The sequence below is a fragment of the Pseudoalteromonas sp. SWN29 genome (assembly GCF_015864465.1).
In the GTDB taxonomy this organism is placed as follows: domain Bacteria; phylum Pseudomonadota; class Gammaproteobacteria; order Enterobacterales; family Alteromonadaceae; genus Pseudoalteromonas.
This window is the reverse complement of sequence record NZ_JADYXE010000033.1, coordinates 1-55,143: the sequence shown is the minus strand read 5'-3', so window position 1 is coordinate 55,143 and position 55,143 is coordinate 1. Positions and strand designations below refer to the sequence as shown.

Genomic DNA, 55,143 nt, shown 5'->3' with positions numbered 1-55,143 from the left:
TTGGCTGTTAGAACTCAATCTGTACGAGTGCCCACACAGATGATTGCTTTATATTGTTAAAGAACGTTTTGAGTCGCTTTAGCGTCTCAAGGGATGCGAATAATACACCCTTTATTTTTCGAGTCAATACTTTGTTTTAAACTTTCTTTCGACAATTTAAAACCGAAGTTTTATTTAACTCTCTGAGGTAGTTCGTGCCTCGCTATGCGTTGGCGTTTCCCGTCTCAGTGGGGTCGCATTATAGGGAGATCCGAAAACAGATCAACCCTTTTTTAAAGAAAACTTGAAATAATATGCTGTTCGCACATATTTACATCGAAATGGTTACTTTAAACACTAAAAAGGCCCTGATGGGCCTTTTTAATTAGTTTACTATGAGCTTCCACCCAAGTTTACCTTGTTGTTTAGACTCTTGTTGTAGCTCGCTGGCCATTAACGGATGATCTTTTAACCAGTTACTTTCAAACTTAAGGTCTAACACTTCATTTTTAGCAGTTAACTCAAACTTAGGCAGTACATCGTCTTGTCTGCGCATTGATAAGATGACTGCTATTCGTAGTAATCTCACTATATATTGCGCTAATAGACTATTTACGCCGAGTGAATTAAAACAGCCTTTTGGAAAATCTGAACGATGCGCATCTGCTACCGCTACTATTAATTTATGCTCTGACTGTGAAAAACCAGGCATATCGGTATTTTCCAAAATATAAGCGGTGTGTTTATGGTACTGCTTATACTCTATTAGTAATCCAATCTCATGAAGCTGCGCTACCGCTTTTAAAAGTGGTAACCCATTTAAGCTTTCAATTGGCCAATCTTTATCAATACTTACCGCTAACTGCATAGCCAAGCTTGAAACTCGACACGCTTGTTTTTGATCAACGTGATAACGACTCATAAACCCATCAACTGTGCGTTTACGAATGTCGTTATTATGAAACTCCGGAACCATACTATACAAAACACCTTCACGTAGTGCTCCACCCGCCAATCCCATTTTTTCTATTTCAAGAGATTCAAATAGTGCGATTAAGATAGCGAGTCCTGATACAAATACCAATCGACGGTCTTCACTTAATCCAGGAAGGTCTAGCGCTGCAATAGTGCTAAATGCAATTGCTTGCTCTTTTATGGTGTTTAGCTTTTCAAGTGTGAGTAAGTCGTCAAGATTTTGAGCGACCATAATTTCTTGAATTGCTTGTACTGTACCAGAAGCGCCTGATGCAATTTGCCATCCAGCTGCTTTATATTCTGGAGAAATTTCATCAATGACTGTACGAGCCGCTTTTATTGCTGCGTTAAAGTTACTCTTACTTAGTTGGCAATCTTTAAAGTAGCGTTCAAGATAGGTAACACATCCCATATTGAGGCTTTTGTAATGTAAGGCATCAAATGCTTTACCAATTACAACTTCGGTACTTGCACCACCAATGTCAATAACAAGCTGTTTACCAGTACAAGATGAAGTATGAGCAACACCTTTATAAATTGTGCGCGCTTCTAATTCTCCGCTAATAACATTAATGTTATGGCCAAGAATCTTTTCTGCATGATTTTTGAATACTTCGGCGTTAGTTGCCAATCGTAAGGTAGCGGTTGCTACTATGGTGATGTTTTTATCTGGGATATCTTGTAGACGCTCAGCAAAAAGGGCAAGGCATTCCCAGCCTCGCTGCATTGCTTCAGTGCTTAATACATTATCTTTATCGAGCCCTGCGGCTAATCGGACTTTGCGTTTAACACGTCCAATTGTTTGTAGACCGCCAGCAATTGATTTGGCTATAAGCATATGAAAGCTATTTGAGCCTAAATCAATAACTGCGTATACATTTTTTTGCGGTTTAAGTTGCCCCACCGTTCAAAAACCTCTAGTTACTACTACTTATACAAACGGTCGCTTACGACCGTCCTTTTTGGTAACTATTATTTGGGCGACGTCCGCTGTTATTACTGCGATTACGTGGACCATTTGAATAGTTGCGCTTTCTTTGAATAATAGGCTGAGTTAAATCATCTAGCAATGCTGTTTTATCATAATGCGATAAAGGAATGCTGTGCTCTATATATTCTTCAATTTCATGCAGGTTATATGCATATTGCTCACATGCAAAACTAATTGCGTGGCCTGATGCACCTGCACGGCCAGTACGACCAATACGGTGAACATAATCTTCGCAATCGTCAGGTAGGTCAAAGTTAAATACATGACTTACTTCAGGGATGTGAAGACCACGTGCTGCAACATCGGTTGCCACCAAAAAGTCTAAGTCGCCTTTACTGAACTGCGCTAATATAGTTTGGCGTTTTTTCTGGTTAACATCACCAGTAAGCATACCAACACGATGACCATCAGATTTAAGCCAAGCATAAACTGTTTCACAACTGTGCTTGGTATTTGCAAACACGATTGCTTTCTCTGGCCATTCTTCTTCAATTAAGGTTAACAACAGCTTAATTTTATCTTCTTGCGAAGGATGAAATAGCTCTTCTTGAATACGTTTACCCGTTTTAACGTCAGGTTCAATTTGAACATGCTCTGGGTTTGTCATGTGTTCAAACGCTAACTCTTGTACGCGATACGATAATGTGGCAGAAAATAATAAGTTTAAACGCTTTGATGTATCTGGCATACGATCGAACATATAGCGAATATCTTTGATGAAACCTAAATCGAACATACGATCAGCTTCGTCAAGCACGACTACCTCAATTTCATTAAGGGTGTAACAGCCTTGCTTATACAGATCTATTAGGCGACCTGTAGTACCAATTAAAATATCAACGCCTTTTTCTAGTTGTGCACGTTGTTTTTCGTAATCTTCGCCACCATATACTAAACCTAAGTTAAGATTACAGTGCGGCGCTAAAATTTTAGCATCTTTGTGTATCTGAATCGCAAGCTCCCGAGTAGGGGCCATGATCAGGGCTCTTGGATGTTTACTAGGTGCTTTGCTAGATTGTAATAACCGATGGCACGTGGCAGTTAAAAACGCCAACGTTTTGCCTGTACCAGTTTGAGCTTGGCCCGCGATATCGCGTCCATCACAAATAAAAGGTAGGCATTTTGCTTGAATAGGTGTGCAATATTCAAACCCATTCTCGGTTAAACCGGCAACCACTTCCGGTGCGATAGCAAAGTCTGAAAACTTTTTATCGGTTAAATGTGTCTTAGTCATAGCGTTTAAGCATAACGTTTAAACTTGCAATAAGAAACAAGAGTGTTTAAATACGCACTAAATATTTCGCCTAACTAAATCGGAGAGCGCAATGAGCGAGAAAATAATCCAAATTACTGACGATAGCTTTGAAGCTGACGTATTACAATCAGACAAACCAGTACTAGTAGATTTCTGGGCTGAATGGTGTGGACCTTGTAAAATGATCGCCCCTATTCTTCACGAAGTTGCTGATGAATACGACAGCCGTGTGACTGTTGCTAAATTAAACATTGACCAAAATGCTGGCACACCGCCAAAATTTGGTATTCGTGGTATCCCTACTTTACTTCTTTTCAAAGATGGCCAAGTAGCTGCAACGAAAGTAGGTGCTCTTTCAAAAACTCAACTTATCGAGTTTTTAGAAAACAACATCTAACTGTAAGCTAGAACAATAAAAAAGGGCTTTTTGCCCTTTTTTTAAATTTATTTTGTATAAAGACTGGACGCTTTGCCAGTGAACTGCTAGTTTATAAAGCCAACTAATCCTTAGTTATATTCAACAAACCTCACTCAACGATCAAAGCGATTTTGAGTATGACAACTGTAATAAAGAACCCACCAATATGCATTTACGCGAATTAAAAGACAAGTCCATTAAAGAACTTGTAGACTTAGCTGAGTCCATGGGGCTCGAAAACGTAGCCCGCTTAAGAAAGCAAGATATCATTTTTGCCATTCTTAAATCCCATGCCAAAGGCGGAGAAAATATCTTCGGCGGCGGTGTATTAGAGATTTTACAAGATGGTTTCGGCTTTTTAAGATCATCGGAAGCCTCTTACTTAGCTGGCCCAGATGACATTTATGTTTCACCTAGCCAAATTCGCCGTTTCAGCATGCGTACTGGCGATTCAATTTCAGGACTTATTCGTCCACCGAAAGATGGCGAACGTTACTTTGCTTTACTTAAAGTAAATGAAGTTAACTTTGATAAACCTGAAAACTCTCGTACTAAAATTCTTTTTGAAAACTTGACGCCGTTACACGCTAACGAACGTTTTCGCATGGAACGTGGTAACGGCAGTAAAGAAGATATTACAGCCCGTGTACTTGATTTAGCATCTCCTATTGGCCGCGGCCAACGTGGTTTGTTAGTAGCGCCGCCAAAAGCGGGTAAAACAATGCTACTTCAAAATATTGCGCAATCAATTACGCATAACCATCCAGATGCAACATTAATGGTATTACTGATTGATGAGCGTCCGGAAGAAGTAACAGAGATGCAGCGCCTAGTTAAAGGTGAGGTTATTGCATCAACGTTCGATGAACCAGCTTCTCGCCACGTACAAGTTGCCGAAATGGTTATTGAAAAAGCAAAACGCTTAGTTGAACACAAAAAAGATGTTGTTATCTTATTGGATTCAATCACTCGTTTAGCACGTGCTTATAACACCGTTATTCCTTCATCAGGTAAAGTACTTACTGGTGGTGTAGACGCTAATGCATTACACAAACCTAAGCGCTTCTTTGGTGCTGCACGTAACGTTGAGGAAGGTGGTAGCTTAACAATCATAGCTACAGCGCTTATCGATACTGGCTCTAAAATGGATGAAGTTATCTACGAAGAGTTTAAAGGTACTGGTAATATGGAATTACACCTTAACCGTAAAATTGCGGAAAGACGTGTATTCCCAGCTATCGACTTTAACCGCTCAGGTACTCGTCGTGAAGAATTACTAACAAAACCAGATGAGCTTCAAAAGCTTTGGATTTTACGTAAAATTGTTCATGACATGTCAGAAATTGATGCTATGGAATTCTTAATCGATAAACTATCGATGAGCAAAACCAATAACGAATTTTTTGATTCGATGAGACGCCAATAAACGCGTTTTAATTGAATAAAAAAAGCGCCTTAGGCGCTTTTTTTGTGTCTGGATTAAATACAGTTTAGCTTTCATACCAATTCCATTAAGTATGTGATCTAAATTTTACGCCGAAAAAATAATTCAGTTCTAGGCGTAAATTGATGTAAATGGTTGTTCCCTTTGCGAAATTCACAACAAAGAAATGGGTTGTTTTAGCAAGTAAAATAGATCAGCTATTTATTGGAATTGGTATCATTATACTTTTTTAGTACGCTCTGCAGCGAAGTAACTAACGTTTTAAAGTCATCCCCACTACTCTTTTGGGTTCTACGTATAAGTGCTCTATCTAAACTTTTTGCTGATTGCGCAATTTCATCTAAGCCAAACATTTGCGCTGCTCCTAATATGCGATGACTATCTTTTTGTAGCGCATCTAAATCCTCGCTTATAAAATGCTGAGTAATTGTTTCACTCTCTAAAGCAAAGCTTTGCTTAAAGCTAATCACCAAATCGCTTATATCAATTTCAGTATGCTTTGTAATTGGCTGATTCTCTGCGCTATTGAGGTGATTAGAAAGTGCTTTATAAAATGACTCTTTGTCGATCGGTTTACCTAAGTAACCAGTAAATCCAAGCTCTAAATAACTATCTACTTCATGGCTCATAGCATTTGCGGTTAAAGCAAAAATAGGCCGTTCAAAACCACATTTCTTTAATAGTGTAAAAGCAGAACGCCCATCCATCACGGGCATTTGAATATCGAGTAAAACTAAATCCGGATACTCTTGTAAGCACTTCTCTACCGCTTGCTCACCATTCTCTACAGCAATAACCTCCAGCCCCATTGAGCGTAAGTAGCGGCTTATTAACCTACGATTGTCAGGATGATCTTCTGCAAGTACAACCCGACCAGCCAATTGCTTATTTGCCTTAGGAGCACTTTGATTTTCAATCATGCTTTGCGATTTATTTACTTCTGCACAGGGTAAGAAAAACGAGAATTGACTGCCTTTTTTATATTCGCTTTGTACGCTTATATAACCGCCCATCATAGAGGCCAATTGTTGCGATAAGCTAAGGCCTAAGCCCGTACCACCAAAACGGCGGCTAATACTGTTATCTGCTTGGCTAAAGCATTCAAAAATAAGCTTTAACTGTTTAGAGCTCATACCTATACCGGTATCTTTTACAATAATAACTAGCCCCTGCTCACTCTTATTTAAAGCAATGATAACCTGCCCAGAATGAGTGAACTTAATAGCATTTGCACATAAATTTATCAGAATCTGCTTTACGCGAATCAAGTCGAGCTTAGTGTAAAATTCATTACCCACTTGATTGTCTAAAATAAGGTGTAGATTTTTTGCTTTTGCTTCGGTGATAAACATTGCGTGCACATCATTTACAAGCTCTACAATATCAAAGCATGAAATATTTAACTCTAATCTATTGGCTTCAATTTTACTTAAATCGAGTACGTCGTTTATTAAGCTTTTTAAATGATCGCTATGGCGCTGAATTACTCTTAACTCATCTTTAAGTGATTCTGGCTCATATAACCCATTAATTAAAGCATCTGTTTGCCCTAATATAGCTGTGAGAGGGGTGCGAATTTCGTGGCTAATATTAGCTAAAAACTGACTTTTAACATCGTTGGCTTCTCTGAGCTCTTGTGCAATCGCCTGTAACTCGGCTGTGCGCTGCGTAACTTGTTCTGTTAACAGCTGCTTTGCACGTTTTTCTGCACCACGACGATAAAGCGCAATACCTGTTACAACAACTAAAAGTAACAGTAAAAAAGAGAATAGAGTAAGCTGGGAACGCTGCGACATTTTTAGCTTTTGCACACGGCGATCTTGTTTAAGTTTTTCTATTTCTTGGTTTAATTGCGTTGCTTTAAATTGGTTTTGAAGAACTGCTAATGCATTGATAATTGCCGTACTTCTAAGTTTTCGTTGCTCACTAATATACTTTTGCTGCAGAGCCATAGCGCTTGAATAATCACCTTTACTAGCCTCAAGAAGTGCTTTAGCGCCTAAGCTCTCCCTAATTATTCGCTCACTGCCATATTCATGAGCAAGTAAAATAGCTCTATCTAAATTTATTTGAGCCTCTTCTAAATCTCCCTTAACAAACTGAATTTTAGCTAGCGCGTGTAGCGCATTGAGCTCTAAATTATGGTTATCTATTTTAAGCGCATAGTGCTCACCTAATTTAGCTTGCTCGTATGCCTCATCAACTTTTTTCAATACTAAATTAGTATTTGCCAAATTAGTATATTGTGTAGATAACTTATTATAATCATTGGCTGAAATATAATAACGCAGCGCTAACTGATAATAATGTAGTGCTAAATCAAATTGGTTACTCTCCATATGAGCAACACCCATATTATTATATACCTGCGCAATACCGCTTTTATCATCTAATCGCTCATAAACCTTAAGCACATCTTGATAAAGGCTAAACGCACTATCGTAGCGTGATAAACGTATATAAACACCTGCTATATTAAGCAATATATCGGTTTGATCTTGCTCACTACCGTGCGCTTCGTAAATAGCTTTTGCTTTTAAATAAAACTCTAGGGTATCGCCTAGCTTATTCATATTAAAATAAGCCAAGCCAATATTATTTAGTAAATTTGCTTGTTCAAGTAATTGTTCATTTTTTTCAGCTAATACTAGGGTGCGGGTATATTCAGTAATAGCCTTTTGAAATAAGCCTTGATAAAAAAGTGCCACACCTTGCATTTTTATTGCACGGAAGTGCTCATCAGGAAAGAAAGTATCTGAGGTATGTTGTTCTAGTAATTTAAAATAGTGTAAAGATTCTTTAAAATTATCAGCCGATAACGCACTATTACCCAATGCTGAATAAACAGCGACACGCTCTTTTTTAGAGATGTTTTTATTAGTGAGTAGCGTGTTTGCTAATTGTAATTTAGGCTCCCACTGCACTTCGTTTTTGAATTGCTCAAATAGCGAATCAGTATCTTGGGCATAGCTAGGAGCTATTAATACACAGCATATAGTAAATAAGAGGCATTTAAACTTGCCCAGCATAATTTTAATCCTTCAAACCGTTACTTATATCAGTGTAATCTTTATTGAAGATACACCAACTACTAGGGCCTAAACAATGCTTAACCCACTGATTGATGAGATTTTTGAGCTAATATTAACAAAGCAGGTTTGGCAAGTTCATACTTTAGCAGCAGAACTGACAAACCGCAGCGCAATTACAACTCTCGATAAAAGCCCTGAACGTGATTTATTTAAACGTAACTTTTTAATTATGAATGCATTGTACCAACTTCAGGCACAATTGCGTCCTCAGAGTTTACTCATTTCAACTCTGCATATCGAGCTTTTAGAAAAAGGAGCTAATAGTTTAGTAACAACAAGTGAAAATTTGCGAGATTATTATTTAGATTGGCATAATTACGATACCAGTGAAGAGCAGATTGATACGCTTTTAAATAGCTTTTGGCGTCAATTTAAAACGACGTCACCACAACAGACTTTAAACGAAAGTGAATTTAAAGCGTTGGCTTTAGAATGGAAGTTACCTGAAAATTTTACGCTTAAAAACCTTCAAAAACGCTGGCGACAGTTAGCATTAAAAATGCACCCAGATAAACCAAATGGATGTGAAGTGAAGTTTAATAAAATAAAATTACAATACGAGCAGCTAAAGGTAGCTGCTCGCTAATTTGTTAATTTAGCCTTTTAAATTAACGAGTAAGACGACGTGCGCGTATCTTACGCCCTTTAATATTACCTTCGGTTAATTTACGGAGCGCAGGTTTTAATGAGTTACGCTCAACAGCAACAAACGCTACGTTATCAAGTACATTAATTTTACCTACCTGACGACCTGCAACCCCATCTTTACCCGTTAAAGCACCTAAAATATCACCAGCGCGCACTTTTTGTTTTTTACCTGAATCAATCATCAAAGTAACCATTTCAGGGCGGTACGGCGGTTTATCTAATAAATTAAACGACGGCATTTGCTCTGGCGTAATATCGCGCTCGTAATGCTCCCCTATTTGAGCAATTTTAAATGCTTCTGCTTCACCGTAAATAGAACATGCAATGCCCTTTTTACCAGCACGTCCAGTTCGGCCAACACGATGCACATGTGTTTGCGTGTCATGCGCTAAATGGTAGTTAATAACCATATCCATGTCATCAATATCTAAACCACGTGCTGCAACATCGGTTGCAACAAGTATTGAAGCACTTTTATTTGAAAAATGGATTAGCGTACGCTCACGATCACGTTGTTCTAAATCTCCATGTAGTGAAACAGCACTAAAGCCTTCATCAGCTAAATCATCACACACTTGTTGTGTTTCTACCTTGGTATTACAAAATACAACACAGCTTTGTGGCGTAAACTTAAGTAGCAATAATTTAAGTGTTGGGTAGCGCTGCTTATTGTTATCCATTTTGTAGAAGTACTGCTTAATTGTACTTTTGGCTTGCTCTTCTTCTACTTTAACCATTTCTGGATTTTTAAGTACACGTTTAGCAATTGCTTCAATCGCTCTTGGGAATGTTGCACTAAATAACAATGTTTGACGATTCTGTGGAATACGCTCAATAATTGCATCAAGTGTGTCTTGAAAACCCATATCAAGCATTTGATCGGCTTCATCAAGCACCAGTGTTTCAACATCGTCTAAACGTAAAGTACCTTTACGAATATGGTCATCAACACGCCCGGGCGTGCCAACAATAATATGTGCGCCATGTTCAAGTGAGCCAATTTGAGGACCAATTGATACACCGCCACATAACGTTAATATTTTAATATTGTGGATACCGCGCGCTAATTTGCGCATTTCAACCGCAACCTGCTCAGCAAGCTCTCGGGTTGGGCATAAAACTAACGACTGAATACGAAAGCGTTTTACGTTTAATTTAGCGAGTACGCCCAAACTAAACGCAGCAGTTTTACCTGAACCGGTTTTTGCCTGAGCAATGATGTCTTTACCAGCAAGTACAGGCGGTAAACTTTGCGCTTGTACAGGTGTCATGTGGGCATAGCCAAGTGTTGATAAATTATCAACGAGTCCAGCTGGTAAAGCCAAAGATGAAAAAGCAGTTGAAGTCACAGTAAGTTCCATAGCAATAAAAATAACATGGGAGAAAGCCCCACTAAATATGCTGCTAATAATAGCAGAATTCGCAATTGGCAACCATTAACAAACACATTATAAAGCATGTTAATGAAAGGTGTTGAAAATGATAGTGATTTGCATTAGGATCTCGATTGTTTTTTACATAACTGCGCTGGAAGCAATCAATGAAACTGAATTCTCTTTACATAGCACTATTGGCAAGCATTACAACAAACGCATATGCAAACTCTACCGACCTTGAACGTATAGAAGTAAAAGGTAGCTACTTTAACGATTACAAAGTAGATAACGCCAATGGCGCAATGAGAACGTCAGCTTCATTACTTGAAACAGCACAATCTGTAACCGTAATTACAGACACTATTGTTAATGAACAACTTGCCACTACCCTTGGCGAAGTACTAACAAATGATGCCAGCTTAACGGCAGGCTCACAGCAACGAAACCGTGAAGTATTTAACTTACGTGGGTTTGAGCTAAGCTCATCGACAGGTTATTTACGCGACGGGCATCAGCATTGGTCGCACTACCAGCAACCAATCGAAATTTTGCAACAAGTTGAAGTAATTAAAGGCCCATCAAGTATTTTATATGGTCAGTCAGGCCCTGGTGGATTGGTTAACATGGTAACCAAAAAACCAACTGCAACGACATTATTTAATGCCAGTGCCGATGTAGACCAACATGGTTCAACGCGCTTTATGGTTGATGCTGCAGGCGCATTAACAGAATCGGAAGATTTACGTGCTCGCGGTATTTTAGTTAAACAAGATGTTGATTACTGGCGTGAATACCAAAACGGTGAAAACCGCGAGCGTGACCGCTTTTTAGGTGCTTTAGTTGTAGATTACGATATTAGCGACAACGCATTAGTACGTGTGCATTACGACCGCACAGACGATAAAGCCGGTTTAGATACTGGCGCATGGATAGATGATAATGCCAATGTAATTGGCGATGATAAAACTATTCGTGATATGTCTTGGGCATTTACCGATATCACTGTAGAAAACGTAGGTGTAGACCTAGAAGTATTTTTAACCGATAACTGGCAAGTAAAACTTGGTTATAATGAGCAAGACTTTAAGCGCCAACGTTTTGAATCGGCACCGCGTATGCCGGGTGGCTTTACTGAAGGCGACAGCTATGAATCTCGCCCTTACGATCGTTTTGATGATTGGCAGTTTAAAACCGCATTTATTGATTTTATTGGTGAGTTTGAAACAGCTGGCTTACAGCATCAGTTTTTAATTGGCGCAAACTCGCTTGATTACTACTACGGGCAATTACGCACAGCACTGCCTAAAGAAGAATACCTTTACTATTCAGCAGGTCAAGACGAACCATCTCGTCCATCAGTAAGCTATAAAACAGATGATACAATAAGCGAAACTGAATATGACTACTACGGTATTTACGTTCAAGACTTAATTTCGTTCTCACCAGAGTGGCAATTATCGCTAGGTGGCCGTTACGATAAACAAACACGAGAAGATGCAGATAACGAATCATTTGTACCAAAAGTAGGCGTGCTTTATCACCCAAATGCTTCTGCAACTATATACGCTAGTTACTCAGAAGGTTTCGAGCCTCAAGGTAGCGAAACATTAATTGATGAAACAGATGTAAATAACGGTATGAAATTAGATGCTATTACATCTGAGCAAAGAGAAATTGGTATTAAATGGCAGTTATTTGATGACCGCTTAATGCTTACCAGTGCTATTTTTGATATTAGCAAAGAAGGTACTCTTGTTAGCGAACAGCTTGAGACGCCTATTGGCTCATTCACAAGTGAAACAAACCAAGTAGGTGAACAACGCCACAAAGGCTTTGAAATTGCAGCTCAAGGCGCTGCAACAGATCGTTTATTTGTAATGGCATCAACTATGTACCTAGATGCTAATTTTGAACGCGATGAAAAACTTGAAGGCAAACGCCCTACCGATGCACCAAAATGGTCGGCATCACTTTGGACTCGTTATGAATTAAACGATGCAATTGCACTTAATGCAGGTGCTTTTTATGAAGGCGAGCGCTTTGCCGACAGCGACAATACAGTTACTAAAGATGCGTACACTCGCGTTGATGTAGGTGCTACTTATAAGTTTAACTTAAGTAATACCGATATTAATTTACGCCTTAACATTGAAAACTTATTTGATAAAAACTATCTAGGCGGTGGTGGCACTAATAACGTAACTGTTGGCGAAGGTACAAATCTTCGTTTGGCTGCGCAATTTAGCTTTTGATTAAACGCTTACAATAATAGTTTTAAAATATAGCCCGCGTACATTTACGCGGGCTTTTTTATATCTAAACGTTTATACCTAGCAGCATAAAACTATTACAAAGGCTATTCATCTCATCTATTTTTTATCGTGTTTATTACATGCTCTAATAGTGTTAATTATTAAAAAGGCTCACCAAAATGAAAAAATTGATTACTGCACTACTGTTTACCAGCAGTATGGCTGCAAACGCTAACAGCGCCGAATTCACCCAAAAACAATTACAACAAGTAGACGAAGTACGCACTTCTGCTCTAAATAGTGATTTAAGCTATAAATTACTAGAGTCATTAACAACTGAAGTTGGCCCACGACTTCCTGGAACCGAAAACGACAAAAAAGCGGTTGCATGGGCTAAAGCTAAATTTAATGAGCTTGGTTTTGATAAAGTATGGCTAGAAAAAGCAACGTTTCCTGAATGGCGCCGTTATAGCGAAAGCGGAAAAATACTGACTCCAAGCGAGCAACCACTGCACTTAACGGCGCTGGGTAACAGTATAAGCACGCCAAAAGATGGGATCACAGCACCAGTAGTCTTGTTCGAAACACTTGATGAGTTAATTGCAGCACCAGCAAACAGCTTAAAAGGTAAAATTGCATATATTAATTACCGTATGAACCGCGATATAGACGGCAATGGTTACGGACCTGCTGTAAAAGCACGCGGAACTGGCGCTATAGAAGCGTCTAAAAAAGGCGCTGTTGCCTACATGATGCGTTCGGTTAGCACCGGTCATCATCGTTTTGCGCACACTGGTGGTAGTTACTATAAAGAAGGTGTTAAAAAAATACCTAATGTAACCATTGCTAACCCAGATGCCGATCAAATCGCACGCTTAGTCGCTTTAAATAAAGACGTATCGGTAAATATTAATGTGCAAACCGAAAGCCTTGGCGAAGGTACTGGCTATAACGTGATTGGTCAATTTAACGGTACTGAAAGCCCTGAGCAATACGTATTAATTGGCGGACATTTAGATTCTTGGGATTTAGGAACTGGCGCATTAGATGACGGCGCAGGCGTTGCACTAACAATGGCAGCCGCTAAGCATATTAGCGATGTAAAACGTCCTCAGCGCAGTATTCGTGTGGTACTTTTTGCAGCCGAAGAGCTAGGACTTTGGGGAGCAAAAGCGTACTTTGCACAGCATAAAAACGAGCTAAACAATATTGTTGCAGCCGCTGAGTCTGATTTTGGTGCCGATGTTGTATATGCTTTTGAATCGAACGTAAGCGCAGAGTCACTTCCTGTAGTACGCGCTATAGCAAAAGAGCTTGCACCATTAAATGTTGAATACATTGGTAAAAACCAAGCGAATGGTGGCCCGGATCTAATTCCACTTAAAAATGTAACGTCAGCACCTATTTTTGAACTTGCTCAAGATGGAACTGATTATTTTGATTACCACCATACAGCCGACGATACCCTTGATAAAGTAACACCCGCTAAGCTTCGTCAAAATACTGCAGCATACGCCGTATTTGCTTTAATGGCTGCCGATGCTAAAACAACAATCAAGCCTAAGGCGCAAACTAAATAACCTGACATACTTACTTACAGTTTGCAGCTTTGATTAATGCGCTCCTTGTTTTACCTTTAAGTAATTAAACAAGGAGCGTGCTTTATGTTACTTTTCAACACGAGTGAATCATTTCCACATTTTGCACAAACAATACGCTGTCCTCACTGCCAAAGCGACGCCTATCATTTAGTAAATAAAAGCCGCTATTTACGATTTAGTATTTTGCCTATACTCGCCTTAAAATTAAATTACAAACGCGAGTGCTATCAATGCGGAAAAAGCGAACCTGTAAAAATTAAGCAGCTGCCATTAGCCGAAAAACTTAGCTTCCCAAAGTACTTTATTGGTACCTTTTTATTGCTATGGTTAGTCACCTTCTTTTATCAACAGCATCTTGATACCGAAGCTCAAAAACGACATTACTTAAACGCACCAAAACTATACGATACCTACTTAGTGCAGGCTGATAAATTTACCCATGAACCTTGGACTCTTACAAACCTAAAAATTGCTCAAGTAATAAGTTTTGACGCACAATTTACTACCTTTCAAGTAAGTAACTACAGCTATAAACGAAATAACAGTATTACGCTGGCAATGCGTACTAGCCAATTAGTACAAAATGACTATTTTTCAACTAAAACAATTACTCTCCCCCGCAATGAAATAAAACGCTTATATAAAGACGACGTTATTTACGACGTACTGCGCCCTTATGCCAACAGCCTTTATGGCGGATTTGTGATGTTTCCCCCTAAACCTAAGCCACTATATAAAGGCTTAAAGCTCGATAAAAACAATCAACAGGGCATTATTTATTTTAAAGATGGATTATTTGTTGAAGCATTTGATAGCTTTAAATTAGCTGCCGAAGCGGGTTCTCAGTGGGGGCAATTAAATTTAGCGCAGATGTATCGTGATGGTGAAGGCGCTGAGCAAAATCATCAACAAGCAATTTATTGGTATAAAAAGGCTATTGAGCAAAAAAATACTAAAGCACAATTTGAACTGGAGTCTCTTTGTGAAATAGCTGAATGCGGGTAAGTCGATTAGGTAAGTTATCAATTGACTAAAAGTCGGTTTTTATAAAGCTGGCGTAATAAATACGCCAGCTATTAATTATTTTTTAAATAACTTTGTATAACCTACATGTATAAGCACAACAACTAAGCCGGCAATAACGCCTAGCAAACCATCAAATACAAGGGGTGCTAATACTTCACCAGTGCCGCCAGCAACAGACTGAGCATAGCTTGTTACATCCAACTGTATATGATGCAGCAACGCAACACCATGGACCAAAATACCGCCACCCACTAAAAACATCGCGATTGTGCCAGCAAACGCTAAAAACTGCATTAGCCTAGGTGCGGCGGCAAGCAAACCTTTACCTAGTAATTCTTTAAATTTATTAGCAGATATTTTTGATTGGTTAAGTAAATAAAGCCCTGCATCATCCAATTTTACAATACCGGCAACCAAGCCATAAACGCCAATCGTCATTATTATTGCAATAACGCAGAGCACTAAAGCCTGGTTAAGCAATGTAGCGCCTGCCACTGTGCCTAAAGTAATAACTATAATTTCGGCAGAAAGAATAAAGTCGGTTCTTATTGCGCCTTTTATTTTTTGTTTTTCGTACTCAACTAAATCTAATTTTTCATCCTCATCTACCGCTTCATTGTGGTGAGGTAAAAACTTAGCAAATACTTTTTCAGCTCCCTCAAAACATAAAAACAAGCCACCCATCATTAACAAAGGTGTTATTAGCCAAGGCAGCCATACACTTATTAATAAAGCGGCGGGTACCAATATCGCTTTATTTAAAAATGAGCCTTTTGCAACAGCCCAAACAACAGGTAATTCACGCTCAGCGGCAACACCTGTAACTTGCTGTGCGTTAAGTGCTAAATCGTCACCTAGTACACCCGCCGTTTTTTTTGTTGCTACCTTACTCATAGTCGCAATGTCGTCAAGTAAAGTAGTTATATCGTCTAATAAGGTTAAAAGGTTAGTGCCAGCCATAAAGCTTCCCAGCTCAAAAAATATTGCTATAAACATAACGTAAAGCGTAATTTTCACCAACGGTTAATTTTGCTTTGTTATTCTCATATAAACAAAATAGATAAGTCATCTAAAAGCAGTGGCTTAAAAGTAAATGGAGGAATGATGAAAGTATATTTGTCTATAGTGGCCGGTTTACTTAGCTTAACGGCATGTAACGACCCGCAAATAAGTACCACCTACTTATGTGACAAAAGCACTGTAAATCTCAATGTTATTAATCAGAGCAATGCTGAGCTTACTTTCAATAATCATACTTATTTACTTAATAGCGAAAGAAGTGCATCCGGTAATAAATATATAAATGAAGATGTTTTATTTTGGGGGAAGGGTAACAACGCAATGCTAATAATTGCAGGAAAAAAACACCAATGCGTTACAGAGTAAAAAATAATATATTCAATTCAATGCTGAACTAAATAAAGTAATAAAGCGTATTAAGCCAAGTTAAAAACTAATTAACTCATATATATTGTAACTGTATTAAGGGTACTCTAAGTTTTGAGTGCAAATAATGACTTGCCTTGCATGAACTGGGTATAATACTTCAACTCTTTAGCTTAATAGCGGCCTCCAATGAAATACAAAGATTTACGTGATTTTATCGATTTGCTTGAAAAAAAAGGCGAACTTAAACGTATTACCCAAGAAATCGACCCGCATCTTGAAATGACCGAAATATCTGATCGCACATTGCGTGCTAAAGGTCCCGCGTTATTATTCGAAAATCCAAAAGGCTACGATATGCCGGTGCTTACCAATTTATTTGGTACACCAAAACGCGTAGCTATGGGCATGGGCCAAACCGATGTTAGTGAACTACGTGAAGTAGGTAAGCTACTCGCTTTTTTAAAAGAGCCAGATCCACCAAAGGGCATTAAAGAAGCCCTAGGCGCTATACCTATTTTTAAGCAAGTGCTTAATATGCCAGCAAAAGAAGTTAAAAAAGCGCCTTGCCAACAAGTAGTTTTAGAAGGTGATGATGTAGACTTAACTAAATTACCTATTCAGCATTGCTGGCCGGGTGACGCTGCACCATTAATTACTTGGGGCCTTACCGTAACTAAAGGACCTTATAAAAAGCGCCAAAATTTAGGTATTTATCGCCAACAGCTATTAGGCAAAAATAAAATAATTATGCGCTGGTTATCACACCGTGGTGGCGCGCTTGATTTTCAAGAATGGTGTAAAGAAAACCCAGGGCAACCTTATCCGGTTTCTGTTGCATTAGGTGCTGACCCTGCAACAATACTAGGCGCTGTAACACCAGTACCCGACACATTAAGCGAATATGCATTTGCTGGTTTATTACGTGGTAGCAGAACCGAAGTTGTTAAATCTATTTCCAATGACCTACAAGTCCCTGCCAGTGCAGAAATAGTACTTGAAGGTTACATTATGCCGGGTGAAATGGCGCCAGAAGGCCCTTATGGCGATCATACTGGTTACTATAATGAAGTCGACGACTTTCCAGTTATGACCGTGACTCACTTAACGCATCGTAAAGACCCTATTTATCACAGCACATTTACTGGTCGTCCGCCTGATGAGCCTGCTATTTTAGGTGTAGCACTTAATGAAGTGTTTGTGCCGATATTACAAAAGCAGTTTCCTGAAATTGTCGATTTTTACCTTCCGCCTGAAGGGTGCTCGTACCGTATGGCGATTGTAACAATGAAAAAACAATATCCTGGTCATGCTAAGCGCGTGATGATGGGCGTTTGGTCGTTCTTACGTCAGTTTATGTATACTAAGTTTGTAATTGTGTGCGATGACGATATTAATGCCCGTGATTGGGAAGATGTTATTTGGGCTATAACAACCCGAATGGACCCCGCCCGCGATACAACATTAATAGAGAACACACCTATTGATTATCTCGATTTTGCATCGCCAGTTTCTGGCCTTGGTTCAAAAATGGGAATGGATGCTACCAATAAATGGCCTGGCGAAACCACCCGTGAATGGGGCGAGCCTATTGTTATGGATAAAGACACCAAAGACCGCGTAGATGATATTTGGGAAAGCCTTAATATTCTTTAAGTACTTATATGTAAGTACATAACAGGCTATAAAATAACCCTGCGGATATGCTAGAATCGACTCATTCGATTGCGTATCTGCTGTTAAAAGCGCTGCTAAAAGGTAAAAAATGCAAACATTAAAAGCTGAAGTTGTAGCTATCAGCCCACTTACAGAATTTGTTCATAAAGTAATTTTAAAGCCACAACAACCTGTGACCTTTGAAGCTGGCCAATACATGCAACTGGTGTTAGGCGAAAAAGACAAACGTGCTTTTTCTATAGCTAGCCGCCCTTCACAGTGCGATGCAATAGAACTGCATATTGGCGCGTCAGGTGCCGATTCGTATGCAATGCAATCGCTGGAACATTTACGAAGTGCACATAATGATGGGCAGTTAGTAGACATTGAAGCCGGACTGGGTATTTCACAGTTGCGCCTACAATGTGAGCGACCAATTATTTTACTTGCCGGCGGTACTGGTTTTTCATACGCAAAATCAATGGCTGATCACTTAGCTGAGATTAAATGCGACCGCCCTGTATTGTTTTACTGGGGCGTAAAAGAAGAGTCTGCTTTATACGCACACACCGAAATGCAAACATGGGCCGATAGCCACAAAAACTTTGAGTTTATTCCTGTGGTAGAAAACCCTTCTGCTAATTGGCAAGGTCATACTGGTTATGTACACAAAGCAGTAATGCAAGATATTGTATCGCTTGAACCGTACGATATTTACATGGCGGGTCGTTTTGACATGATAGGTATCGTCCGTGATGACTTTATTACTCATGGTGCAATACGTGAAAACATGTACGCAGATGCATTCGCATTTATCAAATAATTGAAATTTACTTTCAGTTATAAATAAAGGCACCTAATCGGTGCTTTTATTTTATATAACAATAAATACTTAATAGTTAAAACCTATCAATCTCATCAATATAAACAATTTCCTAAATTCCTATCTATAAACCATACTTTGTATAGAACATCAGCGGGAGAGACCCAAATGCTAAATACAAAAGTAAAAGATTTTATGCAACGCAAGTTGCCAAATATAACACCCGATACAGAAATGACGACAGCCATAGCAGAACTACAAAAATTTAAACTACTTGGCGCACCTGTATTTGATAAAGATAAATGTCTAGTCGGATTTATATCAGAGCAAGAACTATTAAAACCACTTACGCAAAGCAGTTATTTTTGTGATGGGATGGTTAAAGTTTCGCAGCTTATGCAAACAGAGGTAGTGACCGTCAGCGGCGATACCAACATTATTGAACTAGCAGAGCAAATGCAGCCTGGAAAACCAAAAAACTACCCTGTTGTAGAGGGCGTTAAAGTAATCGGCATGATCAGCCGAACAGATGTACTTAAAGCACTTTACGATAATTACATAAGTTGCCAAAAACGCTAATACCAATCTGTAGATACAAAAATGCCGCTTATATAAAGCGGCATTTTTAATGTTCTTAAATTAACGTGCGCTAACGAGTGCTGAAAGTTCTTTTTTATCACCATCGCTTAAAAATGCTATTTCTAATGCATTTGTTTGGGCTTTTTCCATATCGGCTTGTGTTAAACCTGCTTTAGGTGCTGCAACAGTATATTCGTACTCAATTTCAATGCCTTCAACCGCAGGGTCATCAGTATTAATACACGCTAAAATACCGTGATCTAAAAACTGTTTAAGTGGGTGTTTAGCTAAGTCGTTCACTGTGCTAGTTTGAATATTACTTGTTAAGCACGACTCAATACCAATACGGTTATCGCGTAAGTAATCCATTAGTTTTGGATCTTCAATTGCTTTAACGCCATGCCCTATTCTACTCGCACCTAACTCATTAATTGCTTGCCAAATACTTGGGGCACCAAGTGCCTCACCAGCGTGAATAGTCGATGCTAAATAGGCATTTCGGACTTGCTTAAAGTGCTCTACAAATAACTCCCCCGGAAAACCAATTTCGTCACCGGCTAAATCAACAGCGACTAAATCATTTTTAAATGCAAGTAATGCATCAAGCTCTTTTTGGCACGTTTTTACGCCATAAGTACGCGATAAAATACCAATCAAGTTGGCTTTTATGTTGGCGCCCTGTGTTGCTGATTTAATACCATCAACAACCGCTTCTACAACCCCTTGCGGGTGCAAGCCTTGGCTTTGCGCCATGTAATAAGGGCTAAAGCGAAGCTCTACGTAATCAAGACCTTGCGCTTGTGCATCTTCAATGTTTTCAATCGCGATACGTCTACACGCATCGTAGTCGCCAAGTACAGTGACACCCCAATCTAACTTTTGTAAAAAAGCCATAAGGTTTGGCTCAGGATCAATAACTTGAACATGAGGAATGAGTGCCTCAACGTTATCTGCAGGTAACTCTATATTAAACTGACGACCAAGTTCTAATATGGTTTGCGCACGTACATTACCATCTAAATGACGGTGAATATCTAGCAAAGGTAATTTTCTATTGATCATAATAGCAACCCAGTTTAGTTAAATTTGCGCGCATGATACGCAGATATAGTTATTTTTCAAGTCTATATGGTTTGCGTTAAGTTTAAGCGGTCATATGTCTGCTTTTTGTGCAAAAAATAACGTTACTTATTTATTTGATAAATAATGCCAAAGCGTTTTAAAAAGCGTATTTGCATCAATAGGTTTAGTGATATAACTATTCATTCCAGAGGCTAATGCCTTTTTAACGTCATCGTCATGGGCATTCGCCGACAAGCCAATTATTGGTAAATCAATTAACCCTAAGTCATTTCTAATTACTTTTGTTGCTTGGAGTCCATCCATTTTTGGCATCTGAATATCCATAAGAACAATGTCGTAGCTATTTTCGGTTAGCTTTTCTATGGCTTCAAAACCATCATTAGCAATGTCGGCAATACACCCTTTTGTTTTTAAAATGGCACTGGCAACATGCTGGTTAAGCGGATTGTCTTCTACTAAAAGTAACTTATAGTTTGCGAATGATAAGGTACTTACATCTATTTCGTCGTATTGCTGTTGAATTTGCTCCGCCTTTGGTAAAGGCGATATAAGCGGCAAACTAAATGTAAATGTAGAACCTTTACTTTCATAACTGACTAAATCAATTGCACCACCCATTAACTCAACCAGCTTTCTGCAAATACTTAACCCTAAGCCCGTGCCACCATATTGACGTGAGGTTGAGCTATCGGCTTGCGCAAACGGTTTAAACAATTGTTTTTGTGCTTCGCTACTAATACCAATACCCGTATCGTTAATACTAAAGTAAGTCATTTTTTTCGACTGCCAAATTTTCAGAGTGATCTCACCTTCCCCTGTAAATTTAACCGCATTATTGAGCAGATTCAGCAGCACTTGTTTTAAGCGGATTGGATCGGTATCAATGACCAAATTTGATGTTTTATCAAAATCGAGACTTAACTTTATTGATTTAATGTCAGCTTCAAACTGAAGTAAATTAAGCATTTCATCCGCTAAACTCGCTACATTAATAGGCTCTTGCATTAAGTCTAGCTTGCCTGCTTCCATTTTTGAAAAGTCGAGTACATCGTTTAATACCCGCAGTAAAACACCTAATGCACCATCTGCTTGCTCTATGTAGCTCCTAGCTTGTTGCCAATCGTTTTGCTGTAGCGCTAAATAATGCAGCCCCTTTATGCCGTTAATAGGGGTACGCACTTCGTGGCTCATATTCGCTAAAAACTGTCCCTTAATATGACTCGCTTCATCTGCTTTTTGTTTTTCTTTACGTAAAGTACGTGTTTGCTTAGCCACTTGTTCGCGAATTTGTATATTTTTACCAGTAACCGAAATCAAAAATGTAATCAGTAACCACACAAATAACATACCCACTATTTGTGCAAGCCAATAAACTAGCCAAGACGTTCTAACTATTGGTTCGTATAACTCGACCTGCCACATGCGCTTGCCAATTAATAATTGATACTCTTTAAAAAGCGTTTGCGAATTATTTATGTCAGCCATATAAATTGGCTGCTTTTTCCCTGGTATCGTTGTATCAAAAAAACTGGCTGAAATTGAGTTGTTGTGATCAAATAATAGTGTTTGCGATAAGCGTTTAGGGCTGACAATCGCTGCTACAAAACCTTGAAAATCATCTTCAGTAGACAACTCGCCAAAAACTGGATATAAAAAGAGTACACCCTGTTCGGCTGTATTTTGGACTAAATTAATTGGCTCACTTAGCGCAAGTTCATTAAGCTCTTTCGCTTTGCTAAGCGCTGCACCTCTTACTTTACTAGAAGCTAAATCAAACCCTAAAACACCTTCATTATCTTTTAAGGGATATACATATTTTACAGGAAAGTAATTACTACGAGTACCTGCAGGTTGCCAACCTCCATCAAGTGATTTTTCTTTTATGTATAAAGGTTTTCCTGTGGCTGTATTTTCATGTGTTTCAAAATCTGCGAGCTTATTTGCTGGTACATAAGGTATCCATTCAAATGCTAAAATTTCTTGGCTATAGTCCAACTGCTTTGAAGTAAATTGTTTAAACTCTTTAAAATTAACGTCATCACTACTAGCAAAATATGCCGCTAGTAATCCTAAGTGAGCAGTAATACCGTCGAGCTTTTGGCTTATAGCATTTTGCACAGTAAGTATTTTGGCTTCTTGCTTTTGAATGTCTTTTTCTTTTTTAACACTGGCAGCGCCATAAAAACTAACGCTGATCAGTATATAAATTAATAGTGAAGGTAAAATTACCAACATACGGTGGCGTACTTGCGTGTAATTAAAGGCTGCGAGCATGAGTGGAGTAAATATAAGTACACCGATACTGTCACCAATCCACCATGCTATAAAGCTATCAAAAATAGCATGCATAGGGATCACATTATTCAATGCTAATAAGCTAGTTCCTACACCTGCTGCAATAACGCAGCATATTGGTCCTGCAACTATTAAGCTCTGTATACTGTGTTTTAAAGAAGATAGGTCCAGTGGCGCTTTTATAACATTTACTATAATTTGACGGCCAACCCAAGCCTGTAAAACCGAGGCTAAAGTAACGCAAATGGCCTGTAAAAAAACATTAAAGTGAAGAATATCGACTGCGTTATCAAGGTGAATTAAGTTAGTACAAAAAGCACCAATAATAAGGCCAATAAATGACTTACGTCCCCAAATTAAAAAGCTCGCTAAAGCAATTCCTGAGGGCGGCCAAGAGGCGACCGCATAGCCATCAACAGCAAGAAGTGAGTTACTAAAATACCCAGTAAAAAAATAAGCACAAGCCAAACTAAGGGTTAATATTAAAAACTTTCTCAAAGCTTGTGCTCCTGAACTACAAAAATGCTAAGTAGCTATAGTGTAGTCATTTATTGATATAAAACGAGTGCCTTTTCTGCCTGTGCACTATTTTTATAACTCAAAACAGCTTGTTCAGAAAACTGTTTTTTATTTTCCATATTCAGTGCTTTATCAAAAATTCTAGCTGCTAAGTCATAATCACCTTGCGCGTTAGCCAGGCAAGCCAATGCAAGTAATAATGAGTTATTTGAATCATCTTTTTTAAGACGATCTTGAATGCTTACTTGCAGTTTAGCTGCATCAGCAGACGTCGCTTTACTTAATATATTAGCCAGTTGCGCATGCTGTTCGTTGTGTTTAACCATTTTAATTAGGTCACCCTCAATAACAGCCAGTTGACCTGCTTGCGCCATTTGCATTAAATAGGCAGTGTGTGCATGAGCTTGCAGCTTTTTAGGAAGCTGTTTATATTTTTCACTCAGATTGTCTGCATCTAACGCATTAAAGTAGGCACTAAATAACTGCGTCCACTGTGCATCAGTAAGTGCTTTTTTACGAAGCAATCGCGGTAAAAACTCTTCTAGCGCACTAAAGTGTTGTTGCTGCACTAAAACTTCTGCGTAAAGCTTCAACTCAAGATTGGTGGCTTTTTTAGCTTCTGCGCTAATACGCATTTGTGACTCAATCGCACTACTGTCGCCACTTGCCAACCATAGCTTTGCTACTTTTAATTGATGCTCTGGGCTTATTTCAAATAAACGCTCAAGTGCTTTATCTGCTTGATTATTAGCAAGCGCTGCTTTTGCAAGTAATGCTAAGCGTATATCTTCAAACTTACTTGGCACACTATTACCCGATAGAGCCTGCTCTACATGCTCATAGTCATCGTTAATAGCACTCCACAACGCCTGTTCAATCGCTGCTTGTTTACGCTCTTGGCTACGTGCAAAAAAGCCATGTTTAGTATTATGATAAATCGATAATAAGTAGCGAATTAATTTATATGTTAAATATAAAACAATAGCGGTAATGGCCGCCATTATACAAAACGAGACTATCGTGCCTTCTATCGTTGTATTGTTAAATGAAATAAGCACGTAGCCTTTTTCATCTAGTACAAATGGAGTAACCGCCAGTACAACAACAATAGCTACAATTAAAATAATTAGCCCTATCATTGCGCCCACTCCTTAACCTTTTGTGTGCTATTTAAGGTTACTTTTGGATTAAAGTTAAGCTGCTCTTTTTCAAGTTTTACTAACGCGTTAACTACTGACTTAGTTGCATCATCATCTTGTTTAAAATATTCAGTAACTAAACGTTTAGCTTCACCTAAGGCATTAAAATAAATACTGGCTTGCTTACTTATTAACGCGTCTTGCGCTTGAGTTAAGTTAAGTTTAATGCGCTGGTTAATTAAGTGGCGCTCTTGATCGGTTAACAGCGGCTCAATAGCAACACCTTCATGCTGGCGAATGGTAATAAAGCTATCGACTATCTGATTCCAACTATTACTTAAATTTTGCTGCCAATCACTTACATCTTCACTCAACGCATTTTCGTCAACCTGTGACGCTTCTTCAGGAATATTTACTGCGTTAAAAACTAAGTCATCAACACTAGTTAACACACTGTTTAGCTGTAAATAAATAGCCTCTGTTGCAACAGGTTTAAGGCTATCAAGTGTTTGTATGTCTTGCATAATAGCTTGGCGAACTTCAACTGTTCCAGGGTGTTCGCTAAGTAATGCATCTAAGCGCTTTAAAACAGCACTAGTGCCTTGGTAATCTTTTTCAGCCCATAGTTTAAATTCAGCCATACGCTGTAAGCTGGTTACTTCTTGTGGGTTTAAAGACGAGCCTTGTTGCTGCGCTTTTTGCAAAGCTGCTTTTAGTTCTTGCTGATTTTGAGCTGCACTTTCACTTAGGGTTGCGGCCACTTTTTTCTCACTATTAAATAGCGCTTGCTGCAAATTAGATTGTGCTGACTTAAGTGCTTGCAGCTCTTGAGCGAGTAACTTATTTTGCTCGCTTAACTCATTAACGGCTAGGTTTTGCGCCTTACCAGCATTTAATTTTTGATAAAACTCGTATCCAACACCTGAGGCCACAATTAGCGAAATAAGAAGTGCAAGCACTGCGACTTTGCTAACCTTTTGTTTATTTTTATTTGCGGTGTTTTTAGCAGCTACAGGCTCTTGTTTAGCTGATTTAACCGAGGCCGTGTTAGCTGTTGTTGGAGTGGCTTTTTCTGCCGTAACTGACTTTGACTGTTCGCTCATGTTGCTACCTTGCTGATTAATACAGGTAAACATAGCGTCATCGCTAGCTCCTGCTGCAATATGTATATTAGCCAAACTTACTTGTTGTTGCTGTAAATATGCGGCAATGCGCTCGCTGGCAACATAAAATTGGCACTGTTGTAACCATTGTAGTTGTGGTGCAGCAAGGGGAGTAAAAATGGCATCGACTGCTGCATTACTTGTTATGACTATACCGTGTACATTATTGCTTTTCCAGTGGTCAGTCCAGTTGCCACCTAATTCACTTATCGGTTCACGTTTGTACACTATGCAATTATTTAAAAAAGCACCGCGCTCTTTAAGCACTTTTGCTATATCTGGGCGACCGCCTTGTCCTTTAACCAAAACTATATTACTACCATCAACCTGAGCAAGTGATTTTAGAGCCAGTAAGCCCTCTGAATCATATTGCTTAGATTTAGGCAATGCAGCACGCACTCCAAATTGTTCATATATTGTGTCGGCTGTTTGTTGGCCTACAGCATAAAACTGCGCTTTTGTATTTATATCTGGTTTTAGTTGCGCAAGCGCACTGACTGCATCTTGCGATATAAATATTATTTTGTCCGCATTTAACAGCGGGCTCAGCTCGGTGCTAGAGGGTGTTAAATGCGTTATTTTTAATACCGGAAACAAAGACGCCTGATAACCCGCTTGCTCTAATTGCTGTGCAAGGGATGCGCCTTTTCCTTCGGGCCGAGTTATCAGAATATGTGTCATTTATGCGTCTCTATAAACTTCAGCTAATATTTTGTCTGCACCTTGAGCTAGTAATTTTTTAGCAAGCTCAATGCCTAGTTTTTCTGCATCATTTACATGGCCAGTTACTTCGTCGCGTAAAATTTCGCTGCCATCTACAGCACCCACTAAACCACGCAAATGTACCTGCTCGCCATCAACTAATGCATAAGCACCAATAGGCACTTGGCAACCACCTTCTAAATGGCGATTCATCGCACGCTCTGCATTTACGCGAATACGTGTTTGAGTATGCTCAAGTGGTGCAAGTAATGCTTTTGTTACTTCATCATCAATACGGCACTCAATACCTACAGCGCCTTGACCATTTGCCGGTAATGATACTTCTGGCTCAATATAGTCGGCAATACGCGACTCCATTTCTAAGCGAATAAGCCCTGCTGCAGCTAAAATAATAGCATCGTATTGGCCATCATCTAACTTACCTAAACGCGTATTTACATTACCGCGTAAATCACGAATATCTAAATCAGGACGAAGTGCTTTAATTTGGCACTGACGGCGTAAACTCGAAGTGCCCACAATAGCGCCCTGTGGTAGAGCGTTTAAATTAGCAAAATTGTTTGATACAAACGCATCACGCGGATCTTCACGCTCACAAATAGTATGCAGTTCTAATCCTTCTGGGAACTCTACTGGTACGTCTTTCATAGAATGTACGGCAATATCAGCTCGGCCATCTAACATGGCTTGCTCAAGCTCTTTAACAAATAAACCCTTACCACCAATTTTGGCCAAAGGCGTATCTAAAATTATATCCCCTTGCGTCGACATTGGGACTAATTCTACGCGTACATCTGCATGAAAACGCTCAAGTTCAGCTTTTACAAATTCGGCCTGCCAAAGTGCTAAAGCACTTTTACGAGTTGCGATGCGTACTAATTTTGTTTTTTCTGTCATAAGGGTATCCAATTAATTACTGCGTTTAGCTGTATTTAGTCAGCTAAAATTCTAAATTCTTTTTGGGCAATTAAATTACCTTGCTCATCTACAACATCAACACGCCAGTGGCCTGTTTGTGTGTCCATAATATTTTTTGTTGAGTAGGTTCTGTAGCGAGGCGAAGTAACATTGAGTGTAATTTCAGCCATAGTTTCATCTTCAAACGTCCAAACATGTTTAACTTGCTGCCCTTGAAGGTTTTTAATCTCGCTAAAAAACGATAACCCTTCATCAAACTGACTTAACCTAATATCTGCCGCAAACACATTAGTAGGCTCACGCTTACTTACTTTACGAGTAAGTACCGCACGGCTAATTTTATCTGTGTCTATTTGCGCGCCTAATGCCACACTTGCCACTTGTGCTGTAGGCGAAAAACCTTCAGTACCACTCAATGCACCATCATCGCTTTTTTGATCTAAAAGTAAGTCACCTTGATCAGCAGGCTCAGCTATATTTTCAGCTTCTTCGGTTTCTTCCTGCACATCATTATCAAGGTTTGAGTTTAACTCTGTATTAATACTCTCACTTTGATCAATCACAATATCGTTGCTAGCTAATAAAACTGTATCATTATTTACTGGATTCACTTTATCAGGTGCATTATTTGATATGCTTTGCTCAACTTCATTCTGCGCAGCTAATAACGGTTCAATGCTCGTTTGCGTTATCTCTGCGGACTCGTTAGGAATGTTGTTTATTGATGATTCAGGCTCAACATCCGTTACTTCAACGTTTGTCTGGTTTTGAGCGTTACTGCTAAAGCTTAAAAATTGCTCCTGCTCATTTGGATGCTCACCTTGCTCTGCACTGGCTGAGGTTGTTAAGCCATATACAACTGCTGCAGAGGTCATTAATACCAACATAGCAATACTCACAATACGACGCCAATTCCACTCGTAGCTTACCGTTGGTACACTCTCTTGTAGTTCGCGTTTAACATTTGCTTTAATAACTATTTTTTGACTCATATTGACCTCAGCGGTTCCAAAATTAGCTTAAACGAGCAATTAACCATTGGCGAATAGCTTGCAATTCTTCTGCGCAAACTTGATGAGCCATTGGGTATTCTTGCCAGCTTACATCCATGTTATGTGCTGTTAATACTTCAAACGCACTTCTTCCCGCGCTATGCGGTACTACGTTATCTTGACTACCATGCGCCATAAATATATTTAAATCAGTATGTTTTGCTTCATCAGCAAATTTTTGCGGCACACACATATAAGTAGAAAGCGCCATAACACCCCCAAGTTTTTGCTCAAAGCGCGGCGCTAAATGTAGCGACACCACACCACCTTGAGAAAAACCAGCTAAGATAATTTTATTAGCGGGTATGCCATTAGCAATTTCTTTGTTGATTAGCTCTTCTACTTTAGCAGCCGAATCTCTTACGCCTTGTTCATCGGCACGCTTATCTAATTCTATAGATTTAATATCGTACCAAGAGCGCATTTCCATGCCACCATTTATGGTGACCGGTTGTACTGGTGCATGCGGAAAAACAAACCGTATACCCAGTTCACTTGGTAAATTAAGCTGCGGAGCCACTGGCGCAAAACCATCCCCAGAGTCGCCTAAGCCATGTAACCAAATAACCGTTGCTTTATGCTCGCTTTGAGCTGGGTATTCTACAAACTCTAAACTCATAGTGTTGATTGCCACTTAACTTCTTGGCCTGCTTGGCGAGTTGATGCTTCATTTATAAACGCCCAAAATTCTGCACCCGAACGGTTATCAATCCATAACCCATCACGCATTTCAAAATGATGACCGTTAAACTTAGTCGCAACCCATACTTGATGAAGAGGCGCTTGTTTATTGATTACTATTTTACTTTTATCAGGAAAAATAATTTCTAAAATACCTTGTGCCGATTCGTAATCTAAATCAGCTTCGCAATCATCAACTTGCTCTTCAATAGTGAACATAAGAGCTTCGGCTAATTGGTGATATTCGTGTTCAGTCATTGTTATTTCCTTTGCAGGCGAGCCGCCTAATATTGGGTACGTTTTAGCTTTAAAAGTGTACTGTTAGTGTAACAGGAATAAAATCATCCGCGAATAGCTGCATTTTTTAGATATTCTGTTACTCTGCGATTATAAAGCCAGCAACCATATTAATCTAATGAAAGCGACGCATACCTTACAATTAAAAAAACTATTAATAAGCACTGTACTGTTAAGCGCCTTAGCTGGCTGTGGGCAGAGCGGTCCGCTATATTTACCAGAACAACAAACAGAGCAAAACCAACCTCAAAATACAGCTAAGCCAGCCACTACCGCTGAGCAAGCAAAAACATCGCAAAGTCAGGAGCAATAAATGGATTATTTTAACTACAAAAACAACCAATTATTTGCCGAAGACGTAAGTGTAGCAAGCATAGCGCAGCAATACGGTACGCCGTGTTATGTGTACTCGCGTGCTACGTTTGAGCGCCATTACTTAGCGTTTGCTAAAGCCACTAAAAATCATAACAGCTTGGTATGCTACGCAGTAAAAGCAAACTCAAATATTGCCGTACTTAATATATTAGCGCGCCTAGGATCGGGTTTTGATATTGTGTCGAAGGGCGAACTTGCACGCGTAATTAAAGCAGGAGGCGATGCCTCTAAAGTGGTTTTTTCGGGCGTGGCTAAAACGTCTGACGAAATAGCGTATGCATTAAAGCTAGGTATTAAATGCTTTAACGTTGAATCAGCCTCTGAGCTTGAGCGAATTTCAGAAGTTGCTTGTGAGCTAAATCTAGAAGCGCCTATTTCTATTCGCGTAAACCCCGACATAGATGCAAAAACACATCCGTATATTTCTACCGGCTTAAAAGAGAATAAATTTGGTATTGATATACAAACGGCTGTAAGTGTTTATCAACAAGCGGCGGCTTTACCTGGCTTAAAAATAATTGGTGTTGATTGCCATATTGGCTCTCAATTAACTGAAATTAGACCATTTTTAGAAGCCCTTGATAAACTAATGGCGCTTATTGATGAGCTAAAAACCAACGGTATTGAGCTAACTCACTTAGATATTGGTGGCGGTTTAGGCGTGCCATATAACAACGAGCAACCACCGCACCCAAGTGAATATGCAGCGCAAGTTACCGAGCGCTTAGCTAACTATAAACACCTTGAACTAATTTTTGAGCCAGGGCGCGCTATTGCAGCTAACGCAGGTATTTTAGTTACTCAAGTTGAATTTATTAAACAAAACCAAGACAAGTTTTTTGCCATTGTAGATGCCGGTATGAACGACATGCTTCGCCCTGCACTTTATCAAGCGTGGCAAAAAATTATTCCAGTATCCGTTCGCGACGACGAAACACCTACTCACAACTTTGATATTGTGGGCCCGGTGTGCGAAACCGGCGACTTTTTAGGAAAAGATCGTGAGCTTGCGCTTAAACAAGGCGATTTACTCGCGCAACGAAGTGCTGGCGCATATGGCTTTACCATGAGTTCAAACTACAACTCGCGCCCGCGTGTTGCAGAAATAATGGTAGATGGTGAGCATCATCACCTTATTCGCGAACGCGAAACTATAGAAAGCCTTTATCAAGGTGAGAAAATTTTACCATAAACGTTTTTGTTACGACGCTGCTCTGTGGCATGATTAGCACAGAGCAAAACCGAATTAGAGCGCTATGTTAGTTAATTTTTCCAAAATGCACGGCTTAGGCAACGACTTTGTTGTGATTGATAACATTACACAAAATGTTTTTTTGTCACGAGATCAAATCAAAAAACTGGCAGATCGCCATTTTGGCATTGGCTTTGACCAATTGCTGATGGTTGAAGCGCCGTACTCTCCTGATCTCGACTTTCATTATCGAATATTTAATGCCGATGGTACCGAAGTAGAACAATGCGGTAACGGCGCACGCTGTTTTGCCCGCTTTGTACGCATGAAAGGCCTTACTAACAAACACAAAATTACTGTGTCGACCAAGTCGGGCAACTTAACGCTCTACATAGAAAAAGACGGTCAAGTGACGGTTAACATGGGTCATCCAAATTTTGAGCCAAGTAAAATCCCTTTAAAAGCGAGCAAGCGTGAGCTTACTTATATTATTAGAACCGAAGAACACACTGTATTTAGTGGCGCGGTATCTATGGGTAACCCGCATTGCGTACTAGAAGTTGACGACGTAACCACCGCGCAAGTTGATATATTGGGTCCATTACTTGAAAACCATGAACGCTTTCCGCAAAAAGCGAATATTGGCTTTATGCAGGTTGTGTCGCAAGAACACATTAAATTAAGAGTGTGGGAGCGCGGCGTTAACGAAACGCTAGCCTGTGGCACAGGCGCATGTGCAGCAATGGTTATTGGTCATATGCAAAATAAGTTATCAACAACCGTTCAAGTAGATTTACCAGGCGGTAGCTTGCAAGTACGTTGGAGTGGCGAAGGTCACCCGGTTCGCATGACAGGCCCAGCAGAGCACGTATTCGACGGACAAGTAGCGCTATGAGCGAGCTAAGTAAAGAACAAGTTATTGATTACTTGCAGCAACATCCTGATTTTTTAGTTCAGCACTCTGAGCTACTCGCACAACTTGAGCTGCACCAACAAGCTCAAGGTGCAACGTCGCTGGTACATATTCAGCAACGCCAATTACGCGAGCACAACACGCTTTTAAAAAGCCAAATAGACGCGATGAGCAAGCATGCAACGCAAAACGAGCTTGTATATCGTTTGTTTAGCCAGTGCCATCGTCAGCTTTGGAATCATGACGACTTTGATACGCTAGCAAATAACCTGCGCAATATAATTTGCTCAAGTGAAGATGTTAACGACTGCAAATTAGTAAAATATAATCCCGAATACGACGAACTTATTGCACATCGCCTTACCCATTCTGGGCATTATTTAGGGCGTATTAATCAGCAAGAACGCGAACAATTATTTAGTGAAGATACCCAATCTGTCGCCATTTATTTAATTGGCGACACTACACATCCTATCGCTATTTTGGCCTTTGGTAGTAATAACGTAAACCACTTTGAGCCCGCGCAAGATAACCTTTTTGTACTCGACTTTATAAACGCATTACACCTGCGGTTACAAAAACTTGCATGAGTGACGACGCACCTAATATTACTCAATTAAGCGATAACTGGCGCACACCCATAACGCTATTTAGCGATTATTTAAAGTTCGAAAAACAATATTCAGCACACACAGTAAACCAATATGTAAGCCAACTTGGTTTTGCAGCTCTCTATTTTAGTAAATTATGTGACGACTGGTTTGGCGTGCAAGGCGAGCATATTCGCCGCTACAGTATGGCACTGCGCTCAAAACAATTAAGTGGGCGCACCATTAGTTTAAAGCTCAGCTGCATTCGCAGCTTATATAAGTTTTTAAAAGCAAAAAACATCGCCGAGCAATCGCATTATCATAACCCTGCTGTGGGCATAAAAGGCCCTAAGTTTGCAAAACCGTTACCTAAAAATCTCGATGTAGATCAAATGGCCCGCTTACTCGAAATACCCGACGACGAGCCTCTCGCAATTAGAGATAAAGCAATGATGGAGCTTATGTATTCATCAGGGCTGCGTATTAGTGAGTTAGTTGGCGCTAACATGCAAGATATTAGCGCGGCTAATGGCGAAATTTTAGTGCGTGGTAAAGGCAATAAAGAGCGGTTAATTCCGGTAGGTAAAAAAGCGTTAGACGCATTAAAAAAATGGCTCACAATACGCCCTCAGTTTGCAAAGCCCGATGAAATAGCTGTATTTTTAAGTAGCCAAAAAAATCGTATTTCGATTCGCCAAGTGCGCCTGCGTATGCAAGAGTGGGGAATAAAGCAAGGCATTAGCTCGCAGGTTCACCCGCACAAGCTGCGCCACTCGTTTGCGTCACATATTTTAGAATCGTCTGGTGATTTACGCGCCGTGCAAGAATTACTAGGGCACAGCAGTTTGTCGGCTACACAAGTGTATACGCATTTAGATTTTCAGCATTTAGCCAAGGTGTACGACAACACACACCCTCGCGCAAAAAAACGAACTGATTAGGAAAAAATATGATTCGATTTAATCGTGCTATTAAGCCATTTTCTGTCATGAGCTTTGATTTAGACGACACACTATACAGCAACCACCCTATTATAAAAGCAGCCGTTAAAGCCCAACAAAATTATTTAAACGCACTATCGGGTTATCAAGAACAAGGTCCAAAGTACTGGCAACTATGCCGCGAACAGGCCGTAATACAAAACCCAGATCTTGCAGATGATGTAACTAAGTGGCGCAAACACACCCTACATTTAGCGCTTTCTAAACTTGGGTTTACCGCAGATGAAGTAGAGCGCCATGCAAATGCTGCCTATAACGCCTTTGCCGATGCGCGCAGCAACATAGTGGTAAGCGATGACGTACTTAACTTACTAGATAACCTAGCCAAACATTTTACGCTTGTTGCAATTACTAACGGTAACGTTGAAATTGAACGCTTTAATTTACACAACAAATTTGAGCTAGTATTACAAGCGGGTATGCACGGTAAAGCAAAACCCCACACTACTTTATTTGATAAAGCAGCCACACATTTAAACGTTGCTAAAAGCGATATTTTACATATTGGCGATAGCCTAGATACCGACGTACAAGGCGCAAATAATGCCGGCTGCCAATCGGTATGGTTAAACGATCAAGGCGCTAATTATGCCTATAAAGGGCTGGCTGATATTGAAATTGCTAACATTCACGCCTTAACGCACTTTATTAAATAATACCAATTGCATTAAATAAGTGTTCTATTATAGCGCTAAGAAAATAGCAGAATAACAAGGCGAAAATTGTGACATATAGTTGTTCTATATAAATAATTTTTAACGCAGTTAGTGAGTTATTTAATGCGATAAAATGATCATGTTTTAATAAAATTGGTATAAACTCGTTTAAAAGTAAGAGGTCACTATGAGCCACTATGCCAAGCTAATCACCTTGCTATTAATTGGCTCACTTAGCCTTAACGCTTATTTATTATGGCCGCAGCCTGCGTTAACTACATCACAAAAAACACAAAGTGCCCAGCAAAGCATATCGCCTAAACAACAAAATACGTTACTAAATACGGCAAAGCAGCAATTTGAACAACACCAATTTGAAGCCGCACTTAATAGCTATCAACAACTCAAAAACAATAATCCAGAAAGAGCTATAAACCTTTATTCATCGTGGCTGATACAGCTTAAAACATGGCTAAATAGCGATTTATTACTGAGCGAATCATTTATCAATGCGCTATTAAATTACAGCCCTTATAACGTAGAATTACTTAACTTGCAGGTTGAGTATTTAATAAATAGCGAGCAAACACAAAACGCCATTATTGCTTTATTTGAGCTGAATTCATTACTATCTGCTGATCCTCAAAACAACGTAAATACACGTTTAAATACGCTCACCCAAAACGAATTACACATATTAACTGAGCAACAAAATTGGCACGCTATTATTGAGCAAACACAGATTTGGCTTGATTATAAAAGCGATAACGCACAGTTTTTATATTCGCTTGCGTATGCTTACTACCAGCAAAGTGATTTAATTAGCGCACAAGCTACGCTTGATAGAATGCCAAGCCAGCACAGCTTAAAAAGCCAAGTGCAAACGCTGCAAACTATGATCAATAAAGCGCAATCGCAAGACGACTTCGTTGCTTTAACGCCTCGCGGCGCGCACTACTTAATAAACACTGAAATAAATAGTAATCTATCGACCGAACTAATGATTGATACAGGCGCAAGCATCACCTCACTACCTAGCAATATTATTAAACAAATTTCTCCGCAGCCTTTGTATTTAGGTGATGTAACAGTTAATACAGCTAACGGGCAAATTACTGTACAACGTTACCAAATTGAATCGTTTAAAGTAGGCTCGCAAATTATTTATGGTTTTGAAGTGTTGGGCATTGAAAACACAGGTGGACAAGGTTTACTAGGAATGAACTTTTTATCGCGATTTAAATTCAATATAAATCAGCAAACAGATGAGCTAGAGTTGAGCGCTAAATAAAATTTATTAATTGAATTAACTTCAAATATAAGGACAAAAAATGACGTTAAATGAGTACTTAGCAACCCTTGCAGAAAACCCGAAAAGCGTTCAGTTTACCGATACTATTGCCGTTATAGAGGCAAACTATACATTTACCGCCTGCGGCTTTAATAACCATGGGTTACTTAGCTCTGCAAGTGAGAACAACGGTTCGTGTAAAATTTTTGCGTTTGCTAAATTAAACGATTTAAGTAAACAAAATACGCTAGATTGCTTTGGTAAGTTTTACCGAGACGACGTGCTGCAAAACCCAAAAGGCGATGATCACATGAACATTCGCACCTTTATGTTAGCACCAGAGGCAACGCCATTCTTAGGTATTACCTTTGAAGGCGAGCCACTAAAAGCAAAATAGTCAGCAGAAATTAAAGCGACTTTTCCATGAAATAGCGCGTACCAGAGCGCGGATAATTATTAAGTTGATACTTAACACTATAACCGCGCTTTTCATAAAAGGGTTTTGCTTGAAAATCTAGCGTATCAAGCTGAGCAGTTGTTGCGCCTAGTTCAACCGCTGATTGTTCAAGTGCCGTTAGCAACTTATCTGCAAGACCTTGACCTCGCGCTACATCACTACACCAAAGCCAACTAATCATCAGCCAATTTCCAAATACACACCCACTAATACCGGCAACAAGCTCGCCTTGCTCATCTGTAAATTTATAGCCTAATGGCACTCTTTGCGCATTAAAATGCTGGGCGTTAAATTCAACCATTTGTGCGCGAAGCGCTGAGTTTAACGCGTCGGTATTATCTGCTTTTAATTGATACATGTGCCGCCCTTAAAGAAGCAAATACTAGCAAACTAGCTCTATCAATACAGGTTATTTTTACCGTAAGATACTTCGAGCATATTACTGCCGGTTTTTTCGGGCTGTCCGCACATTTCGTCGTAAGCGCTTGTTTGGCGCAGTACCATTCCCGCATAGGCTATTTTATCAAAACGCTTTTGAACATGCAGTGGGCTTAGTGCTCTTAAAAATTCACCGCTGTCTTCTGTCACATAATATTCAACGTTATTGATCATCACTGATACTTGATAAAGCGCCATATCTAACGAGTGTACAATGACTTTTTGTAGCGGCTCATGCTTTTTTAACTGTGAAAATTTAATACCCATAATTTTTGCCTTAATTAAATTTAACTGTATCGATACGCAGCTTTGCTATAATCGCGATCAAATTTTTATTAGCCGCTGGCATCACACGTTATGAGCACAAAAATCCGACTCGCTAAATATATTGCCCATGCGGGTATTTGTTCTCGTAAACAGGCATCGCGTTTAATTGATGAAGGTGTTGTGACTGTAAATAATCGCCCAGCGAATCATATAGATCACGTTGATGAGCAAGACACAATAATAGTGAACGAAAAAGAAATTAAAGGTGCTGCCGATTTAGTTTATTTTGCGTACCACAAACCAGTAGGTATTGACTGCAAATTAAATATTGATGACTCAGCCAGCCTTATTCATCATTTGCCCACACTCACCCGCGTTTACCCTATTGGTCGATTAGATAAAGACTCTCGTGGTTTACTTATTTTGACCAACGATGGGGATTTTTGTAATCAACTAATACATCCTGATTTCCACCAGCCTAAACATTATTTAGTCACCGTAAATAAGCCTTTAGACGATGCTTTTTGTAAAAAAATGGCAGCAGGCGTACCCGTTGATAAACACATAACCCTGCCTTGTGAAGTAAATAAAATAGCCAGCAATCAGTTTAGTATTGTTTTAAAACAAGGGCTAAACAGGCAAATTCGTAAAATGGCACATTACTGCGGATATAAAGTAATTGATTTATTTAGAGTGCAATTTAGTGACCTCACCCTTTCAAAACTAAACCTACCTGAAAACCAATATATACAAATTAATAAAAACGATATTTCAAAAATCTAATACCAAGTCACTTAATTACATCTCAAAAAGTTAAAAAATAAACTTGCAATTACAGATTACAGGTGTAGTCTTTAATTAAAGATTACATTTGTAGGCAATAGCATGATTGAGTTATCAAAAGCAGAGTTTGACGTGCTCGACGCACTTTGGATTAACTACCCCGCCACCGCGAGCCAAATAATTGAGCGCTTAAGCGACGATAAGCAATGGCACGAAAAAACCATTAAAACCCTACTAGGTCGACTAGTAAAAAAAGGCGCACTTACATTTGAAAAAGAAGGTCGCCAGTATATTTATATGCCGTGTATGGAGCGCGCCGACTACACCTTAAAAGAAAGCCAAAACTTTATTGAGCGCTTTTTTAGTGGGCGTATTGCGCCACTTGTTAGTGGTTTTGCTAAATCGGAGCAGCTTTCTCAGCAAGATATAAACGAGCTTAAAAAAGTTATAGATGACTGGGAAAAAAACCAAAAGTAAGGGATTAACATGGTTATTCAAACTGGGTTTAATTGGTTGATTGAGCAGCAACTACTATTAAGTATTTTGTTTTGTGGATTTATTTTACTCGAGCGATTTGGTTTAAAAGCTCTTGGCTCACGCTTTGTATATAAATTAGCATGGCTATTACCTGCAGCATTAGTGATTGCTAACTTACCCAATGCGATTAAACCACTGCAAAATAGCAATATTAGCCATTACTTAATCACCCCTAACCAACCCTTTATACATGAAATGGGTATTAGCTGGGCGCTCATGTATGTACTTATTACCGCAGGGTTATTAATAGCCAGTTTTATTACGCATACCCGCTTTGTTAAAAGCCTGCAGTTAACTGAGTTAACCCAATTTGAAGGCACTCTTACCGCTGATGTTAAAACTTATACCAGCCAACATGTAGCCACGCCAATGGTGGTCGGTATTTTAAACAGCAAGCTGGTGTTACCGAGTAACTACAATACCCAGTTTGATAAAGCCACATTAGCGCTTATTTTAGAGCACGAAAACGTACACATAAAACGCAAAGACAACCTAACAAACGCACTTATATTACTGCCTACTATTTTACTGTGGTTCAACCCACTAGCTTGGGTTTGTTACGCAAGCATGCGCCGATTACAAGAGCTGACTTGTGATGAACGGGTACTCAGCAATAAAACCACACAACAACACATTTTATACAGCAAAGCCTTAGTAAACTGCGCGGCAAATGCGCCCACAGGACTTATGGCTTATTCACACTACGGAGATAAAAAAACCATGTTACAACGACTAATTAATATAAAACACAGCGGTAAAAGCTCTCGATTTGCTAAAGGTAGCTTAATGCTAGTAGCGGCAAGCATGCTTAGCGGACTAGCCATTGCTAAACAGCCACAAACTGAAATAGCTAAAGAGGATCATATTTCACCAACAATACGCATTGAACCTGCCTACCCAATACAAGCAGCTCAACAAGGGATCAGCGGATCTGTTGTATTAAAGTACGATATTGCAGCTAACGGTAAAACAAAAAATATCAGCGTCATTCAATCTAAACCTAAAGATATTTTTGATAAATCGGCAAAAGAGGCACTAGTAAAATGGAAATATAAAGCATCAGATTCAGGTTTTGAAGATGTACTGGTACAGCTAGATTTTGCAATAAATAGTGAAGTGGCTAATACCGATTTAATAGAGCGAATTAAAGTATCGCATTAGTGTTACTGAGTTGTTCAAGACTACAAAGCAAGCGCCCTTTTAGGCTGCTTGCTTTGTGGTTTTAAAGTATAAACCTACAAACTCACCACAATCATGGCAATAGCTGTACCCAAACCAATAAACCATACTAGTGAGCGTATTATATCTAGGTTCATGTAATAAAAAACACAGTACAAAATACGCGACACAATATGCGTAACCGCTAGCATTTCTGTTATTGCGCCTACAGAGTTAGTGCCTAGTACAACTGCAATAGCGACTGCGAATACAGCGAGCGATTCAAAGCAATTTTGATGTGCTGCTAGCGCACGGGCACCAAAGCCAGTTAGTTTTTCTTGTTGCGCCCTTGGGTGTTTATTATCGTATCGACCTAATTTTGCCATTGATATAGCGACAGGCACTTTTGCAAAGTAAGGCATTAGTACAGCAAGTAATGCACATACAACTAATGTTGTCATAGTTTATCCTTTTGATGTTTCTGACAACTTAGCATAAGCACACAAAAAAAGCCGCCAGATACGTTTTATGACAAACGCTGGCGGCTAAACAATAACATCACACTTACTATAGCTAAATTTATCCTCAAACCCGTGCGACATAATGTCGCAGATGATGAATATTCAACATCATAGTTAATGCATCGCTTTACTTCACAAAGCTTGTTAACTTTACTGCCTTACATTTTAACGATGACGACCATGACCTGGATATTTTTCACTTTTTTAGCCGCCTTTATGCAAGCATGGCGTAATGCCTTGCAAAGTAAATTAAGTAACGATGTGAGTGTTGCTGGCGTAACTCTTTCTCGCTTTATTATTGCAGGCCCCATTGCGGCGGTGTATTTATATGGTTTGTATCAATATCAAGATACAGCCATGCCTACGTTTAATAATGCCTTTTGGGGATTTATTATAGGCGCAAGTGTGATGCAAATACTCGCCACCGGCTTAATGGTTAAGTTGTTTAAAATGAATAATTACGCTGTAGGGGCTGGTCTTGCTAAAAGCGAGGCGTTAGTGGCTGCCATTTTAGGTGTATTATTTTTTGGCTCAGCACTCTCTTTACTTGGTTGGCTTGGTGTATTTTTTGGCGCTATTGCCGTATTGCTACTTAGCGGCATAACCAGTGTAAAAACCTTTAATGCTAAAACGGCTTTGTTGGGGCTTGCATGTGGTACTTGCTTTGCGCTTACATCACTGTGGGTACGTGAAGCGAGCTTAAACTCAGGATTATTATTTCCACACTCTGCCGCTTGGGTTTTGATGTTTGTAATTAGCTTACAAACGCTAATACTACTGGGCTATTTATTATTAAAAGAGCCAAAAACGCTCAGTAAACTGTGGCAATACAAAGGCACTACAGCCGCTATTAGTGTTTTTAGTTGTATCGGCTCTATTGGCTGGTTTAGTGCAATGAGCTTACAACATGTTGCTTACGTTAAAACACTTGGACAGGTTGAAGTATTTTTTACCATGCTAATTGCTGTACTTTGGTTAAAACAGCCACTTAAAAAACAAGATACTGCAGGCTTAATACTCATAGCCATTGCCGCTGTTTTGGTTATGTTGCCGAATTAATGGCAACATAAAAAAGCGCAGGCTTTTATACCTGCGCTATTCATAATTAAGCGTTTATTCAAATTACCAATTAAGAGCTTATTTTAAGTGTTATCACACCGCTAATAATCATTAATACTCCCGCAATACGACCAAATGTAGCTGCATCGTTATAAAACAATATACCTACTAAAAACGTACCCGCAGCGCCAATACCTGTCCACACCGCGTATGAGGTGCCCATTGATATTTGCCTTTGAGCAAGCCACAACATAAAACCACTAGCGACTAAAAATGCCACCGCTATTGCGATGCCCTGCCAGCGAGTATCTGAGTTTTGCGAAATTTTTAAACCTATCGGCCAGCCAATTTCAAGTAAACCGGCAATAACCAAATAAATCCACGCCATTAAACATCTCTCTTTTTCAATATAACTTCATATAAATCTTCGCGGCGATCTTTTAAGTTACGCACTGTGCCTTCGCTGTGAAGAATTTTTAACTTATCCATATCAAGGTCACTAAATAACAGCATTTCTGTATTAGGTGTGGCTTCGTTAAGTGTTGCATCGTGCGGGAACGAAAAGTCCGATGGCGTTAACACAGCCGATTGTGAGTACTGCACATCAAGGCTTTCTACTTGTGGTAAGTTACCTACCGAGCCTGCAATAACCACATAACATTCGTTTTCTATTGCACGCGCTTGTGCACAATGGCGCACACGTAAGTAGCTGTTTTTAGTGTCGGTCCAAAATGGGACAAACAAAATATCTAACCCTTGTTTTGCTAATATGCGTGAAAGCTCAGGAAACTCTACGTCATAACAAATTTGAATACCTACACGCCCAGCATCGGTTTCAAATACAGCAATTTTGTCGCCGCCTTGAATAACCCAATCGTTTTGTTCATGCGGGGTAATATGTATTTTACGTTGCTCGTCTATTTTACCGCTGCGGTGGCATAAATAACTTACGTTATAAATTTTATCGTCTTCGGCAAGCGGCATAGAGCCGGTAATAATATTGGCGTTGTATTCTATTGCCATACGCGACATCGCGTTTTTAAACGTTTCGGTATATTCCGCTAAATAACGAATCGCTTCAGTTTGGTTGCTTTGATTTCCTAAGCCCATTAATGGCGCGTTAAAAAATTCAGGGAATAGTATAAAGTCACTTTTGTAGTCAGATACGGTATCTACAAAGTATTCAACCTGCTTTAGCATTTCTTCAACCGATTCAACACAACGCATTTGCCATTGCACAGCACCCACACGCACGATTGATTTAGTTGACTCAAGTACAGTGTCGGTTGGTTCATACATAATGTTATTCCACTCAAGTAACGTGGCGTAACCAACTGACTCTTGATCCTCTGGTAAATACTTTTTAAGTAAACGCTTTACCTGAAAATCGTTAGATAGTTGAAAGCTTAAAATAGGATCGTACAGCTCTCTCTGATCTACTTTTGCAATGTATTCCATTGGCGTCATTTCACTACTGTGATTGTAATAACGTGGAATACGACCACCCGCTAAAATAGCGCGTAGGTTATATTGGCGGCACAGTTCTTTACGGGCATCATAAAGGCGACGACCTAAGCGCATGCCTCTGTGAGTTTCGCTAATGGCAACATCTAAGCCGTATAGCGCATCGCCATCGGTATCGCTAAATACACGGTCGTGACCATCTGCAATGTCTTCGTAGGTATGCGGGTTTGAAAAACGTGTGTAATCAACTTGCACACTTAATGCTAAGCCCACCAGCACACCGTCATCTACAATCCCTATTTGCCCTTCAGGAAATTGGTCTATTAATCTAAAAATGGTATGACTTGGCCACGCACCACCTAAGTCGGGATACGCTTGATCCATCAAGGTTTTAATTTGCGGATACTGCTCTCTGGTTAAGTTACAAATTTCAAGATGGGTTTTTTCTGCCGACATACACAACTCCTTTAGGCATAAGAAAATAAAAGCCGAATGTACGCTCGATTAAATCAAGAATACACTCAGCTTTGTATCATGTTTTTTACTTTAGATGTACTACTTTAAGCTGCGATAAAAGAGTGTGGTTACTTTCTCTTTTGGTAACCAACCAGCGTATTCAAGACCAAGTTCTGCCAGTGGATCGGCTTTAAGTACTTGCTCTAGGCTGGCGTTATTTTGCATGGCTTTTAGCATCACGTCTTTTGCGTTTTGAACAAGTTTACCATACGCTATCAGTCCTGAACGGTCACTTACCTTACCGTGCCCTGGTATTACTTGCGTGTTGTCGTCAATTTTTTTAACTACATCGTCTACTGCCGCTAAAATACCATCAACGCTGCCACCGCTGTCTACATCAACAAACGGTAAGCTGCCAAAATTAAAGTAAATGTCGCCCATATGCACTATGTTGTCGTTACTAAAAAAAACAACCGAGTCGCCATCGGTATGTGCATGTTCGTAATGCACTACATGCGCGTGTTCGTTATTAAAATGCAGCTTTAAATCATGACCAAAACTTATGCGCGGTAAAAAGTCTGACCCTTCCCCATGCTGCTCCTCTAAACGTTTATGTACGTTGTCGTGTGCAATAACGTGCGCGCCTGCTTTGGCAAAGTTTTCGTTGCCACCGGTATGATCGCCATGATGATGCGTGTTAATAACAAACTCTGCACTGCCTGGTTTTAAATCACTAATGGTTTTTTTAATGTCGTCTGATAACTTAGCAAACTGATCATCAATAATATAAATACCATCATCGCCAACGCTTGCAGCAATATTCCCGCCTTGCCCAAATAGTACGTATACATGCTCACTTAGTTTTTGTGCTGTGACTGGGCCATCATCGGCTTGCGCTGTAGTGCTTAGTAGTAAACCTGTTATTAGTGCGGGTAGTATTTTTTTCATTTTAGTTCTCTGTTGTTTTATTAGTGATTATATAGAACGTGTTTAGCTATACTTTAGTTCATCGCGTAGGCTCTATGACTATTTGATGTATTAATTCTTGCGGCAATAAAGGCGTATGTTTGCCCTCTACATAATCACTAAAACCCGCTCTATAAAATTCAGATAACGGATGCCCCGATTGCCCACCAGGAATAGCTAAAATTGCATGTTCTAAATGACCAGGTTGAGCAATAAAACGCTGCGATGCGCCAAAACTATGCCCTTGTACGGCGGGCATGTAACTATCGCCAAAGCCTTGTGCTGTAGGCATATTTAAAAACTTAGCAAGCAAGGGGATTTGCTTTGCAAACGGATGCTCTATTACTAACTCGTTGACCTTACCCCACTGCCAGCTTTGTACGTTATTACCAAATTGCTCAGTAAGCTTAGTGATAGTTTGGTTAAATGCACCGTGTAATTGTGCATCCCAGCTTTTAAATTGCGGGTTTATCCATGTATCGGGTTTGTTATTAATAAGCTGCCATACTGCGGGCTCTAAATCTCGTTTTACGTATTTAAGTGTGCCTTGTTGTTTATTTAATTCGTCTTCAATACTACTAAATAGAATATTAATCACTTCATCGCGGTAGCGCTTAACTAAGGTATACCCTATGGAAGTTGAACACGCACATTGCTGCCAGTTTTCAAGCGCTGTTATATATTGCTTATTTTTGGTTTTATCGGCTTTTAATTGCTTTAATAGCAAAGCATGCCAAGGCATTAAAAAGCGAGCTTGGTTATCAAGCTGTAATGCGTAAAAGTCACTCTCTGCAAATGTTTGTTTTTCGAATAACCTGTCGCGAATTTGGCTCGAACGTGCACCGAGTGCATAGCCACCATTACCAAAACGCGCGTCATCCTCAGCCGATACAACGCGTGAGTTACCAGTCCATAAACGGCCGCTTTGTAGATTTTTAACAAACGGGCGTTCTAATTCGTTTTGCTGCCAAAGGGCTGAATATTCGCTTGTACCTACGCTTAACTCACTTGGTGTTTTACGAGCTGGTATGCCGCCCATGTGTTTCCACGCTGCGCTGCCTTGGTTGTCTACCACCATTAAGTTTTGTACCGGAATACCCACATTGCTTGCTATTGCCAATGCATCATCAACAGTACTTGCTTGTTCAAGCTTTAGTAACTCCATATCGACGGCATAAGGCTGATGTGCCGCCCAGCTAAGTGCGTAAGGTTTTTCATTAATGTATTTTACAGGACCATATTCACTGAGTATTAATGGATAGTTTTCGACTCCCCCATCGGGTAATGCAATGGGTTCATCAACTTGCCATGTTTTACTATCGTCATTTAAGGCAATCCAATCGGCGGTGTCTATATAGCCGTTAGTAAATCCCCACGCAATCTTGTTATTAGTGCCAACCACAATTGCCGGTGCACCGGGCAGTGATACACCGGTTACCTGAGTTTGCTCACCATTTTTTACATAATTTAATTGCGCTCTGTACCAAATAACCGGCACTGCCATCGATAAATGCATATCATCCGACACCATTCCTGCGCCTGTTTTAGTAAGCGCGCCTGTAACTGCCCAGTTATTACTGCCGCGCTCTTGGTTTGCTTCAATATTTTTAACTGTGTGCTGGGTTTGAGTTGGCAACGCAGGTATTGCGCCGTTATAAGGCGTTAATTTACTACCATCAAGTGCGGCTTGATATTTGCTCGGTTGCGTTAAAAAATCAACCATTTGCTTACCGTACGCTTGCTCAAGTTGTATCAGTGCTTGGTCACGCTCAAAGGTCGCGCTTTGTAAATCAAGGTACATACTAAATATCACAAGTAAGCTGTCTTCACTTTGCCATGGTTTTTGTGTTGCACCGGTTAGTAAATATTCAAAGCTTGAATACCCTACTTGCGCCAAACCTTCGTTTACACCTTGAGCGTAACTTTTAAGTAATTGCTTATCGGCATCAGGTAACTTTTTTAAAATAATTTGGCTACGTTTACGTAGTTGATGAAAGCGCATTTTTTTATCAAGCCCCAATGCGGCTTCGCCAAATAATTCACTTAACTCGCCTGCGGCATTACGCCTTAATAAATCCATTTGAAAAAATCGGTCTTGTCCGTGCGCATAACCTAAACCATAAGCCGCATCGTTTCGGCTACTGGCGTTTATTACTGCTTGCCCTAATGCATCGCGCGAAATTTTTACAGGCTCTACTACCGCGTTACTGCGTCCGTTTCCATCAAGAGTCGGCAAACTTAAAGTAAGTACACCATAAACAACGGCGGTGCTCGCCAGCCCCAAAATCACAATTAATAACAACAAGCGTTTGATTACTTTAAACATCAACCTTTCCTTTGCACGTTTTTGACCAAGCGTTAAGGGCATATAATAACCACAGTTTTATTAAATATTAATGTTCTTGCTCGCAAAGGGTGAAATAAACATCAAAATCCACGATAATGTCAGCTCCACACATCGTGCAGAACTAGTTGAGATCAATATGACTGAAAAAACATTTATCAAAGGTAAAGACCGCGACCTAGAATCGTCAATCTCTACCATGCAAAACAAGCTTAAAGCCCTAAACATTAATGTTGAAGAAGCGCTTTGGCTTAACCCTGTAGCTAACTGTTATTCGGTTCATATAAAAGACAGCGACTGCGGTGTTATGTTTACCAATGGTAAAGGCGCAACCGACAAAGCATCTATTGCCTCAGCACTAGGTGAATACTTTGAACGCTTAAGCTGTAACTACTTTTTTGCAGACTTTTACCTAGGTGAAGAATTTGCCAATGGCGAGTTTACTCATTACCCAACCGAAAAATGGTTCAAAGTTGAAGGCGATGAAGTACCGCAAGGCATTATGGATGAGAGCTTATGGGATTACTTTGACCCAGAGCGCGAACTTAACGCATCACACCTTTTTGATTTTAACTCAGGTAACGATGACCGTGGTATTTGTACCCTGCCATACACGCGCCAACGCGATAACCAAAACGTATACATTCCGGTAAACGTTATTGGTAATATTTTTGTATCTAACGGTATGAGCGCAGGTAACACAAAATTTGAAGCTCGCGTACAAGGTTTATCAGAAGTATTTGAACGCGCTATTAAAAACCGCATCATCGCCGAAGGCATTTGTTTACCAATCGTGCCTGAAGACGTGGTTAAGCAATATCCTCTAATTCACGAAGCGTGTGAAGAACTTCGCAGCCATGGCTTTCATTTACGTATTGCCGATGCGTCGCTTGGTGGCAAGTACCCAGTAATGAGCGTAACGCTTATTAACCCAACAGATGGTTCTGTATTTGCCTCTTTTGGTGCTCATCCTTCATTTGAAGTAGCGCTTGAGCGTACCGTTACCGAATTACTGCAAGGTCGTCGCCTTGATCAACTAGATGTATTTCAACCAGCTACATTTGATAACGACGAAGTAGCAACACCAGAGAACATTGAACTGCACTTTATTGATTCAAGCGGTTTAATTTCCCATGATTTCTTCCGTGCAAAACCTGACTTTGAATTTGTACATTGGGACTTTAGCGGCACAACAGAGCAAGAATATAACTTCTGTGCAGATCTAATCCACAGTATGAATCACGATATATACATCATGGATTACACGCACCTAAACGTATACGCGTGTCGTATTTTAGTACCGGGCATGTCAGACATTTACCCTGTTGATGAGCTTATTTGGCGCAACAACAACGAAGGCGCTAAATTTCGCGAAGCATTCCTATCGCTTGATCAGTACGATGCAGAGCAATGGATGGACATTTACGACAGCCTAGAAGAAGCCGGACATAGCGATATTATCCGCGCCGCAGAATTTATTGGCTTGGCAACTGATGCCGACACGCCATGGCACACACTGCGTATAGGTGAGCTTAAAGCGCACTTATGTTTAGCCGCAGGCAGTGAAGAAGCCATTGATTGGGTTGACTGGATACTTCATACAGGCCAAGTAAACGAAGAGGCAATGCGCCACTTCCGCTGTTTAAAAGCTATTTTAGAAATTAAATACGATGACGAGCGCGAATACGCTGATTACCAAGATGCCTTAGGCTTAATGTTTGGTGCTGATAACGTAGCACTGGCTATTGAAATTGCCGAAGGTAAAAAGCAGTTTAACGGTTTAACTTTCCCTGGTTTATCGCTTGAAGGCTTTAAAAAGCATGCGGCGCTACTAGATGGCTACCGCAAGCTACACGTAGCAAAGCAAAATCATTGGGCGCGAGAAGTTAGCGATAGCTAAACTACTAATTATAAAAAATAAATGGCGCATTTTTAACGCGCCATTTTCATTTATGCAATAAATTAGCTATAGTTAATTTGCCTTAATTAACGCCACGATGTAGCTAATGCCACCGCCTAATAACAACAAAACGAATGTCCATAACTTTAAGCTGACCTTTTGGCTATCACTTACGCTAACTGTACTAGTTGGTGTTGTTCTTGATCGTATTAACTATAATCGTGTAAAAGATGCTCACCGCTTACAAATACTCTCTGAAATAAGTACCTATCGTGCTCAATTAGAATCTATTTTAGTGTCTAATATTCAATTGGTTCGAGGTTTAGGGGTTGCCGTTGCAGCACAGCCTGATTTACAACAAACCCAATTCGAACAAATTGCTAAGCCTCTATTTAAAACCTCAAATGAGCTACGTAATATTGGTGGCGCTCCCGATATGGTAATTCGCATGACTTACCCTTTAAAAGGGAACGAAAAATCGCTCGGTTTAAACTTTTTAGAAGAAAAAAACCAACGCCTTGATGCAATTAGAGCACGCGATACAAATACCATTGTAATGGCTGGCCCATTAAAATTAATCCAAGGTGACATTGCACTTATTGCCCGAGTGCCTGTTTACGTACCGCCAGACAATCGCTTTTGGGGATTACTCTCAGTTGTTCTTAATATTGATAAAGTCTATAAAAATTCAGGTATTTATGAGCTCGAAAAAGAGTATAACGTCGCTTTACAAGGCAGACATGGGCTAGGCAAAAAAGGGGAGTTTTTTTATGGTGATCAAAACATAACAGATCAAGACCCACTTGAATTCACCTTAAATTTTCAAGGCGGTAATTGGCAGCTTTATGTTGCACCTAAAATAGGTTGGAGCCCTCCTAACTCAGCTATATGGCCACTTCGTTTATCTATTATTATTATTTGCGGGTTATTAATTTGGGCCTTTTTATTCTTTTTAAAAATGCTTGATCGCCAACAGCAAAATGAAAAAATGCTTGAAGCAATGAGTGACTTAGCTCAAATTGGGGCTTGGTCATTTAATCTAGAAAACAAGCAAATATATTGGTCTGATATGACCAAAAAAATATTTAAATACTCACTAGATACACAACCTGAATGGCCAAGTGATTTAGGCTATTTTAAAGAAGGTAAAAGCCGAAAAAAAATAGCCGGGTTAATTGAACGAGCTATAAAGTTTGGTGAAAGTTATGAAGTTGAACTTGAAGTTATTAACGCTGAAAATAAAACTATATGGGTACTCGCGCATGGCGAAGTGGAGCGAAAGAATGGCCGTAGCATTCGTATTTTTGGATCATTGCAAAATATTGATACCCGTAAAAAAATTGAATTAGAAAGCAATAAAGTTGCACTGCACAATGAAATACTCGCGTCGCTAACCGTTAATAAACTCATATTAAACGGACAACTAAGCCAATCTAAAGACGTAATCACACAATCGATTTGCCAAGCATTTGACGTTAAACGTGCCAGCATTTGGTTTTTTAATGAAGATAAGAGTCAACTAAATCCGTTTGCAGTTCACAGCAATCAATTATCAAGCGATACCGTAGACCCTATTTGGCTAAGAAGAAATGCTAAAGACTTTTTTAATACCATTGATCACCAAGCTGTATTTAATGCTCCAGATGCACTAAACAACCCGGTTTTAACGCCTCTAAAAGCACACTATTTAAACCCTTTAGAAATTCAAGCCATGTTATGCGTGGTTATCCCAGCCGGTAGTGGAGCTTTGGGTGTTGTATGCGCAGAGCAATGTCAGTCACCTAGAAATTGGTCTCGTAATGAAGAGAGCTTTTTAATTGCCGTCGCAGCACTTATTGGCAGTTTGTACTCAAGCCAAAAACGTATTGAAACCGAGCAACAACTCGTTACCGCTAAAGAAGCAGCAGAGCAAGCTGTTGAAGCTAAAAGTGAATTTTTGGCAAGTATGAGTCATGAAATTCGTACCCCAATGAACGGGGTTCTCGGTATGCTTAATATAATTAAGCAAACTCAATTAGATCTTCAGCAAAAGCACCATATTGAACTTGCTCAATCATCTGCTCAATCTTTACTTAATATAATTAACGACATATTAGATTTTTCTAAAATTGAAGCTGGTAAGCTCGATATTGAAAACGTGCAATTTAACTTACCTCGGTTATTAGGAGAAGTAGTTGAATCGTTTGCCTTAAAAGTAGAGCAAAATAATACAAAACTTATTTTAGACGCCACTCAAATTACTGTAAGCGAAATAATTAGTGACCCTAACCGCTTGCGCCAAATTTTAAATAACCTAATTGGCAACGCGGTTAAATTTACTATTAATGGCGAAGTAGTTATTACCGCCAGAGTAGATGAAACAACGGATGGCTCGTTCCTACAATGTTCAATTATTGATACGGGCATTGGTATTGACCCTAAAAAACAAGCGTCGTTATTTGACTCATTCACACAAGCCGATGCTTCAACAACACGCCAATTTGGTGGTACAGGGCTTGGACTTGCCATAGTAAAACAGTTGTGTGAGCTGATGAACGGTGAAGTAAGCGTAAACAGCATGCAAGGTGAAGGAAGTACATTTTCTTTCACAATACAAATACAGCCTCGCTTGAGTAAAGAACAAGATTTACCGAGTCATTTAATTAAAAACAAGCATATTTTAATTATTGATGAGTGTTCGTTAAATGCAAATACAGCCAGAAAACAACTTACTGTATGGGGTGCAAAGGTTAATTGCATACATGACTATCTTGAGATTGCTGATTATTTAAATAATGTAACCACCCACCCTGAAGCTATTTTAGTTGATTACTACTTTTTTGAAAAAGCGCCGCAAACGGACATAACTGCGCTTAAAAACTTTATAAATATGCACAGTTGCAAGTTAGTTATTATGGCGCCAATGAGTTATTCACCTGAGGAGTCTAAAGTAGGTATGGAAGTCGACTGTATGATTTTCAAACCACTGACCCCTTCTGACTTGTTTGACTCACTCACGAACGATAAATACATTGAACAACAGCAGCAACAAGCACAGCTGCAAAACAAGCTAACTAAAGCACCGGCACTTGATTCATCAGAGCCACAAGTATTACTCGTTGAAGACAATAAAATAAACCAAGTAGTTGCTTCTGCGTTATTAAAACAAGCTGGTGTGACTTTTGATATTGCTGAAAATGGGCTTGAGGCAATTGTAAAACTTAATGCAAAACAAGGTAAGCCATATAAGCTCATTTTAATGGATTGCCAAATGCCTGAAATGGACGGCTACCAAGCCACTAAAGCCATTAGAGAAGGTGATGCGGGCAAAGGTAATGAAAACATTACTATTATTGCACTTACAGCCAATGCCATGCAGGGTGATAAAGAAAAATGCCTAGCTGCAGGCATGAACGACTATTTAAGCAAGCCACTCGATTTAGCCGCCCTAAAACCTAAACTTCAACAATGGCTTGGCACTCAATAAAGGTGTAAGCTAATAAAATACGCTTACTAATTTGAGATTATTTATGCAGTTATCAGCAAATCAACAACGTATTCTTGGTTGCTTATTAGAAAAACAAAGCACGACGCCAGAGCATTATCCGCTATCGTTAAATGGGTTAGTGAACGCCTGTAACCAAAAGTCTAATCGCGATCCTGTGTTAAACCTTACAGATGAAGACGTGCAAAATGCACTCGATGAACTAATAGAAATGCGTTTGGTTACCATAGATGAAGGCCTTTCTGGTCGCGTAAATAAATATGATCACCGCTTTTGCAATACTGAGTTTAGTAATCTGCAATTTTCTGCTCAGCAACGTGCCATTGTTTGTTTATTACTTTTACGTGGCGCCCAAACCCCAGGTGAATTAAGAACCCGCAGTGCTAGGCTTGCTGATTTTAATAACGTAAATGAAGTAGAAACAGCGCTCAATAAACTGATTGAAAGCGAGTACGCGCGTAAATTAGAACGAGAAGCAGGTAAGCGCGACAGCCGATACATTCATTTATTTGGCGAACAACGAAATAGTCCCGCCGATGCCTTTGTTGCTCTACCAAGCGAAGTAATTAAAGATAAAGAGTTGAGTGATTTATTGGCAGAAGTAGAAGAATTAAAAGCAGAGCTTCGCAAAATAAAAGCTCATTTAAAACTTTAATTCATTAAGACTAAATCACATAATAAGTTTATTGCGTATCACATATTAAATTTTATAAGGAGCTGGCAATGCGCGCCGAAATTATGGCTGAAATGAAAGTACAGCCAACGATTGATGTAAATGCTGAGATAACTCGTCGGGTTGCTTTTATTAAAGCACGTTTAGTAGCAGCTCATTCGCGCTCACTAATATTAGGTATTAGCGGTGGTGTTGACTCATCAACTTGCGGCCGCTTATGTCAACTTGCCGTAAACGAGCTAAATAAAGAACACGATACTGACAAATACCAGTTTATTGCTGTGCGACTACCTTATGGCGTACAAGCTGATGAAGACGAAGCACAAATGGCAGTTGATTTTATTCAGCCAAGTAAACGTATGACCGTAAACGTACAACCTGCCGCTGATGCACTGCATGAGCAAGCAATAGCTGCGGTAGTTGGCTGCGGTGAGGCTCTGCCTGAGCAAGCTCAAATAGACTTTATTAAAGGTAATGTTAAAGCACGCCAACGTATGGTTGCTCAATACGAAATTGCAGGTTTTTGCCAAGGTTTAGTAGTAGGTACCGACCATAGTGCTGAAAATATTACTGGTTTTTATACTAAATTTGGTGACGGCGCGTGCGATTTAGCTCCGCTATTTGGTTTATCAAAACGTCAAGTTCGTGCTCTTGCTACTGCATTAGGTGCCCCAGCTTTGTTAGTAGAAAAAGCACCTACAGCTGATTTAGAAAGTGACCGCCCAGGCTTAACAGATGAAGAAGCACTTGGTTTAAGCTATGAGCAAATTGATGACTTTTTAGAAGGTAAATCTGTGTCTAGTGATGTTGAACAAAAGCTTGTAAGCATTTACACGCGTACACAACACAAGCGCCAACCCATTCCGACAATTTACGATTAATGTTTAATAAATAAAATAAAGCAATTAACGCCTTTGAGGATTAATTGCTTTTTTGATCGACAGACTAATAAACTGCGTATATTTTAATAAATTAACACGCTAATATTTATTAACCACCCGCCAAAGAGAATACTGCCTTATATGACATCGCCCATTTTAATTACCGGCGCAGGCCAACGCATTGGTTTAGCACTTGCTCAGCACTATATAGCTCAAGGGCAGGCTGTTATTATTACGTATCGTACTCGCCACGATGCTGTTGATGCATTAGAGCAACAAGGCGCTGTATGTATTTATGCCGATTTTAGTACCGATGACGGTATAAGTGCATTTATAAATACGCTTAAAGAGCATACAACATCGCTGCGCGCTATTGTTCACAATGCATCAAGCTGGGACTGCGAAGCTAACAATCCTGACTTTGCAGTACTGTTCGATAATATGATGCGTATACATGCTAAAACACCGTATTTAATTAATTTAATGTGCGCTGAGCTGCTTTTAAACTACCAGCAAAGTGTCAAAGCACCTGCTGATATAATTCATCTTACCGATTATGTAGTTGAAACAGGCAGCCCTAAACACTTAGCTTATGCAGCAAGTAAAGCGGCACTCGATAACCTAACTAAATCGTTCAGCGCTAAATATGCACCAAATATAAAGGTAAACTCGGTTGCCCCGTCGCTCATTATTTTTAATGAACATGACGATGAGCAATATCGAGCTAAAACCCTTAAAAAATCATTAATGGGCATTGAACCCGGATGCCAAGAAATTATCAATAGCATTGATTTACTATTACAGAGCCACTACATCACAGGGCGCTCCTTGCCTGTTGATGGCGGACGCCATTTAAAGTAAAACACACTAGACTGAGAAACTTATGCATGACGAATTAAAAGAAAGTTACCAAAAAATAATTACTGCTGTAGGTGAAGATGCTAACCGCGAAGGTTTACTTGATACGCCAAAACGTGCCGCAAAAGCAATGGAATATTTAACGCAAGGGTATCGCCAAACGCTTGATGAGATAACCAACAAAGCGGTATTTACATCTGACGCTGACGATATGGTGTTAGTACAAGACATAGAGCTTTACTCTATGTGTGAGCATCATTTACTACCATTTATTGGCCGTTGCCATATTGCTTATATTCCAAACGGTAAAGTATTGGGCTTGTCTAAATTTGCACGTATTGTTGATATGTTTTCACGCCGTTTTCAAATTCAAGAACAGCTAACGCATCAAATCGCTAAAGCAGTTGAAGAAGTTACTGGCGCTAAAGGTGTGGGCGTTATTGTTGAAGCAAAACACATGTGTATGATGATGCGTGGTGTAGAAAAGCAAAATTCAAGCATGCGTACATCAGTAATGTTAGGTAATTTTAGAAGCGATCCTAAAACACGTAACGAATTTTTGCAGCTTATAAAAGGTTAACCCTATGGCTAATGCAATTATTAACGTTACTAATTTGCGCCTGCGTACGTTTATTGGCTTTAACCCCGATGAGCGTGAAAAAAAGCAAGATGTAGTGATCAATCTAGAGATTCACTACCCTGCTGATGACGCGTGTAAAACGGATGAAGTTGACCAAGCACTTAATTATAAAGTGATCACCAAAGAAGTAATTAGCTTAGTAGAGCAAGGCCACTTTTTACTGCTCGAAAAATTAGTGGCTGAAATTCTTGCCGTTTGTCACTCACACCCAAGTGTTCATTACGCTAAAGCACGTGTTGATAAACCGCATGCACTGCGTTTTGCCGACTCAGTGTCGTTAACGCTTGATTGGGCTAAATAAGGCCTTAAAAAACTTATTTAAAAAAGCTTTCGAATCCTACGGCAAGGGCGATAACCGCTAAATAGCGCGCGCCTTTGCCTAGTGTTACTAGTAATAAAAACATACTAAAGCGTACTTTAAATATCCCCCCAATTACAGTTAGCGGATCGCCTACTACTGGCAGCCAAGCAAACAACAAACTATACACACCGTATTTATTAAATTGCTTTTGTGCGTTATCAAGCCCTTTTTGCGATACCGGAAACCATTTTTTATCTTTAAAACGCAGTACTTGTGTACCTAACCAATAATTAACACAGCTTCCCAGTACATTTCCAAGCGTTGCTACGCACCACATAAGCCATAAATTAACTTTACCTTGAGCAATCATTCCCACCATTATCACCTCAGAAGAGCTGGGCAATAATGTGGCAGATATAAATGCGCTAATAAATAACGTGAGATAAAGCATAATGCCCTTATGGCTAAACGTAAAAACCCAGCCTATAGCTTAACACCGATCAGTTAAGGTATTTTTGATCGGTTGACCGATCTTTTGGTTGCTTCACAATACCCTTATCATCTTTT

Annotated in this window: 50 protein-coding genes; 29 read left to right on the top strand and 21 right to left on the bottom strand. The window is 39.6% G+C overall.

Annotated features, from left to right (window positions below):
• Positions 1-364: 364 nt before the first annotated feature.
• Positions 365-1,858: a guanosine-5'-triphosphate,3'-diphosphate diphosphatase gene (gene gppA, locus I6F53_RS13485; protein WP_197239882.1), complete on the bottom strand. Its 1,494-nt coding sequence runs from the start codon at positions 1,856-1,858 to the stop codon at positions 365-367.
• Positions 1,859-1,901: 43 nt separating this feature from the next.
• Positions 1,902-3,179 carry an ATP-dependent RNA helicase RhlB gene (gene rhlB / locus I6F53_RS13480; protein ID WP_024598841.1) on the bottom strand — a complete coding sequence of 426 codons (1,278 nt, stop codon included), beginning with the start codon at positions 3,177-3,179 and terminating at the stop codon, positions 1,902-1,904.
• A gap of 91 nt (positions 3,180-3,270) precedes the next feature.
• Between rhlB and trxA the strand changes: the two genes are divergently transcribed.
• The gene (gene trxA / locus I6F53_RS13475) at positions 3,271-3,597 is read left to right on the top strand and encodes a thioredoxin TrxA (RefSeq protein WP_002960942.1); all 327 of its coding nucleotides are present in this window, start codon (positions 3,271-3,273) and stop codon (positions 3,595-3,597) included.
• A 187-nt stretch (positions 3,598-3,784) separates the two neighbouring features.
• Positions 3,785-5,044 carry a transcription termination factor Rho gene (gene rho, locus I6F53_RS13470; protein ID WP_197181121.1) on the top strand — a complete coding sequence of 420 codons (1,260 nt, stop codon included), beginning with the start codon at positions 3,785-3,787 and terminating at the stop codon, positions 5,042-5,044.
• Positions 5,045-5,259: 215 nt separating this feature from the next.
• On the opposite strand, the gene I6F53_RS13465 is transcribed toward rho, so the two are convergent.
• Positions 5,260-8,091 (bottom strand): ATP-binding protein, encoded by a 2,832-nt coding sequence (locus tag I6F53_RS13465; RefSeq protein WP_197239881.1) that lies wholly within the window; start codon positions 8,089-8,091, stop codon positions 5,260-5,262.
• Positions 8,092-8,167: 76 nt separating this feature from the next.
• On the opposite strand from I6F53_RS13465, the gene I6F53_RS13460 reads away from it, so the two are divergent.
• Positions 8,168-8,740: a DNA-J related domain-containing protein gene (locus I6F53_RS13460; protein ID WP_197181123.1), complete on the top strand. Its 573-nt coding sequence runs from the start codon at positions 8,168-8,170 to the stop codon at positions 8,738-8,740.
• A gap of 22 nt (positions 8,741-8,762) precedes the next feature.
• Here the strand turns inward: I6F53_RS13460 and dbpA are convergent, their stop codons facing one another.
• Positions 8,763-10,151: an ATP-dependent RNA helicase DbpA gene (gene dbpA / locus I6F53_RS13455; protein WP_197181124.1), complete on the bottom strand. Its 1,389-nt coding sequence runs from the start codon at positions 10,149-10,151 to the stop codon at positions 8,763-8,765.
• A gap of 191 nt (positions 10,152-10,342) precedes the next feature.
• Between dbpA and I6F53_RS13450 the strand changes: the two genes are divergently transcribed.
• From I6F53_RS13450 to I6F53_RS13440, 3 genes are all read left to right on the top strand, one after another.
• Entirely contained in the window at positions 10,343-12,430 is a 2,088-nt protein-coding gene (locus I6F53_RS13450; protein ID WP_197239880.1) for a TonB-dependent siderophore receptor, read from the top strand.
• A gap of 179 nt (positions 12,431-12,609) precedes the next feature.
• The gene (locus tag I6F53_RS13445) at positions 12,610-14,010 is read left to right on the top strand and encodes a M20/M25/M40 family metallo-hydrolase (protein ID WP_197239879.1); all 1,401 of its coding nucleotides are present in this window, start codon (positions 12,610-12,612) and stop codon (positions 14,008-14,010) included.
• Between the two features lie 84 nt (positions 14,011-14,094).
• Positions 14,095-15,036, top strand: a complete 942-nt coding sequence (locus tag I6F53_RS13440) for a tetratricopeptide repeat protein (RefSeq protein WP_197239878.1) — start codon at positions 14,095-14,097, stop codon at positions 15,034-15,036.
• A 75-nt stretch (positions 15,037-15,111) separates the two neighbouring features.
• Here the strand turns inward: I6F53_RS13440 and I6F53_RS13435 are convergent, their stop codons facing one another.
• The gene (locus I6F53_RS13435; protein ID WP_197181128.1) at positions 15,112-16,017 is read right to left on the bottom strand and encodes a DUF808 domain-containing protein; all 906 of its coding nucleotides are present in this window, start codon (positions 16,015-16,017) and stop codon (positions 15,112-15,114) included.
• Positions 16,018-16,161: 144 nt separating this feature from the next.
• On the opposite strand from I6F53_RS13435, the gene I6F53_RS13430 reads away from it, so the two are divergent.
• The 4 genes from I6F53_RS13430 to I6F53_RS13415 all read left to right on the top strand — a co-directional run bounded on the left by I6F53_RS13430 (position 16,162) and on the right by I6F53_RS13415 (position 19,501).
• Positions 16,162-16,443: an MliC family protein gene (locus tag I6F53_RS13430; protein WP_197181158.1), complete on the top strand. Its 282-nt coding sequence runs from the start codon at positions 16,162-16,164 to the stop codon at positions 16,441-16,443.
• Between the two features lie 189 nt (positions 16,444-16,632).
• The gene (gene ubiD / locus I6F53_RS13425; protein WP_197239877.1) at positions 16,633-18,099 is read left to right on the top strand and encodes a 4-hydroxy-3-polyprenylbenzoate decarboxylase; all 1,467 of its coding nucleotides are present in this window, start codon (positions 16,633-16,635) and stop codon (positions 18,097-18,099) included.
• A 109-nt stretch (positions 18,100-18,208) separates the two neighbouring features.
• Positions 18,209-18,922: an NAD(P)H-flavin reductase gene (fre, locus tag I6F53_RS13420; RefSeq protein ID WP_166419571.1), complete on the top strand. Its 714-nt coding sequence runs from the start codon at positions 18,209-18,211 to the stop codon at positions 18,920-18,922.
• 168 nt (positions 18,923-19,090) lie between these two features.
• A complete protein-coding gene (locus I6F53_RS13415) occupies positions 19,091-19,501 on the top strand; it encodes a CBS domain-containing protein (RefSeq protein WP_166419570.1) in 411 nt (136 codons plus the stop codon).
• A gap of 60 nt (positions 19,502-19,561) precedes the next feature.
• On the opposite strand, the gene add is transcribed toward I6F53_RS13415, so the two are convergent.
• From add to cyaY, 8 genes are all read right to left on the bottom strand, one after another.
• Positions 19,562-20,563: an adenosine deaminase gene (gene add, locus I6F53_RS13410; protein ID WP_197239876.1), complete on the bottom strand. Its 1,002-nt coding sequence runs from the start codon at positions 20,561-20,563 to the stop codon at positions 19,562-19,564.
• Between the two features lie 126 nt (positions 20,564-20,689).
• Positions 20,690-23,377: a CHASE domain-containing protein gene (locus tag I6F53_RS13405; RefSeq protein WP_197239875.1), complete on the bottom strand. Its 2,688-nt coding sequence runs from the start codon at positions 23,375-23,377 to the stop codon at positions 20,690-20,692.
• Positions 23,378-23,427: 50 nt separating this feature from the next.
• On the bottom strand, positions 23,428-24,537 hold the full coding sequence (locus tag I6F53_RS13400) for a heme biosynthesis HemY N-terminal domain-containing protein (protein WP_197239874.1): 1,110 nt from the start codon (positions 24,535-24,537) through the stop codon (positions 23,428-23,430).
• Positions 24,534-26,381, bottom strand: a complete 1,848-nt coding sequence (locus tag I6F53_RS13395; RefSeq protein WP_197239873.1) for a uroporphyrinogen-III synthase — start codon at positions 26,379-26,381, stop codon at positions 24,534-24,536. Before I6F53_RS13395 ends, I6F53_RS13400 begins: the two co-directional genes overlap by 4 nt.
• Positions 26,382-27,320 (bottom strand): hydroxymethylbilane synthase, encoded by a 939-nt coding sequence (gene hemC / locus I6F53_RS13390; RefSeq protein ID WP_166419565.1) that lies wholly within the window; start codon positions 27,318-27,320, stop codon positions 26,382-26,384.
• Positions 27,321-27,355: 35 nt separating this feature from the next.
• Positions 27,356-28,333, bottom strand: coding sequence for a DUF2914 domain-containing protein (locus I6F53_RS13385; RefSeq protein ID WP_166419564.1), 978 nt, complete (start codon positions 28,331-28,333; stop codon positions 27,356-27,358).
• Between the two features lie 22 nt (positions 28,334-28,355).
• Positions 28,356-29,012, bottom strand: coding sequence for an alpha/beta hydrolase (locus tag I6F53_RS13380; protein WP_197239883.1), 657 nt, complete (start codon positions 29,010-29,012; stop codon positions 28,356-28,358).
• On the bottom strand, positions 29,009-29,332 hold the full coding sequence (gene cyaY, locus I6F53_RS13375) for an iron donor protein CyaY (RefSeq protein WP_007377335.1): 324 nt from the start codon (positions 29,330-29,332) through the stop codon (positions 29,009-29,011). Before cyaY ends, I6F53_RS13380 begins: the two co-directional genes overlap by 4 nt.
• Positions 29,333-29,489: 157 nt before the next feature.
• On the opposite strand from cyaY, the gene lptM reads away from it, so the two are divergent.
• The 8 genes from lptM (at position 29,490) to I6F53_RS13335 (ending at position 35,786) form a co-directional block, all read left to right on the top strand.
• The gene (gene lptM / locus I6F53_RS13370) at positions 29,490-29,684 is read left to right on the top strand and encodes an LPS translocon maturation chaperone LptM (RefSeq protein ID WP_024589651.1); all 195 of its coding nucleotides are present in this window, start codon (positions 29,490-29,492) and stop codon (positions 29,682-29,684) included.
• A complete protein-coding gene (gene lysA / locus I6F53_RS13365) occupies positions 29,685-30,938 on the top strand; it encodes a diaminopimelate decarboxylase (RefSeq protein ID WP_197239872.1) in 1,254 nt (417 codons plus the stop codon). It begins immediately after the preceding gene.
• 64 nt (positions 30,939-31,002) lie between these two features.
• On the top strand, positions 31,003-31,833 hold the full coding sequence (gene dapF / locus I6F53_RS13360; RefSeq protein ID WP_024589649.1) for a diaminopimelate epimerase: 831 nt from the start codon (positions 31,003-31,005) through the stop codon (positions 31,831-31,833).
• Entirely contained in the window at positions 31,830-32,441 is a 612-nt protein-coding gene (locus I6F53_RS13355; protein ID WP_197239871.1) for a DUF484 family protein, read from the top strand. The genes dapF and I6F53_RS13355 overlap by 4 nt, the downstream gene beginning before the upstream one ends.
• Positions 32,438-33,382 (top strand): tyrosine recombinase XerC, encoded by a 945-nt coding sequence (locus tag I6F53_RS13350; protein WP_197181140.1) that lies wholly within the window; start codon positions 32,438-32,440, stop codon positions 33,380-33,382. The genes I6F53_RS13355 and I6F53_RS13350 overlap by 4 nt, the downstream gene beginning before the upstream one ends.
• Before the next feature lie 8 nt (positions 33,383-33,390).
• Positions 33,391-34,098, top strand: coding sequence for an HAD-IA family hydrolase (locus tag I6F53_RS13345; protein WP_197239870.1), 708 nt, complete (start codon positions 33,391-33,393; stop codon positions 34,096-34,098).
• A 187-nt stretch (positions 34,099-34,285) separates the two neighbouring features.
• Positions 34,286-35,389: a retropepsin-like aspartic protease gene (locus I6F53_RS13340; protein WP_197239869.1), complete on the top strand. Its 1,104-nt coding sequence runs from the start codon at positions 34,286-34,288 to the stop codon at positions 35,387-35,389.
• A 40-nt stretch (positions 35,390-35,429) separates the two neighbouring features.
• Positions 35,430-35,786, top strand: a complete 357-nt coding sequence (locus tag I6F53_RS13335; RefSeq protein ID WP_197239868.1) for a HopJ type III effector protein — start codon at positions 35,430-35,432, stop codon at positions 35,784-35,786.
• Positions 35,787-35,796: 10 nt separating this feature from the next.
• Here the strand turns inward: I6F53_RS13335 and I6F53_RS13330 are convergent, their stop codons facing one another.
• Both I6F53_RS13330 and I6F53_RS13325 read right to left on the bottom strand, forming a co-directional pair.
• Complete coding sequence (locus I6F53_RS13330; RefSeq protein ID WP_197239867.1) at positions 35,797-36,204, bottom strand: GNAT family N-acetyltransferase; 408 nt, start codon at positions 36,202-36,204, stop codon at positions 35,797-35,799.
• Between the two features lie 41 nt (positions 36,205-36,245).
• On the bottom strand, positions 36,246-36,551 hold the full coding sequence (locus I6F53_RS13325; RefSeq protein ID WP_197239866.1) for a DUF6482 family protein: 306 nt from the start codon (positions 36,549-36,551) through the stop codon (positions 36,246-36,248).
• A gap of 90 nt (positions 36,552-36,641) precedes the next feature.
• Between I6F53_RS13325 and I6F53_RS13320 the strand changes: the two genes are divergently transcribed.
• From I6F53_RS13320 to I6F53_RS13310, 3 genes are all read left to right on the top strand, one after another.
• Positions 36,642-37,334: a pseudouridine synthase gene (locus I6F53_RS13320; RefSeq protein WP_197239865.1), complete on the top strand. Its 693-nt coding sequence runs from the start codon at positions 36,642-36,644 to the stop codon at positions 37,332-37,334.
• 102 nt (positions 37,335-37,436) lie between these two features.
• On the top strand, positions 37,437-37,811 hold the full coding sequence (locus tag I6F53_RS13315) for a BlaI/MecI/CopY family transcriptional regulator (RefSeq protein ID WP_007580531.1): 375 nt from the start codon (positions 37,437-37,439) through the stop codon (positions 37,809-37,811).
• Positions 37,812-37,820: 9 nt separating this feature from the next.
• A complete protein-coding gene (locus I6F53_RS13310) occupies positions 37,821-39,032 on the top strand; it encodes a M56 family metallopeptidase (protein WP_197239864.1) in 1,212 nt (403 codons plus the stop codon).
• A 74-nt stretch (positions 39,033-39,106) separates the two neighbouring features.
• Here I6F53_RS13310 and I6F53_RS13305 read toward each other — a convergent pair whose 3' ends face one another.
• Positions 39,107-39,490, bottom strand: a complete 384-nt coding sequence (locus I6F53_RS13305) for an MAPEG family protein (RefSeq protein ID WP_197239863.1) — start codon at positions 39,488-39,490, stop codon at positions 39,107-39,109.
• Between the two features lie 240 nt (positions 39,491-39,730).
• Between I6F53_RS13305 and I6F53_RS13300 the strand changes: the two genes are divergently transcribed.
• Positions 39,731-40,609: a DMT family transporter gene (locus I6F53_RS13300; protein ID WP_197239862.1), complete on the top strand. Its 879-nt coding sequence runs from the start codon at positions 39,731-39,733 to the stop codon at positions 40,607-40,609.
• 70 nt (positions 40,610-40,679) lie between these two features.
• Here the strand turns inward: I6F53_RS13300 and I6F53_RS13295 are convergent, their stop codons facing one another.
• The 4 genes from I6F53_RS13295 to I6F53_RS13280 form a co-directional block, all read right to left on the bottom strand.
• Positions 40,680-40,997: a DMT family transporter gene (locus I6F53_RS13295; protein WP_007580521.1), complete on the bottom strand. Its 318-nt coding sequence runs from the start codon at positions 40,995-40,997 to the stop codon at positions 40,680-40,682.
• A complete protein-coding gene (locus I6F53_RS13290) occupies positions 40,997-42,529 on the bottom strand; it encodes a bifunctional GNAT family N-acetyltransferase/carbon-nitrogen hydrolase family protein (RefSeq protein ID WP_010554553.1) in 1,533 nt (510 codons plus the stop codon). Before I6F53_RS13290 ends, I6F53_RS13295 begins: the two co-directional genes overlap by 1 nt.
• Positions 42,530-42,628: 99 nt before the next feature.
• Complete coding sequence (locus I6F53_RS13285) at positions 42,629-43,477, bottom strand: MBL fold metallo-hydrolase (protein WP_197239861.1); 849 nt, start codon at positions 43,475-43,477, stop codon at positions 42,629-42,631.
• Between the two features lie 58 nt (positions 43,478-43,535).
• Entirely contained in the window at positions 43,536-45,821 is a 2,286-nt protein-coding gene (locus I6F53_RS13280; RefSeq protein WP_197239860.1) for a penicillin acylase family protein, read from the bottom strand.
• Positions 45,822-45,978: 157 nt separating this feature from the next.
• Between I6F53_RS13280 and ycaO the strand changes: the two genes are divergently transcribed.
• From ycaO to folX, 7 genes are all read left to right on the top strand, one after another.
• Positions 45,979-47,739: a 30S ribosomal protein S12 methylthiotransferase accessory factor YcaO gene (gene ycaO / locus I6F53_RS13275; protein WP_197239859.1), complete on the top strand. Its 1,761-nt coding sequence runs from the start codon at positions 45,979-45,981 to the stop codon at positions 47,737-47,739.
• A gap of 106 nt (positions 47,740-47,845) precedes the next feature.
• Entirely contained in the window at positions 47,846-51,205 is a 3,360-nt protein-coding gene (locus I6F53_RS13270) for an ATP-binding protein (protein WP_197239858.1), read from the top strand.
• A 43-nt stretch (positions 51,206-51,248) separates the two neighbouring features.
• Positions 51,249-51,878 carry a YceH family protein gene (locus I6F53_RS13265; RefSeq protein WP_197239857.1) on the top strand — a complete coding sequence of 210 codons (630 nt, stop codon included), beginning with the start codon at positions 51,249-51,251 and terminating at the stop codon, positions 51,876-51,878.
• Between the two features lie 68 nt (positions 51,879-51,946).
• Positions 51,947-52,777: an ammonia-dependent NAD(+) synthetase gene (nadE, locus tag I6F53_RS13260; protein WP_197239856.1), complete on the top strand. Its 831-nt coding sequence runs from the start codon at positions 51,947-51,949 to the stop codon at positions 52,775-52,777.
• A gap of 141 nt (positions 52,778-52,918) precedes the next feature.
• Positions 52,919-53,638, top strand: a complete 720-nt coding sequence (gene folM / locus I6F53_RS13255) for a dihydromonapterin reductase (RefSeq protein ID WP_197239855.1) — start codon at positions 52,919-52,921, stop codon at positions 53,636-53,638.
• Between the two features lie 22 nt (positions 53,639-53,660).
• Positions 53,661-54,215 carry a GTP cyclohydrolase I FolE gene (folE, locus tag I6F53_RS13250; RefSeq protein ID WP_024598803.1) on the top strand — a complete coding sequence of 185 codons (555 nt, stop codon included), beginning with the start codon at positions 53,661-53,663 and terminating at the stop codon, positions 54,213-54,215.
• Between the two features lie 4 nt (positions 54,216-54,219).
• Positions 54,220-54,576: a dihydroneopterin triphosphate 2'-epimerase gene (gene folX / locus I6F53_RS13245; protein ID WP_007377309.1), complete on the top strand. Its 357-nt coding sequence runs from the start codon at positions 54,220-54,222 to the stop codon at positions 54,574-54,576.
• 13 nt (positions 54,577-54,589) lie between these two features.
• Here the strand turns inward: folX and I6F53_RS13240 are convergent, their stop codons facing one another.
• The gene (locus tag I6F53_RS13240) at positions 54,590-55,027 is read right to left on the bottom strand and encodes a YqaA family protein (protein WP_197239854.1); all 438 of its coding nucleotides are present in this window, start codon (positions 55,025-55,027) and stop codon (positions 54,590-54,592) included.
• Positions 55,028-55,143: the final 116 nt, after the last annotated feature.

Coding starts and splice junctions, on each gene's coding strand:
- I6F53_RS13330 (WP_197239867.1), bottom strand. CDS start 36,204: ATGTATCAATTAAAAGCAGATAATACCGACGCGTTAAACTCAGCGCTT.
- ubiD (WP_197239877.1), top strand. CDS start 16,633: ATGAAATACAAAGATTTACGTGATTTTATCGATTTGCTTGAAAAAAAA.
- I6F53_RS13400 (WP_197239874.1), bottom strand. CDS start 24,537: ATGATAGGGCTAATTATTTTAATTGTAGCTATTGTTGTTGTACTGGCG.
- hemC (WP_166419565.1), bottom strand. CDS start 27,320: ATGACAGAAAAAACAAAATTAGTACGCATCGCAACTCGTAAAAGTGCT.
- I6F53_RS13325 (WP_197239866.1), bottom strand. CDS start 36,551: ATGGGTATTAAATTTTCACAGTTAAAAAAGCATGAGCCGCTACAAAAA.
- folM (WP_197239855.1), top strand. CDS start 52,919: ATGACATCGCCCATTTTAATTACCGGCGCAGGCCAACGCATTGGTTTA.
- I6F53_RS13345 (WP_197239870.1), top strand. CDS start 33,391: ATGATTCGATTTAATCGTGCTATTAAGCCATTTTCTGTCATGAGCTTT.
- nadE (WP_197239856.1), top strand. CDS start 51,947: ATGCGCGCCGAAATTATGGCTGAAATGAAAGTACAGCCAACGATTGAT.
- I6F53_RS13310 (WP_197239864.1), top strand. CDS start 37,821: ATGGTTATTCAAACTGGGTTTAATTGGTTGATTGAGCAGCAACTACTA.
- cyaY (WP_007377335.1), bottom strand. CDS start 29,332: ATGACTGAACACGAATATCACCAATTAGCCGAAGCTCTTATGTTCACT.
- I6F53_RS13280 (WP_197239860.1), bottom strand. CDS start 45,821: ATGTTTAAAGTAATCAAACGCTTGTTGTTATTAATTGTGATTTTGGGG.
- trxA (WP_002960942.1), top strand. CDS start 3,271: ATGAGCGAGAAAATAATCCAAATTACTGACGATAGCTTTGAAGCTGAC.
- add (WP_197239876.1), bottom strand. CDS start 20,563: ATGATCAATAGAAAATTACCTTTGCTAGATATTCACCGTCATTTAGAT.
- I6F53_RS13320 (WP_197239865.1), top strand. CDS start 36,642: ATGAGCACAAAAATCCGACTCGCTAAATATATTGCCCATGCGGGTATT.
- I6F53_RS13355 (WP_197239871.1), top strand. CDS start 31,830: ATGAGCGAGCTAAGTAAAGAACAAGTTATTGATTACTTGCAGCAACAT.
- lysA (WP_197239872.1), top strand. CDS start 29,685: ATGGATTATTTTAACTACAAAAACAACCAATTATTTGCCGAAGACGTA.
- I6F53_RS13440 (WP_197239878.1), top strand. CDS start 14,095: ATGTTACTTTTCAACACGAGTGAATCATTTCCACATTTTGCACAAACA.
- rho (WP_197181121.1), top strand. CDS start 3,785: ATGCATTTACGCGAATTAAAAGACAAGTCCATTAAAGAACTTGTAGAC.
- I6F53_RS13285 (WP_197239861.1), bottom strand. CDS start 43,477: ATGAAAAAAATACTACCCGCACTAATAACAGGTTTACTACTAAGCACT.
- I6F53_RS13445 (WP_197239879.1), top strand. CDS start 12,610: ATGAAAAAATTGATTACTGCACTACTGTTTACCAGCAGTATGGCTGCA.
- I6F53_RS13340 (WP_197239869.1), top strand. CDS start 34,286: ATGAGCCACTATGCCAAGCTAATCACCTTGCTATTAATTGGCTCACTT.
- I6F53_RS13315 (WP_007580531.1), top strand. CDS start 37,437: ATGATTGAGTTATCAAAAGCAGAGTTTGACGTGCTCGACGCACTTTGG.
- I6F53_RS13305 (WP_197239863.1), bottom strand. CDS start 39,490: ATGACAACATTAGTTGTATGTGCATTACTTGCTGTACTAATGCCTTAC.
- I6F53_RS13395 (WP_197239873.1), bottom strand. CDS start 26,381: ATGACACATATTCTGATAACTCGGCCCGAAGGAAAAGGCGCATCCCTT.
- rhlB (WP_024598841.1), bottom strand. CDS start 3,179: ATGACTAAGACACATTTAACCGATAAAAAGTTTTCAGACTTTGCTATC.
- I6F53_RS13350 (WP_197181140.1), top strand. CDS start 32,438: ATGAGTGACGACGCACCTAATATTACTCAATTAAGCGATAACTGGCGC.
- I6F53_RS13450 (WP_197239880.1), top strand. CDS start 10,343: ATGAAACTGAATTCTCTTTACATAGCACTATTGGCAAGCATTACAACA.
- I6F53_RS13430 (WP_197181158.1), top strand. CDS start 16,162: ATGAAAGTATATTTGTCTATAGTGGCCGGTTTACTTAGCTTAACGGCA.
- I6F53_RS13290 (WP_010554553.1), bottom strand. CDS start 42,529: ATGTCGGCAGAAAAAACCCATCTTGAAATTTGTAACTTAACCAGAGAG.
- ycaO (WP_197239859.1), top strand. CDS start 45,979: ATGACTGAAAAAACATTTATCAAAGGTAAAGACCGCGACCTAGAATCG.
- lptM (WP_024589651.1), top strand. CDS start 29,490: ATGAAAGCGACGCATACCTTACAATTAAAAAAACTATTAATAAGCACT.
- I6F53_RS13335 (WP_197239868.1), top strand. CDS start 35,430: ATGACGTTAAATGAGTACTTAGCAACCCTTGCAGAAAACCCGAAAAGC.
- I6F53_RS13265 (WP_197239857.1), top strand. CDS start 51,249: ATGCAGTTATCAGCAAATCAACAACGTATTCTTGGTTGCTTATTAGAA.
- I6F53_RS13385 (WP_166419564.1), bottom strand. CDS start 28,333: ATGAGTCAAAAAATAGTTATTAAAGCAAATGTTAAACGCGAACTACAA.
- I6F53_RS13435 (WP_197181128.1), bottom strand. CDS start 16,017: ATGGCTGGCACTAACCTTTTAACCTTATTAGACGATATAACTACTTTA.
- I6F53_RS13465 (WP_197239881.1), bottom strand. CDS start 8,091: ATGCTGGGCAAGTTTAAATGCCTCTTATTTACTATATGCTGTGTATTA.
- fre (WP_166419571.1), top strand. CDS start 18,209: ATGCAAACATTAAAAGCTGAAGTTGTAGCTATCAGCCCACTTACAGAA.
- I6F53_RS13295 (WP_007580521.1), bottom strand. CDS start 40,997: ATGGCGTGGATTTATTTGGTTATTGCCGGTTTACTTGAAATTGGCTGG.
- I6F53_RS13240 (WP_197239854.1), bottom strand. CDS start 55,027: ATGCTTTATCTCACGTTATTTATTAGCGCATTTATATCTGCCACATTA.
- folX (WP_007377309.1), top strand. CDS start 54,220: ATGGCTAATGCAATTATTAACGTTACTAATTTGCGCCTGCGTACGTTT.
- I6F53_RS13460 (WP_197181123.1), top strand. CDS start 8,168: ATGCTTAACCCACTGATTGATGAGATTTTTGAGCTAATATTAACAAAG.
- folE (WP_024598803.1), top strand. CDS start 53,661: ATGCATGACGAATTAAAAGAAAGTTACCAAAAAATAATTACTGCTGTA.
- I6F53_RS13270 (WP_197239858.1), top strand. CDS start 47,846: ATGCCACCGCCTAATAACAACAAAACGAATGTCCATAACTTTAAGCTG.
- I6F53_RS13415 (WP_166419570.1), top strand. CDS start 19,091: ATGCTAAATACAAAAGTAAAAGATTTTATGCAACGCAAGTTGCCAAAT.
- I6F53_RS13380 (WP_197239883.1), bottom strand. CDS start 29,012: ATGAGTTTAGAGTTTGTAGAATACCCAGCTCAAAGCGAGCATAAAGCA.
- dapF (WP_024589649.1), top strand. CDS start 31,003: ATGTTAGTTAATTTTTCCAAAATGCACGGCTTAGGCAACGACTTTGTT.
- I6F53_RS13300 (WP_197239862.1), top strand. CDS start 39,731: ATGACCTGGATATTTTTCACTTTTTTAGCCGCCTTTATGCAAGCATGG.